We start from the raw sequence: 57,671 nt of genomic DNA on the forward strand, positions 1-57,671 counted from the left end.
TCTAAAGGTATTGTAATACTAGCAGCTACAAATAGACCAGAAATTTTAGATAAGGCATTATTAAGACCAGGAAGATTTGATAGAAGAATAATTGTAGATAGACCTGATTTTAAAGGTAGAGAAGCTATTCTTAGAGTACATGCTAAAAATGTATGTTTAGATGCAGAAGTTGATTTAAAAGAAATAGCTAAAGGAACTCCAGGTGCAGTTGGGGCAGATTTAGCAAATATTATAAATGAAGCTGCTTTAAGAGCTGTAAAACATGGAAGAAAAGCAGTTTTACAAGAAGACTTAAGAGATGCTGTGGAAGTTATAATAGCTGGTAAAGAAAAGAAGGATAGAATACTTTCAGATAAGGAAAAGAAAGCTGTTGCATTCCATGAAGTAGGACACGCACTTGTGGCTGCCTTATTAGAAGGAACAGATCCAGTACATAAGATTACTATTGTGCCTAGAACTATGGGAGCTTTAGGGTACACTATGCAACTTCCTGAAGAGGAAAAATACTTGATTTCAAAAGAAGAGCTTATGAATCAAATTATGGTTATGCTTGGTGGTAGATCTGCTGAAGAAGAAGTATTTGGGCTAATATCTACAGGAGCATCTAATGATATTGAAAGAGCAACTCAAACTGCAAGAAGTATGGTTACTATGTATGGTATGAGTGAAAGATTTGATATGATGGGGCTTGAATCAATGCAAAATAGATACTTAGATGGTAGAGCCGTAAGAAATTGTAGTGAAGAAACTTCTACTATAATAGATGAAGAAATACTAAAAGTAATAAAAGATGCTCATAATAAAGCTAGAGCGTTATTAAGAGAAAATAGAGATTTATTAGATAAGATATCTGAGATATTATTAGAGAAGGAAACTCTATTTGGAGATGAATTCATGGCAATAGTATGTGAAAAATATCCAGAGCTAAAAAAAGAAGAATCTAAAGAAAAGGTTGAAGGAGTAAAGACTGAAACAGTTGTTGAAGTTGATAATACTACTGAAACAGAAGATAAAACAAATAATGAATAATAATATATAGTAAAAAAAATCACAGTTGCCTAAAATAGACTACTGTGATTTTTTAGCCTAGTTATTTTGGAGGTGTTTTTTTGAATAAAGATTTAGAGTTTATTATGGAAGAAGGAAAGCTAGAGGAGACACTTAAAATTTTAAATAATGAAATTTTAAATTACCTATCTAAGAGAAAAAATATAACAGATTATATAGTTGATTACAGAAAAAAAGTAATTGAAGAATATAGAGATGATGAAGATAAGATAATTGAATACTTTGACCATGAAAACTATGTTAAGGAAGAAGCGTTTAAGACTATAGATAAGAGATTAAAGGAATTTACTATATTAAAGGATTCTCCTTACTTTGGTAAGATAACTTTCACAGAAGAGGATGAGGGAGCAGAGGAATTCTATATTGGTAGATTTGGGTTAACACCAGAAGATAGTTATGACCCTGTTATAGTAGACTGGAGAGCACCAGTTGCATCATTATTTTATAAAGGTACATTAGGAGAAACTACTTATGAGTGTCCTAATGGAGCTGTAAATGCAAATCTTTTAGGAAGAAGACAGTTAATAGTTAAAAAAGGTGAACTTAAAGGTTTATTTGATTCAGCTATAGATGTAAAAGATGATATACTTCAAATGGTCTTAACATCTAATTCAAGTGAAAAGTTAAAAGATATAGTAATGACAATCCAAGAAGAGCAGGATGAAATAATAAGAGCTCCAAAAGATAAGGTTGTTGTAGTAAATGGAGTAGCGGGGTCAGGTAAAACAACTATAGCCCTTCATAGAGTTTCATATTTACTTTATAATTTTAGAAAGCAATTTGGCGATAAGGTATTAATACTTGGACCTAATGACATATTTATGGATTATATTGGTCAGGTTTTGCCTACCTTAGGTGAAAGTGGAGTTACTCAAATGACATTCCAAAACTTTGCTATATCAGAAATAGGTTTAGAAGAACCAGTAAAAGGTTTCTCTGAATATATAGAAGAAGCAATGAGTGGAAATGAAGAAGCTCTTAAAGAATATAAGTATAAAAGTTCTAAGAAATTTACAGAGTTATTAGATAAGACTTTAGAAAAGATGAATGAGGAATATTTTGAAATACAACCTGTAAGATTCTTTGATGAAGAGATTGTTTCTGTAGATGAAATTAAAGAATTATTTACTAAATATTATGGATATATGCCTCTATTTAGAAGAAGTGAAAAGATTAAGAGAATACTTACTTCTAAAATTAAGGATAAGAGAGACGAACTAGTAAGGGAATTAGAAGCTAATATTAAAGAAGAAATATCAAAGTTATCTCCAGATGAATTAGAAATTGAAAAGAACAATCTTTTATTTAAGAGAAGAATAAGAATAAGGGAAATTGTTAGAGGGGTGATGAATTCTAGAGATGAGTTAGAATCATGGATTAATCACGAAGATACAGTAAGCCTATATAAAAGAATAACTAATACTGAAGCTCTTGGGTATATGGATTTAGCAGGAATATTATATTTAATGGTTATGCTTGAGGGCAAAAAGTGTAAAAAAGAATATAAGCATGTAGTAATTGATGAAGCGCAAGATTATAATACAACACAATTTAAGCTTATAAAGGAGCTTACTGGATGTAAGAGCTATACTATAGTTGGAGATAGTAATCAAAGACTAATTACAACATTAGAAGAGCCAGCTATGTTAAATCTAGAAGAAGTATTTGGAGATGCTGTTAAGGAATTTAGTTTGTTAAAGAGCTATAGATCAACTCAACAAATAATGGAATATGCAAGTCAATTCTTAAATGAAGATAAGGTTATACCTTTAGTTAGAGAGGGAGAACCTGTTATAGAAGAAGAAACTACATCTAAGGAAGATTTAGTTGAAACCATTGTATCTATAATAGAAGATTATCAAGAAGATGGATTAGAGAGCATAGCAGTTATAACTAAAAATAAAGAAAATATGCCAGAGATATCAGGTTTGTTAAAAGAAAGAATTAAGATAATGAGCTTTGATAGAGATGATTTAATCTACAATGGAGGAAATGTATTAATCCCTGCATATTATGCAAAAGGTCTAGAATTTGATGGAGTAATAATTCTAGAAGAGGGAGAAGAAACTCCAAGCTTAGTTAAATATATTATGTGCACAAGAGCACTTCATAGGTTATCTATAATAAAAAAGCAGTCATAAGACTGCTTTTTTACTGTTTAGGAGTGCAGTGATGGAACAAGCAAAATAAATATTCCCCCACCTTTTTTACTTGGTATATTTCTCTATTTTTTTCAAGGTATCTTTATATATATCATCAACTACAGAAAAATCCATGGCCTTAATATAATAACTTTCAAGTTCATCATGGAAGCTTTTAGCTTTTTTAATACATTGCAAAGCCTTAGTTATAAGAGTATCAAATAAAACTTTATCATTTTCAACTTCTGATTTTCTAGAAGATAGAGCTTGAGGTGAACATAAGTCCTTCATATCATATACAGTGCAATCATAGGAAAGTCTGCTTATTTCATTTGTTGTAAATATTCCAGTTGATATTTCTGGAATTATAATATTTTCTAATCTTTCTGGAATTAGAGGGTCGTGTAAATATTCAACGAAGTAGCCTAGCTTTTGAGCTTCAGATCCTATATATCTTAATATATCAGTTTTGCCAAAGCCAGGACCGCCTTTTAAAGTATATAATTTATCAACATTAGAGGATAACGCCTTATTGTAAGTGACTATTCCATTAGGTGTAAAAGCCGTACCAAATAAATGTCTCTCGCCACCAAAGCCTGATTTTGAGGAGGTTAATATTTCACCTTTTATTTTATCCATAAAAGTATTTACCTTATAAGAGTTTAAGGACTCATAATTTAAAGTGCTCCAATCTTCATGAACACTTTTTGCTGCTCCTAAAAATCTGTATGCTCGCTTAAAGGTTTTTCCTATTTCTTTGTTAATACTAATTAGTTCTTTTTTGTTCTTGCTAAGTACATCCATATCAAGAGCTGTTCCTAAGTTTACTATCTCATCTACAGCCCCTGGAGTAATAGGATCTACAACGTGAGGTGAAGTCCCATCTAGTATAGCTACGTTAAGTTCCTTGATTACTAAACCATCTAAAGAGTTATTATCTGAAGAACAATGATGGTATTCAAGGGAATAGCCAAGATCTAAAAAGTAAGCGCCTATCTTTTTCATGAATGAAGATTTACCTGTACCAGGCCCACCTTTAAGGCAAATTATTTTGTTAGCATCTTCTTGCGTTAAGATATACCTATAGAAAGAATAAAAACCTTTGGAAGTGTTACCACCTGGAAATAAATCTCTTTGTTTAGAATAATTCATACTTTGCTCCTATACTCAAATTATATTTTCAAATCAATATAATATATGATTTATATGAGTAAGGTGATAAAAGTTTTATAAAAATAAGCTATGCATAAAGTTACTTGATAAATAAGGAAAAGTGGTATAAATATAAGTGTTTTGCATAATATTAAGGGATAATTTTTAATGGTATGGAAAAATATTAAAAAAATATACAAAGGGTATTGCATAAATATAAAAGTATGGTGTATAATTATACCATAATAAATGAAAGATAAGTTTTAGAAATAAAGGGGGACAACATAAAATGAAAAAAGGATTATTAAAGAAGCTATTTGCTACAACACTTGTTGGGGCTATGGCAATTTCAATGGTTGCATGTGGGGGAGAAGATGCAGAAAAGAAGGACATGCTTACTCAAATCAAAGAATCAGGGAAATTTACAGTAGGTATGAGTATAGATTATGCTCCATATGAATTCTTTGTTATGGAAAATGGAGAAAAGAAACAAGTAGGAATGGATGTTGATTTAATAGCTGAAATTGCAAAGGATATGGGAGTTACTTATGAAATTAAGGAAATGGACTTTGATACAATTTGTGAATCAGTAGCTAATGGAGTTATTAACATGGGAGTTTCAGGACTATCTCCAGAACCAGAAAGAATGGAACTAGTTGATTTCTCAGATATTTATTTTGAAGCAGAGCAAGGAATATTAATATCAAAGAAAAATGCTGACAAAATAAAGAGCATTGACGACTTAAAAGGAATGAAAGTTGGGGCACAAACAGGATCTATTCAAGCAAGCATTGCTAATGAAATAGAGGGAGCAAAGGTAACTTTATTAAAGGATGTACCAACATTAGTACAAACTTTAAAAAGAGGAGATTTAGACGCGTTAATAGTAGAGTTACCAGTAGCAGATATTCAAGCAATAGTTAATGATGACCTAGCAGTGGCTGAGGAGAAGATTCAAGATAATTCAGGCGGTGGTTCAGCAGTAGGTATTCCAAAGGAACAAGATGCATTAAAGGAACAAATAAACAAGACTATAAAAAGACTTAAAGACGAGGGCAAAATACAAGAGTTCTATGAAAATGGAGTTAAGTTAAGTAAGAACGAAGTTGTAGAGTAGAAAGTTTTAAAGTCTCTTAAGGTTTTAAGAGACTTTTATTTTTGATAAGGAGGAAGCAATGAGGGAATTAAGTTTTACATTTTTAGAAAAGTATTATCCTGTGTTTTTAGAAGGTATAAAGTGGACAATCAGTATAGCTTTAGTGACTGTAATTATGGGGGTAATATTAGGATCCATATTATGCTTAATGAAAACTGTAAAAGTGAAGTTTTTCAATATTAGAATTATAGAATCTTTACTGACAGCTATTTTAAGAATAGTTTCTAATGTATATGTGGAAATAATTAGGGGTACACCTCTACTTTTACAAATATATTTAGTGTTCTTTGGACTTCCAGCTTTAGGAGTTAAATTTGGAGCATTTACCTCATGTGTTATAGCCTTATCATTAAATTCAGCAGCATATGTATCAGAAATAATTAGGGCAGGTATAGAAGCTGTAGATAAAGGCCAAATGGAGGCTGCTAGAAGCTTAGGAATGACAGAAGCAAAGGGAATGATATATATAGTTATTCCTCAAGCTATAAAAAATATTTTACCTGCTATAGGTAATGAATTTGTTGCAGTTATAAAGGAATCTTCAATGGCGTCAACTATTGGAGTTGCAGAAATAATGTATGCAGTTAATGTAGTTAAAGGTGCTACATGGAAGAGTTTTGAGCCATTAATAGTAGCAGCAGCTTGTTATTTTACAATAACATTTACTTTAGGAAGATTGCTTGGAATTCTTGAAAGGAGGTTGAAGGCTAGTGATTCACGTTAACAATTTACACAAAAGCTTTGGAAAAAATGATGTTTTAAAGGGAATTAATGAGCACATAAATAAGGGGGAAGTGGTAGTTGTTATTGGACCATCTGGTTCTGGAAAATCAACTTTTTTAAGATGCCTTAACCTTTTAGAAGTACCTACTGAAGGGAAAATAATATTTGAAGGTAATGATATTACAGATAAAAAGAATGATATTAATAAGTTAAGACAAAAGATGGGTATGGTATTCCAACAATTTAATTTATTCCCTCATAAAACAGTGTTAGAGAATATAACTATTTCTCCGATTAAAGTTAAAGGGATAAATAAAGAGGAAGCTAATAAAAAGGCTATGGATCTTTTAAAGATGGTAGGGCTTGTTGACAAAGCGGAAGCTTACCCATCATCCCTATCTGGAGGACAGAAGCAAAGAATAGCTATAGCTAGAGCACTTGCAATGGAACCTGATGTTATGCTTTTTGATGAGCCAACATCTGCATTAGACCCTGAAATGGTAGGAGAAGTTTTAGGAGTAATGAAAGACTTGGCCAAGGGCGGAATGACAATGGTTATAGTTACTCATGAAATGGGATTTGCTAAAGAAGTTGGAGATAGAGTTTTATTCATGGATGGGGGAGTAATTGTAGAACAAGGAACTCCTGAGGAAATATTCAACAATCCTAAGAATCCAAGAACAATAGATTTCTTATCAAAGGTACTTTGATAGGTACAAGGTAAAAAGGTAAAAAAGATAGATAAAAGGAAGTTGCGCAGCAACTTCCTTTTATCTGCCTACTTACCTAGTACCTTTTTATACATAATCATTATCTATTGTTATTATACAATTATATTCCGGATGTATGGATTTAATTGCTGTTATTATATCTTCTTTTAACTCATCAACACTCATAATCTTCTTAAGATTTTCCGGGTTAACAACAACATCAAAAATTAAGTTCTTCTTTTCACCCTCACCAACAACTCTAAAGTCATGCATAGATTTTATTAAAGGATTATATTTTATTATTTTATTAATCTCATCATAAGCTAGCTTAACTTCATCAGTAAATACACAAATAGGATCCATATGAATAACTAGATATATATTTAACTTGCTAGAAATTTCTCTTTCTGCTGTATCAATTATTTCATGAATTTTCATAACTGATATATCAGATGGAATTTCTGCGTGAATAGATGCCATACATCTTCCCGGTCCATAGTTGTGAATAATTAAATCATGAACTCCTGTAATATGTTCATATGATAGAACTAAATCTTTAATATTATTAACTAATTCTGGGTCAGGAGCTTCTCCTAAAATAGGATTTATAGTTTCTTTAATAAGAGTATAACCAGAATATACTATAAATACTGCTACAATAAGACCGAAATACCCGTCTATAGGAAAGGATGTAAATTTAGATGCTAAAAATGAAATTGTAACACAAGAAGAAGTAAAAACATCTCCTAATGCATCTACAGAAGCAGCTTTCAATGCAGAAGAATTAATAGTATTACCTACAAATTTATTGAATCTTGATAACCAAAGTTTAAATAAAATTGATACTAATAATAGTATAAATGGTATAAATTCAAATGTTATACTAACAGGATTAAGTATACGTTCAAAAGATGATTTGATAAACTGTATACCTACTAGCATTACCATAAATGCTACTATTAAAGCTGATATATATTCCATTCTACCATGTCCAAATGGATGTTCAGCATCAGCAGGCTTATCAGCCATTTTAAAACCAATAATTGTAACGATAGAAGAAGCAGCATCAGATAAGTTATTAAATGCATCTGCCATAATAGCAATACTTGAAGCTACTACACCTACTGTAAGTTTGGTAGCGAATAAAATTAAATTAACTATTATTCCTACTACACCACCAAGTATTCCATAGGCACTCCTTACCTTTTCACTTTTTATGTCCTCACTGTTTTTTATAAACTTCTTTACTAAAAAGTTTGATATCAACAACATCAACTCCTATCATTCTCTATAAATATATATTATTGTATATCACTTAAATATAATAATCAATTATATCACTAAAAATGCAGAAAATCTGTACTTAATTTTGGATGAATATGGTATAATCAATTATGTAAATTAGTGGTAAGTGAGGAGGGGGATATCATGAAGAAGGCTATTACAGAAGTAAACGGAATAAGCATAACTAAAAACTTAATTGGAATAAACTATACAAAAGGAATATTTATAAAGCCTAAATATATAGTTATTCATGATATATCAGATAATAGATTTACTACTATGAGGGAGTATAGAAATTATATTGCTAGAGAGAAGGATGCAAAGGAATCTATACATTATTTAGTAGGACCAAGGAATGTGATAAAGTTACTGGAGGATGATTGGAGAGGATGGCATGTAGGAGACAAGCCATCTAAGGATGTAACCAATTCTAACAGTATTTCTGTTGCTATGTTTATTAGAGATAGTAGGGATATAAATAGAACCTTAAAAAATGTAATAGTATTAGTTAATAAACTTAGGGAAATTTATGGTATAGGAATTAATAATGTAAAAAGACATTATGATGTTACAGGTAAGATTTGTCCTGAGTTATTATTGAATGAGAAGGCTTGGAATAGATTTAAGCTTGCTTTAAAGGGGTTAGAAAGTGAATTGACGCCTATAGCAAAAGGGAAAATTATAGGAGTGCTTTCATCATTAAACTTAAGAAAAGAGCCTAATGATGAATCGGAGGTAATAGGTAGAATCGCTTCAAAAGATAGTTTTAATATATACGAAAAACAAGGAGAATGGGTAAAGACTACCTATGAAACTGAAGATAAAATAATAGTAGGTTATTTAAATAAAGAATATATAGAAATAGAAGATTTAGGTGTAGAAAAGGAAGAAGTTATAGAGGATATAAGTGAAGAAGAGGCGTTAAAAGAAATAAGTAAGTTTTATAAACAACCTACAAAGACATACAATGCCTTAGAAGAGCTAGAAAAATTGAGCAAAAGTAAAGATAGTATAATAGAAGTTCCTAAGGTAGAGAATAGTACTATAATTGAAAAAAGAAAAGTAACTGTTCCTACAATAAAAAGAGACATAAATAGGGAAGGAACTGTTGTAAATATAGATACCAATTTAGCTGTAAGGAGAGGTGCAGGAGAAGAAAATTATGTAGTAGGTTACTTATTGGCTGCACAAAAAGTTAATGTCATGCAGGAAGTTGGAGATTGGTATAAGATAGTGTATCAAAGTACGATAGGAAAAAGAATAGGGTTTGTTGAAAAATACTTTATAAAACTTGGCTAGTTTTGTTAAAATATAATAACTATAAGATAAAGTTAAGGAGTATAAACATGAAAAAAGAATTAGCAAAAGAATTGATAGGATTTATAAATGAAAGTCCAACTGCGTATCATGGAGCACATACTGTAAAGAGTATGCTAGACAATGTTGGTTATAAGGAAGTAAAGGAAAGTGAAAAGTGGAATTTAACTAGTGGTGGCAAGTATTACTTTATGAAGAACGGTTCTGCAATAATAGCCTTTCAAATAGGAAGTGAAGAAATTGAAAATGGTGGATTTAAGTTAATAGGAGCACATACTGATTCACCTACATTTAAAATAAAGCCTAATGCAGAAATGAAGGTAGAAAATAAGTATGTAAAACTAAATACTGAGGTTTATGGTGGCCCAATTTTAAGTACTTGGTTTGACAGACCACTTTCATTAGCAGGTAGGGTTGCGATAAAGGGAGAAAATCCTTTAAAGCCTTCAATAAAGCTAATAGATTTTAAGAAACCACTATTGATAATACCAAACTTAGCTATTCATATGAATAGAAATGTTAATGAAGGTTATGCAATTAATAGACAAAAAGATACATTACCACTATTAGGTTTTATAAATGAAAAGTTTGAAAAAGAGGGATATCTTTTAAAATTAATAAGTGATGAATTAGGAGTAAAAATAGAAGAAATTTTAGATTTTGATTTATTCTTATATGAATGTGAAAAGGGTTGTTTATTAGGTTTAGAAGAGGAGTTAATTTCTGCAGGAAGACTTGATGATTTATGGATGGTTTATGCTGGAGTTAAAGCACTTATAGACAGTAATGATTCTAAAGCTACAAAGATTATGGTATGTATAGATAATGAAGAGATTGGAAGTTTAACAGCTCAAGGTGCAAACTCAACTCTATTACAAACAGTTTTAGAAAGAATTACACTAGCTTTAGGAAAAGATAGAGAAGAGTTTATGAGAGCTTTATCAAATTCAGTTATGATATCAGCAGATTTAGCTCACGCTGTTCACCCAAATCAGGTGGAAAAACATGATCCAGTTAATAAACCAGTACTAGGTGGAGGCCCTGTAATTAAGATGGCAGCATCAGGTAGCTACTCAACTGATAGTTATGCATCTGCAATATTTAAGGGAGTTTGTGAAAAAGCAAATGTTCCATGTCAAGTGTTTGTTAATAGATCAGATGTAAGAGGTGGTACTACAATAGGTCCAATAACAGCAGCTAATTTATGTATTCCAGTTGTTGATATGGGAGCGCCTTTATTATCAATGCATTCTGTAAGAGAGTTAGCAAGTGTGGAAGATAATGAATACACAGTAAAAGCATTTACTGAATTTTATAATATATAATAAAGAAACTCGCTTTGCGAGTTTTTTTGATGAATAGGAAATTATAAAATCAAGGATAATAATTTTATAATTTCATTACCTTTAGTAGGAGTGTGGTGGATATTTGTTTTGATGTGACTTGGAACGTAGCGACGGAACAAGCAAAATAAATATCCACCCAACCTTTTTATTACTTAAGATTGGGGAGAGAGCATGGATATAGGAATAATAGGGTATGGCGGAGTTGGAAAAGCATTAGTTAGATTAATAAAAAAGAAAAAATATGATTTTAATATAAAATTTATAATAAAGAGTGATGGTGGCATTGTCTGCAAAAATGGAATAAATATAGACAGTATACTTATAAATGAAGATAACTTGCATAGACATGAATTTTGGTCAAAGGGGCTAAGTCTAGAGAATGTTATAGATATTGGTATTGATTACTTAATTGAGCTTACTCCAACTAATAAAGACACTGGAGAACCTGGATTGTCCTTTATAAGGTTAGCATTAGAAAATGGAGTAAGTGTAGTTACTGGCAATAAGGGACCTATATTAATAGATTATACGGGGTTAAAAAAGTTAGCTAAAGAAAATAGTGCTAAGTTAGGAATAGGATGCACAGTGGGAGCTGCACTTCCTACTATAGAAGGTGGTTTAGTTGGCTGTGCAGGAGCAGATATATTAGGAATTGAAGGAATATTAAATGGAACAAGTAATTTCATTCTAAGTGAGATGTCAGAAAAGGAAGTTAGCTATGAAGAAGCTTTACATAAAACACAAAGCATAGGCATAGCTGAAACTAATCCTTATATGGATGTGGAAGGATATGATACTGCTATAAAAATGATTATACTCACAAACTATTTTTTTGATTCACAAATAGCATTAAAGGATGTGGATATAGTTGGTATAAGTAATCTATCCAAAGAAGTTATTAATAGGGCAAAAGATAGTGGGGGGAAGATTAAGCTTCTGGGAAAAACATATAGAGAAAATGATGAAATAAAAATAAAAGTTTCACCAGAAATATTAAATGATGAACATAGTTTATATAGTGTAGATGGGAAAAACAAGGGGATTTTATTTAAGACCGATGTTCTAGGAAATATAACAATTATAGGGGGAGCTTCAGGGGTAGAAAACGCAGCTGCATCAATAGTTAGAGATATAACAAATTTAAAGTAAAAAAGAAAAACTCGTTGTAAATATTACCACAATAGTATAAAATATTAATTATAGGGTGTTTATGTTAAATTAAGGCGTTGAGGTGGTATTTATGGAGAGAATGTTAAGTAAACTTGAATTTATGCTTATGGGGTTAAGACAATTAACTTTAAGTGCTGTATATGCTTGGTTTCCTGAATTAAAAAAGGAAGATATATTAGAGGCATTACAACAATCACCAAAGTTTAAGGTGGAAGGAAATATAGTAACTTTAAAAAGTGAAACAGAACTTTATGAAGAAGAGCTTCAAAAAGATATATTAAAAGATCTTATGGGAGAAGCAGATGGAGATGACGATTTATTAGGATATGATGATGACCTAGACTTAATAGCAGAAGAAGATAATAGTGGTTTTGGTTCATCTAATATTAAACTAGATGACGAAGTTATATTAGTTAATGCTAATGAGAATAACTTAGAAGACATAGTTGAAGATCCTATAGTAGACAGCCAATGGGTAGAAGCAAAAGAAGCTGCGGAAGAAATTCCAGAAGTAGAAGTTGTACAACCTGTTCAAGGAGATGTTACTTCCTTAGAAGAAAATACAACTAATGAAGACTATTTTAATTACTATTACAATAGTCCTAATGAAGAAGTAAAAGAGGAAAAGAATAAAATAGAAGAAAAGGTTGTTGAGAACGTGGTTGAGAATGTGATTGAGAAGGTTGTTGAAAAGGTTGTTCAAGTTACAGATTTGACTAAGGTAAAGGGATCAGATATATCTTATGAAGATTTAATAAGAATAATAGATGAGTATAATGATGCTGTAGAAAGTAAATTAAATTATGCAATAGAAAATAAGTTTGAAGTTAGAGTAAAAGCTATTAAGAGCTTCTATGAAAATAAATATAATGTAAGAATTAAAGAAGAAGGTATATTAGGAACTACTGCTTGTATATTCTCTTTAATACATAAGAAAAAGGGTATGGAAGTAGCATATTTAGTTGTATGTGAAAAACTAAATGAATTAATTCTTAATTATATGTTAGATCATTATGATGATGAAGTTGTTTATTTCTGTCCTGTAGAGGGAGCAGAAGTAGAGTTTGAAGTTGGATTAAATGAATTCTACTTAAAGGATACAGACGTTATCTTTGATAAGTTCTTAGAACACTATGTAGTTGTTGAAGAATGTGATGTAAAGATTAAGAACCTAGAGGTTATTGTAGGAAGTAACTAGTTAGGGTAAAATAAGCAATAAGAATAATTATGAAACTCAAGCAAATGACGCTTGGGTTTCTCTATTTTGGTGGTTAATATGAATAAAAAAGAGATAAGAAGAGAAGTAATTGCAAAAAGAGATTTGTTAAAGAATAAAAGTGATCTAGATAAAAAGATTGAGGAGAAGTTAAGAGATAATGAAATATATAAAAATAGCAAAAATATTTTCATATATTTAGGTTTTGGAAGTGAGATAAATACTATTAAATATGTAGAAGACTTTCTTAATGAAGGAAAGAAAATAATTATTCCATATACAGATATGAAAAATAAAGTAATGTATGGAATAGAGATAAATACTTTAGATGGATTAGAGAAAAATAAGTTCGGAATATTAGAGCCTACAGATATTTCTGAAATATTTAATAAAGAGGATATTGATTTAATAATAATGCCGGGGGTAGCTTTTGATAGAAGTGGAAATAGAATTGGCTATGGAGGGGGATATTATGACAAATTTTTATGTGGAATGAGCAGTGATATTCCAACTATAGCATTAGCTTATGATATTCAAATATTAGAAGAAGTACCCTCTGAAAAGCATGATATAAAAGTTGATATGGTAATTACAGAAAGAGAAACCATAAAATGCTTGAAAAGTAAATAAGATGGTGTATAATTAGATTAATCGTATAATCTTTTATTAAGAATGGTGGAGGGACTGGCCCTATGAAGCCTAGCAACAACTAATATTCATTTATTAGAACTGTGCTAAATCCTGCAGGAGTTTCCTGAGAAATGAGAGGTTAAGTTATGACGAAGTTAATATAAATTATGTCGTTATTGCTATTTATCTCTTAGATAAATAGCTTTATTTACGTCTAGGAAAGTATAAAATTTTATATTTATTAGGAGGGCTATTATGAAAATAGAAACAAAGTGTTTACATGAAGGCTATAAGCCTAAAAATGGAGAACCAAGAGCTTTGCCAATATATCAAAGCACAACTTATACTTATGAATCCACAGATCAGATAGGTAAATTATTTGATTTAACTGCAGATGGGCATATGTACTCAAGAATATCTAATCCTACTGTTGGGGCAGTTGAGGAAAAGATAGCTTCATTAGAAGGGGGAATAGGTGCCCTATGTACTACATCTGGTCAAGCAGCATCAATGATAAGTATATTAAATATACTTAGTGCAGGTGACCATATTGTAAGTGCAGCTACCATATATGGAGGAACGATAAATCTTTTGGCAGTTACTCTTAAGAAATTTGGTATAGAATGTACATTTGTTAATCCAGATGCATCAGAGGAGGAAATCCAAAAAGCATTTAAAGATAATACTAAAGTTGTATTTGGAGAGACTATTGCAAATCCAGCTATTTCAATATTAGATATAGAAAAGTTTGCAAATATTGCCCATAAAAATAACGTACCATTAATTATAGATAATACATTTGCAACACCTATTTTGTGTAGACCAATAGAACACGGAGCAGATATAGTTATTCATTCAACAACAAAATATATGGATGGACATGCGGTTCAAGTAGGTGGAGTTATTGTAGATAGCGGTAATTTCGATTGGACAAACGGAAAGTTCCCAGAGTTTACTGAGCCAGATGAATCTTATCATGGTGTTATATATACTGAAAGCTTTGGGAAAGCAGCCTATATAACAAAAGCAAGAGTTCAACTTATGAGGGACTTAGGATGTTATCCATCTGCACAAAATGCTTTTTTATTAAATTTAGGTTTAGAAACATTACCAGTTAGAATAGAAAGGCATTGCAGAAATGCTGAAAAGATAGCAGAGTTTTTAAATTCATCAGATAAAGTTGAATTTGTAAATTATCCTACATTAAAAGAAAATAAGTATCATCATTTAGCAAATAAGTATCTTCCTCAAGGATGTAGTGGAGTAATATCTTTCTCAATAAAGGGTGGTAGAGAAGAAGCAGTTAAGTTTATGGATTCATTAAACTTAGCTTCAAATGTAGTACATGTTGCAGATATAAGAACTTGCGTACTTCATCCAGCAAGTTCAACTCACAGACAATTAACAGATGAACAATTAGTAGCAGCAGGAATTACACCAGGATTAGTTAGATTATCTGTTGGTTTAGAAAATGTAGAAGATATTATTGATGACTTAAAACAAGCGTTGTTAAGATAAAAAAGATAACCAAGATAATCAAGATATTGTTGAGAAATTGCGGCGCAATTTCTCTTTTCTTTGTATTTAGAAAACCACAGGATAAACCTGTGGTTCTAAAGAGCTATAAACCTGCTTAAGGCAGGCTATTTTTATTTAATTTTATAGATTTTATTGTGTTACATAATATCTTCATAATTATTAAACTATCAATATGCAATTTTTTAACCTCATAATCCATTCGATTAGAATCTTTTATAATATCTAGCCAATAGATAGTTTCGCTACATTCCTTTTGGGCAATTTTTATCTTATGAATGAAGTCAGCTTTACTTTCTGCAAAATTAGCTTCTCTTACATTTGCGCCTATACTAGTTCCTGATTTAAGTATTTGCTTAGATATTGTATATTCATTATTATTTATCATGTCATAATATAAACTAACTATATCTAGAGAAAATTGATAGCTTTTTTCAATTAATATAGATTTACTCATTTTACACCTCCTAAATAACCTATTTAAAAACTGGACAGTTCTTAAGAAATTTAAACAAAAAAGAGAAATTGCAAAGCAATTTCTCTCTCTTTATCCTGATTAACTTTTTTATCTGTCTTATCTTGATTATTTTTCTTTGTTTGCTATTTCTTCAAGAATTCTAGCTTCAAAGTCTGCATATGCTATGCTTCCTTCGTCACCATTCTTTCTACTTCTAACAGCAACAGCATTGTTTTCAGCTTCTTTTTCACCAACAACTAAGATATAAGGAACTCTTTCTAGTCTAGCTTCTCTTATCTTATATCCTATTTTTTCAGCTCTGTAGTCAGCTTCAATTCTAATTCCCTTATTTCTAAGAGATTTAACAATAGATTCAGCATAATCATTATATTTATCTGAGATTGGTAAAATCTTAGCTTGAACTGGTGCCATCCAAGTTGGTAATGCTCCAGCATACTTTTCAATTAAAGTAGCAATTGTTCTTTCATAGCATCCAATTGATGATCTATGAATAATGTAAGGAGTTTTCTTATTACCATCTTTATCAATGTAAGTCATGTTAAATCTATCTGCTAATGCAAAGTCAATTTGAACAGTTATTATTGTATCTTCTTTTCCGTGAACGTTCTTACATTGAATATCAAGCTTTGGACCATAGAATGCAGCTTCACCAGCAGCTTCAACATATGGAATTCCAATGTGATCTAATATGTTTTTCATTATAACTTGAGTTTCTTCCCAAGCCTTAGCATTATCTATATATTTAATCTTATCTGTTGGATCCCATTTAGAAAATCTGTAAGATATATCTTCAGAGATTCCTAAAGTATCCATAACATAGTTAATTAAATCAACAACTCCTTTGAATTCTTCTTCAAGTTGTTCAGGAGTAACAATTATGTGACCTTCAGATAAAGTGAATTGTCTAACCCTAGTTAACCCATGCATTTCTCCTGATGATTCATTTCTGAATAGAGTTGAAGTTTCAGCATATCTTATTGGAAGGTCTCTATAGCTGTGTTGTTCTGCATTATATATAGTGAATTGGAATGGACAAGTCATTGGTCTTAAAGCCATAACTTCATCATCCTTTTCTTCATCACCTAAAACAAACATGCCGTCTTTATAGTGAGACCAGTGACCAGATACTTTGTATAAGTCACTTTTAGCCATATATGGAGTCTTAGTTAAAACATATCCTCTTCTTTCTTCTTCATCTTCAATCCATCTTTGAAGAGTTTGGAAAAGCTTAGCTCCCTTTGGCATGAATAATGGAAGTCCTTGACCTATATTTTCATGAGTTGTAAATATTCCAAGTTCTCTTCCTAATTTATTGTGATCTCTCTTCTTAGCTTCTTCTAAAGCTTCTAGATGAGCATCTAAGTCAGCTTTCTTTAAGAATGCAGTACCATAGATTCTAGAAAGCATCTTATTCTTTTCGTCACCTTTCCAGTATGCACCAGCAGTTCTAAGAAGTTTGATTGCTTTTACATTTTTAATCGACATTAAGTGTGGTCCAGCACATAAATCTGTGAAATCACCCATTTTGTAGAATGAAATAACTTCATCTTCTGGTAGGTCATTTATTAATTCAACTTTGTAAGGTTCATCTTCCATTAACTTTAAAGCTTCATCTCTTGGAAGTTCAAATCTTTCTATAGCTGGATTTTCCTTAATTATTTTTTTCATTTCTTCTTCTAGTTTTTCAACATCTTCAGCTGAGAATGCTATATCTCTATCGAAATCATAGTAGAATCCATTTTCAATTGATGGTCCAATAGCAAGTTTTGCTTCTGGGAATAATCTTTTTACAGCATAAGCTAAAACGTGAGATATACTGTGTCTTACAGCATCCTTACCTTCTTGAGAATCAAATGTGCATATAGCAAGCTCCACATCTTCATTAACAATATGACGAAGGTCTACAACTTTTCCATTAATAATACCGCAACATGCGTTTCTAGCTAATCCTTCGCTAATAGATTTAGCTATATCAAGTACTGATAGTCCGGCTTCAAATTCTTTCACTGAACCGTCTTTTAAAGTAACTTTAATCATTTTTATATCTCCTTCCAAATTCTTTTCTAAAATAAAAAAACTCCGTTCTCTAAAAATATAGAGACGAAGAAATATCCGTGGTTCCACTCTAATTACCTATAAAAATATATTATAGATCACTTAAGTTTATCGTAACGTGATAATTACGGACTTTATTAGAGTCACTCAGAGGTGGTCTTCAGTTATGATCATTTAAAGATACTTCCAGCTAATGTATCCTCTCTCTGAAAATGAAGTTAATAACTTACTCTTCTCTTCAACGTTTTAAAAATTATATTTTATTAATTAATTATAATTATTTAATTTTTAAATGTCAACATTTATAAAGTTTCAATATTATAGTATATAGGTATTGATTTCTATAGCATACAAATTGTATAATATTGGTATAAGATGCAGATGTGGCGGAATTGGCAGACGCACTAGACTTAGGATCTAGCGCCTTAGGCGTGGGGGTTCGACTCCCTTCATCTGCACCATTTATGCGGAAATGGCTCAACGGTAGAGCGCCACCTTGCCAAGGTGGACGTTGCGGGTTCGAATCCCGTTTTCCGCTCCAAACCTACATTTATAAAAAGCTCTAGCAAAAATGCTAGAGCTTTTTGTATTCAATAAATTTCTTCAAGTAGTTTTTGAATTTTTATATTTTCAATCATTTCTTCGGTGTATAAAGTCCCACCCATGAGATATAATATAATATCTTCTTTCTTATAACCTTCTTTATATAGGCGCAAATCTTTAGTTATACGTTTTGCAACATTTAAAGAAAAATTTAAAGTGTTACTTAACTCTTTTATTGTATAGAAATTTTTGTCAAGAATCTTAAGTAATTCTTTTTGTAGTTCTAATTTATATTTTAAATCTATTTCGATAGAGTGATGGGGGCCATTTTTACCACGATGGTGTTCATTGCAAAGGTATTTATAGTTAATCTCTATATCTAAACCGCCTTCACTTCTATGAACTATATGGTGTATATCAGCTGGCTTATTACATATTTCACAAAAAAACAATAACATACCTCCTTATTCAATATGTACTCATTATATAATAAATTAAAAACAACTTCAATTTTGTAAAAAATTTCAATAAAAATTATTAAATAACAGTATGAATGGTAATTCAAATACATATTTTATAATAACGTGTAAACACGTAGTATGGTGTTGATAAAGGGGTATATCTTACTATATAATATATTATATAAAGGAAAGAAAGGTGATAAGGGTGAGACAAAACTATAACTCCTTTAAGTATTGGGAATCATTAATTCATGAAAATAAAACAATAAGAGGTCATATGTTTATGGATAATCCACCAAAGGAAAAGTCACTTTATATTCATACCTTGATATTTTCGAAAAATAATGGTATTGATAATATCTATGCATATTTCCCTGATGCGAAAGTGCTACTTGGATATATTCAATATTCTTTCTTGCAAGAAGCTTTTTATAAATGGATATATGGTAAAGATAGGATAATAATTAATATTCCATCACTTCCCGTTGATAAAATTATAAGAGATGGATTATCGAAAAGGAAAATATCAAAGAGTGAAGCACAATTAATGTTGAGTCACTATACAAGAGTATCAAAAATGTGGGATCTACCAAAAGATAGAGTTATACCTGAATTGATTAAGTTCAGTAGAGAATTTAATAAAACTTGGTATGGTGATAATAAAGAATTTTTATATTTAAAGATATTTAGAAATCCAGAAGAACTTGGTAATTTTATTGTAGATTCTACTATGTTAACTAATGATGAAAATACATTTATAAGTAAGACTGGTGTAACAGTAAGTGAATGGAAGAAAATATGTAGTGAAGCAATAAAAAATGAATTGAGCGCAGAGAAGTTTAAAGAAATATTGCAAAAGAATTTGTCGGAAGTTATATAAAAAAATAATATTATAGCATCTTGACCATAAAAAAGTTGGATGCTATAATATTTTATGTAAATAAGCGCTATTAGCTCAGTTGGTAGAGCACCTGACTCTTAATCAGGGTGTCCCGGGTTCGAATCCCTGATGGCGCACCAAATGAAAGGAATCTAGTTATAGATTCCTTTTTTTCTTGTATAATAAAAGAGACTTAATTTGAGAGGAGAAATATATGAAAACAAAAGGAAACGTTACTGCATTATTACCATTAGCAGTTTTTTTAATAGTTTATGCAGGAACATCGATTATAGCAAAAGACTTTTATGCAGTATCAGTGATAGTACCATTTTTAATATCTGCCATAGTTGCTTTATCAATGAATAAGAAGAGAACATTTGAAGATAAGCTTCAAGATTTTTGTAAGGGAGCAGGAAATTCTAATGTTATATTAATGATTCTTATATTTGTCTTAGCAGGGGCATTTGCACAAGTAGCTAAGGCTATGGGAGCTGTTGATTCAACAGTAAATTTTGGACTTTCAATTTTACCTACAAGTATACTTGTACCAGGTGTATTTATAATAGCTTCATTTATAGCATTATCAGTAGGAACATCAATGGGGACAATAGTTGCCTTAGTTCCAATAGCAGTAGGAATATCAGAGAAGACAGGAATAGCTGTTGCTATAGTTGTAGGGGCTGTGGTTAGTGGAGCTATGTTTGGAGATAATTTATCTATGATATCAGATACAACAATTGCTGCAACTAGAACTCAAGGTTGTGAAATGAAGGATAAGTTTAAAATGAACTTCAAAATAGTATTACCAGCAGCTATAGTTACTGCTATTGTATTTATGATTCTTACAAAAGGAATATCTATACAAACTTTAGGAGAGTATGAATATAGTTTTATAAAGATACTTCCATACATAGTTGTGTTGATATCTGCATTAATGGGTATAAATGTAATATTTATCTTAATAGGTGGAATTGTATTTGCAGGAGCAATAGGGCTTTTATATGGAAGCTTTGATATAATAGGATTGTTTACTAATATTTCAGCTGGAATACAAGGTATGAGCGAACTTATAATAATTTCTTTATTAATAGCAGGAACCATTGAGTTAATTAAAAATAATGGTGGAATAGAATATATATTAAATAAAGGTATGAAGAACTTTAAAAGTAAAAGAGGAGCTGAACTTGGTATTGCTACATTAGTAAGCCTAGTTGATATTTGTACAGCTAATAATACTATTGCAATAGTAACTGTTGGACCAATAGCTAAAGATATTTCAGATGAGTTTGAATTGGAACCTAGAAGAGTAGCTGGCATAATGGATATGTTCTCATGTGTATTTCAAGGATTGATTCCTTATGGGGCACAACTTATTTCAGCTTCAGGATTAGCTATGATATCACCATTTGCAATAATAAAATATTCAGTTTATCCATATTTAATGGGGATTTGTGCTTTAGTATCAATTTACCTTTACTGGAGAAAAAGAAGTGAATAAATAAAGATTAAGAGAAATTGCAAATGCAATTTCTCTTATTATTTATAAAGAAGGCAAATACTTTGAGAAGATATTCCAAGTCCCTCTCCTGTAAAGCCAAGTCCTTCTTCAGTTGTAGCTTTTACATTTATTTGATCAATGTCTATGTTTAAGGCATTAGCAATATTTTTTCTCATTAATTGGATGTGAGGTGCCATTTTTGGTTTTTGTGCTATAATTGTTGAATCTATGTTGGAAATTTTATAACCATTTTCATATAAAAGCTTTCCTACTTCTTTCAACAAAGCTATACTTGAGATTCCCTTATATTTAGAATCAGTATCAGGAAAGTGTTTTCCTATATCACCTAAAGCAGAAGCACCCAATAAAGAATCCATTATAGCATGCAATAACACATCAGCATCAGAATGACCAAGTAATCCATACTCATATGGAATTTCAACACCGCCAAGAATAAGTTTTCTATCAGCAACTAATTTGTGAACATCATATCCAAGTCCAATTCTCATATAATCATCTCCTGTAAAAAATGTATATAAGAATTATACCATTATTGAACATTTTTTACTCTAATATTTACATTAGAATTTCTTTCTTCTGTTAAAAAAAGAAATTTAAAATATCTAACAAAGGAAAAAGATTTTGTAGTAATAAGGAATCTGATATAACTTACCCTCTTACGCATATAGATAAAATCAACGTAAATAACATTTCCTTTCATAGATAAACCTCACTTTCAAATTATATGGGTTCAGTAAAATATATTTGCAAAACCTTTGATATATACAGAGTAGGTGTAGGTTTTTATATGGTATAATACATTATATGTGAGGTAGTATAATTTGATAATGTGACTTAAGTTGTCGTATTATCATGAAAGGATGATAAGTATGGCGGAGTTTAATAGAAATAAATATATTTTTTCAAGTACCCCAGCTATTATTGAAGTTGGTGAAGAAGTAAGAAGAATAAGGGAAAAGCAAATATCGTTTATGCTTAAGGAATTATTTTTATATAAAATACTTGTAAAAGACTTGGTTAATATATTTCCAACATATAGAGATAGAAATTTAATTTTGAATATAGCAAGTTATATATATGAAGACTATGAACTTTTTGAGAAAGTTCAAAAGAAAAGAGAGTTACCAGTAGCAATGGTGGCTAAGAGAACGCGAGTATCGAGAACATTTTTAGAGATATGGCAAGATTATATATTAGTTTATGTAATAATTCTTTCTAACCCTAATTATAAATACATACAAGATTGTATACGAATAGAAGAGAGAAGTAAGACTACTGCATTAGTTCCAAAAGAGAATAAAAATAATGATATAAAAAAGGGAATAGTTCTTAAGGTAAATAAAAGAAGTGTCTTTATATTTACAAGTGCAGGGGAGTTCTTGAAGTTAAAAAAGGAAGGCGATTTAAAAGTAGGACAAGAATATAGAGGGAAAGAGAAAAAAGGAATTAGAAATTATAAGTTACAAATATGCATAGGAGCTGTATTTTTAACTTTTATTTTGGCAGGTGGAATTTATCAATATACTAAGGGGGTAAGGACTGTTGTTATAGATACAACATCTCAGTTAAAGTATGAACTTAATAGATTTAATAAAGTAATATATACTTATTCACCAACTCAAAAGGGTAAAGACCTTATAAATGCTGTAAATCCAAAGTATAAAAATATAGATAAAGCTTTAGAAGAAAGCCTAAGATATGCTAAGGAAAATGATATGATACCAAATCAAAGTATATTAATTACTATAAGTGGAGAAGCTTTAAAATATGGATTATTAGAGGATACAGCAAGGTATGTTAAGGAAGAAAAAGTAAGCGTATTAGTAAATAATTCAGGTAAGGAACATAATATTAAAGACATGGTAAATGATGAAAAGGAATCGAAGGATGAACAGAAATAATAATATAATAGTGCATAATGATAGAAAAGAAGAGATAAGATTAAATAAATACATAAGTGAGACTGGAATTTGCTCTAGGAGGGAAGCTGACAAGCTTATAGAAAGTGGGAAGGTAACAATAGATGGAGTAAAGGCCACTATGGGTATGAAGGTAGGAAAAGGGCAAATAGTTAAAGTAAATGGGAAAGATATAACGAAGGAAGAGGAGCTTGTTTATATAGCATTAAATAAACCAGTAGGTATAACTTGCACAACTGAACATAAAGTAAGAGGAAATATTGTTGATTTCGTTGGACATAAAAAAAGAATATTTCCTATAGGAAGATTAGATAAAGATTCTCAAGGCCTAATTTTACTAACTAATGATGGAGATATAGTTAATAAAATTTTACGTGCAGGTAATAACCATGAAAAGGAATATATTGTAACTGTTAATAAGCCAATTACTGATGATTTTATTAAGAAAATGTCATCTGGGGTTAGAATTCTAGGTACTGTTACTAAGAAATGCTTTGTTAAGAAAGAGGGAAGCAAGGTATTTAGAATAATATTAACTGAGGGAATGAACAGGCAAATAAGAAGAATGTGTGAAGTCTTTGGGTATAAAGTAGTTAAACTTGAAAGAGTTAGAATAATGAATATTAATTTAGGAAATTTAAAGAATGGTAGTTGGAGAGATTTAACTATAAAGGAATTAGCGGGGATAAATGAACTTATAAAAGATTCCCAAAAGGTTTATAAAGAATAGTAAGGCAAGGAAAATAATTTTATAGTTTTCTTACCTTCATATGATTGGAGTGAATATTTGCTTTCTGCATATTAAAGCAAATATTCACTCCATTTTTTTATTTATTTGTATTAATTAATCTGCTTTTAAATTTTTCCATAGTATATCTAGAACTTACATAAATTCTATCGAGTTTTACAGGAGTATCATCCCTATCAGAATAACCTAAATTAGTGGTGAAAGCTAATGAGTAGCCCGCCTCCTTTACAGCTTTTGTGCTATCTTCATTTAAGTCACCATATGGATAGGCTACAGATAGAACTTTCTTACCAGTAATAGATTCTATTTTTTCTTTTGAGTCTTTTAGTTCTTTAAGTTGTTCTTCATAAGTAAGTTGATCTAAATGACTATGGGTTGCTGTATGGCTCTCTATATCTATACCATAGTCAGACATTTCTTTAATTCTTTCACTTGATAAGTAGTAACTGCCCTCGTCAATTACAGAAGTAATAACAAAAATTGTTGCTTTCATATCTAGTTCTTTAAGTATTGGAAAAGCATTTGTATAGTTGTCCATATAGCCATCATCAAAGGTTATAAGTATACTTTTCTCTGGTATTGGCTTTTTATTAATAATATAGTCATTAAACTCGCTAATAGTTAAAGTAGTATATCCTGAATCTTTAATGAATTGAAGTTGTTCTCTAAGTCTATCAGGAGAAATAATAACTTCATTTTCCTCTGAAGGATCTACTGAGTGATAATATAGGACAGGAACTCCACGATTATCGTTAATAAGTGTTAAACCTTCAAATCTATTAATTTCTTCTGGTTCAGTTTTAGGTTCTTCATGCTCTTCATTTAGTTGTAAATTTTCAATGCTTTCATTACTTGCAGTACTTTTTTGTTCTTTTTCTTTAATATAAATAGCAAATACAACTCCTATTAGAACTATTATAAGTGCTATTAATATAATATTTTGTAGTTTTTTACTGGAAATTTTCCTCATAATATTCACCTTTAAAAATATATTTGTTGTATATGAATTTTATCATACCAAGATATGTAAAGTAAATAATCAAATGAAAATATAGAAAAAATTGGATAGTATCCACATTGTCCACAATTGGGTGTGGATAAGTTGTTAAGTAATTGTGAATTAGTATGTTGATAAATGTTAAAAAAAAGAGAATACTATATAAAAAAGCAAGAAAGGAATGATTCAAGTTATGAGTAATAAAGTTTTATTAAGTTTTTCTTTAATAGTTATCAACATTATAAACAGTTTTTGTCCACAGGTGTTGTTGGCAAGTGAAACGTCGAAAAATGAAGAAGAAGTTAGAATTGTGGATAAAGTTATAAAAGAGAAAGATGATTACGTAGATGTAGATGTAATTATACCTCAGATAAGTGGTATATCTAATAAGAGTAAAGAAGCTCTGATAAATAAAGAAATAGAAAATTGGACTCTAGACTGGATTAAAGATATTAGACTAATTGCAAAAGAAAATTTCGATACAAATGTTAAGCCATTGGGGCCTTATGAAGCAAATGCTAGATATGAGGTTAAGAGTACTAAGAATCCTTTAAGTTTTTATATAGATTACTATCAGTTTACAGGGGGTGCTCATGGAATTACTACAAGAAAGTATTATAATATAGATAAAAAAAGTGGAGAAGTTTTAAAACTTAATAATTTATTTAAAGAGAAATATGATTATACAAGTTTGATAAATAAGCATATTCAAAGTGAAATAGACAAGAATAAAGATATGTATTTTACAGGTAAAGAGGGCTTTCAAGGAATAAAGGATAATCAAGGCTTTTTTATAGAAGGAAATAATTTAGTAATATTTTTTGCACAATATGAAATTGCACCATATGCTGGAGGAATGCCTGAATTTAGGATTCCTTTAGAAATATTTAAAAAGAGCTATGTCTATGATAAAATTAATAGTAAATAGTTAGGTTGAAAGGAAATAATATGAATAATATAAAAGATATTATATTAAAACAGAAGAATTATTATTTATCCGGGGAAACAAAAGATATTAATTTTAGAATAGATAATCTAAAAAAGTTAAAAAGATTAATAAAAGAGAATGAAGAAATTATTTTAGATGCTTTAAAAAAGGATTTAGGAAAATCAAATTTTGAAGGATACATAACTGAAATAGGAATGGTGTATGAAGAAATAAACATCATGATAAAAAATATAAAAAAATGGTCCCAAAAAGAAAAAGTAAAATCTTCAATTAATTATTATCCTAGTAAATGCTATGTATATAAAGAACCTTATGGAGTAGCTTTAATTATAGGACCGTTTAACTATCCTTTTCAGTTAATAGTATCTCCTTTAATAGGAGCAATTGGGGCAGGAAACTGTGCAGTTATAAAGCCTTCTGAGTATTCTGTTAATACATCTATGTTAATTGAAGAGATAATTAATAATAACTTTAATGATGAATATATTAAGGTGGTTAATCCAATGGGAGGAAAAGAGGTTGTTTCTGAATTGTTAGAACAACCTGTGGATTATATCTTTTTTACAGGTAGCGTAAGAGTAGGAAAGATAGTTATGGAAAAGGCCTCTAAGTCTTTAATTCCTGTTACTTTAGAGCTGGGAGGTAAAAGCCCATGTATTGTAGATAAAGATGCTAATATAAAGATGAGTGCAAAGAGAATTGCTTGGGGAAAATTTTTAAATGCTGGCCAAACATGCGTGGCACCAGATTATCTTTATGTACATAAAGATGTAAAAGTAGAGTTTTTAGAGGAGTTAGTTAAGGAAATAGAAGAGCAATTAGGGAAGAAACAAAAAGAAAGTCCTGATTATCCAAGAATAATTAGCGAGAGAGAGGTTAGAAGACTTTCTGAGTATTTAGATGAAGGAGAGGTATTCTATGGGGGAGAAGTATCTATAGAAGAAAAATATATATCTCCAACCATATTAGTAAATATAAAAGAAAAGGCTAAAATACTTGAAGAAGAGATATTTGGACCTATTTTTCCTGTATATGAATTTAATAATTTAGAAGAAGTAGTAAATAAGGTTAATAATGGAGATAAGCCATTAGCTTTATATTACTTTTCTGAAGATAAAAATAAAATTGAGTATGTGTTAAATAATACGTCATCAGGTGGAGTTACAATAAATGATACTGTAATACATGTTGCATCAACATATCTTCCCTTTGGTGGAGTAGGTAATAGTGGCATAGGTTCTTATCACGGAAAGGCTAGTTTCGATACATTTAGTCATAGAAAGTCTGTTTTAAAAAGAGGAACATTTATGGAATTACCCTTTAGGTTTGCTCCATATAATGATAAATTAAAATTAATGAAGAAAATATTAAAATAAAGGGGTTTTATGGTTATGAAAAAATATTTAGCTTTTGACATTGGGGGAACAAAAATTAAATGGGGTATATTAAATGAAGAAGGAGCTATTTTAGAAAAGGCTAGCTTTGATACAAGAAGAGAAAGTGAAGAATCATTTTTAGAAAATATAATAAAAATTGCTTTAGAAAGAAAAAATGAAGTTGAAGGTGTGGCTATAAGTATGCCAGGATTTATTGATTCTGTAAACGGTATACCAAAGGTTTGTTATGCAATAAGATGTATTGAAGGAAAATGTATTACAAAGATAATAGAAGAGAAAACTGGCCTAAAGGCTTCAGTAGAGAATGATGGAAAGTGTGTAGCTTTAGCAGAAAAGTTTAACGGAAATGCTACTGAATGTTCTGATTTTGTGTGTGTTACTATTGGAACAGGCATAGGTGGAGGAATCTATGTAAATAATAAATTACTTAGAGGAAGTACTTTCCAAGGTGGAGAGTTTGGATTTATGAGATGTAATGAAAAGGGAATGTATAGTAATACAGCATCAACTTTAGCATTAATAAAAGAATATATGAAATATAAGAATTTAGATAAAGCGGTAGATGGACAAGTTGTCTTTGAAGAAGGGGAAAAAGATCCTAAGGTAAAAGAAATAATAAATGAATGGTATGGATTAATTGCTATAGGAATATATAACTTAAGTGCCACTTTAAATCCAGAAAAAATACTTATTGGTGGCGGAGTAAGTGAAAGAGAAGAGTTTATAGAAGAAGTAGTAAATGCATTGGAAAATATAGAGGCTTGGAAGGATGTTAAGTGTGTCATTGAAAGGTGTAAGCATAAAAATGATGCGGGAATGATAGGGGCTGTTTATAATTTCCTTAATGAGTAATAAATAATTGGTTAGGAAGCTTTGTGGAGGCAAGGCTTCTTTTCTTTTGGAATTAAATATAAAATCTTGGGAAAACTATTTTAAGAATTATTTGTAAGGAGTGAAGACCTTGAGAGGTAGAGAAGTTTTAAGTGAATTAAATAATAGTTTTTCTAAGATAAAAAATAATTATAAATATATTAAATCTTTGTCAAAGCAGGGGGAAGAGGTCTTAAGTTCTGGTGAATGGCTATTAGATAATATATATCTAATAGAAAAAGAGTATAAGTCAATAAAGGAAAATATGCCTCATGATTATTTTTATAATTTACCTTATTCAGATGAAAAATTAGAAAGTAAAATTCAAAGAATATATTTTTATGCTAAAGAGTTTATTAAGAAGTATGAAGGAATAGTTACAGAAGATAAAGCAATAAGCTTTATACAAAGTAAGGATGAAAAGTTTACTATGGGTGAATTGTGGGCGTTTCCAATAATGCTACGAATAGCTATTATTTTGGAATTAGCAGATGTGACTGATATGCTTACAAATGTTCAAAATGAGAAAAAATTAGGAAAGGACCTTGCTTACCAGATTATAGATTCTATAAATAAAAATGATTTAGAAAATGTATTAGCCTATATTAATGAACATTATGAAAATATAGATGGCTTGCTTAAAGATGAGTTATTAAAAGTATTAAGAGATAATTCTATAGAAGAGAAAAGCGTATATGATTTAATCGAACAAAAGTCTAGGGGTTCTAGTGATAAGGAATCAGTAAAAAAGTATTTTATAGAAGGAACAATTGAGCAAAATATAAGTACATATATAAGTGCATTAAGAAGTATAGAGGGTATAAGTTGGAAGAATTTCTTTGATTCTACATCAATAGTAGAAAAAAAGTTGCAAACAGACCCCTATGGAACATATGAAAAAATGGACTTTAAGTCTAAGGACTATTATAGACATAGTATAGAAAAGTTAGCTAGAAAGTTTCAGGTAGATGAAATAACATTAACGGAAAAAGCACTTTATCTTGCTACTAGAGCTAAAGAGGAGGGAAAGAGAGCTTATAGAACCCATGTTGGATATTATCTTATAGATGATGGGATTAAAGATCTATCAAATGAGTTGAACCTACATGTTAAAGTTAATAATAAGTTTTCAGAAGGGCTATACATTACTATAAACATAGTATGTACCTTAATGATTGTTTCAGCAATTTTAGCATTTAGTTACGTTCTAGGAGCACGTTTTTCTACAGGACAACTGATTGTAGCTGCTTTACTTATGATAGTTCCAGCTAATGAGATAGTTGTAGCCCTTATTAATTGGTCTGTTAGCAAGTTAAAGCCAATAAGGCATGTTCCTAAGCTAGATTTATCAGAAGGAATTCCGGATAATAAGAAGACAATTATAGTAATACCAGCTATATTACCTAATGCAAAGAGAACTGAAGAATTAATGAAACAGCTTGAAGTATCTTACCTAGGTAATAAGGATAAAAATTTATACTTTGCTTTGTTAGGAGATTTTAAAGATAGTAAGGTTGAAAAAACTTCAGATGAAGAAGAAATAATAGAAGCTGGATTTAAAGAAGTATTAAGAATGAACAATAAGTATTTTAGTGGCGAAAAGCACTTTTTCTTTTTAAGCAGAAAAAAGATATATAACCCAAAAGAAGGGGTGTATATGGGTAAGGAAAGAAAAAGAGGCAAACTTATGGAGTTCATGAACCTCCTTAGAGGGGAAGAAAACCATACCTTCAGTGTAATGAGTAGTTATATAGGAACTTTAAAGGACATAAAATACATAATTACATTAGATGCAGATACTTTTATGCCAAGAGATTCAGCTATTAAATTAGTTGGAGCCATGAGTCATATTCTTAATAGGGCATGTGTTAAAAATAATTTTGTAAAACATGGATATGGGATTATGCAACCAAAGATAAGTATATCTTTAGAAAGTAAAGATAAGTCTGATTTCTCTAGAATTTTTGCTGGAGAAGGAGGAATCGATGGATATTCAATTGCTTATTCAGATACTTATGAAGATTTGTTTGGAGAAGGCAGCTTTACAGGTAAAGGAATAATAGATATAGATGCCTTTAAAGAAGTTCTTGAAGGAGAAATTCCAGATAATACTGTATTAAGTCATGATTTGTTAGAGGGCGCTTATGCAAGGTGTGCTTTGGTTACAGATGTAGAATTTATTGATAATTATCCATCTAGTTACGAATCAAGCTGTAAGAGAATACATAGATGGGTAAGGGGAGATTGGCAAATTTTTAAGTGGTTATTTTCTGAAAAGATATCAGTATTATCTAAGTGGAAGATATTCGATAACTTAAGAAGAAGTTTATTAGCTCCAGTGTTACTTTTATCTATAATATTAAATCTTACATTTTTAAATGGAAGTAATCAGATAACATTTTTATGCTTTTTAGGAGCCATAGTACCATTAGTATTTACAGTAACAGACTTTGTTGTTACTCCTAAGAATATGATTAGGGGTACATTTAAAAGTATGCAACAAATACTCTTAATAATTAGTTTTATACCATATCAAGCTTATCTTATGGTAGATGCTATCATAAGAACTATTTATAGAATGACAATATCTAAAAAACATAGATTACAATGGCAAACAGCAGAAGAGGCAGAAAGAACAACTAATAATTCATTAAGTTCTTACTCAAAGAGAATGTGGTTCTCTATTTTTTGTGGAATATTAGTAGCTGTTTTAGCCATAGATGAAAGATTTTTAATAAGTATAATAAATTTACCTCTAGCTGTTTTATGGATAGTGAGTCCATACATAGCTTACTACATAAGTATTCCTGTGAAAGAGGAAGTGTTTAAGCTTAAATATGAGGATAAAGAATACTTAAGAGATAATACAAGAAGAATATGGGCATATTATCAGGATTTTGTTAATGAAGAAAATAATTTTCTTGCACCAGATAACTATCAAGAACAACCATATAAAGGTGTGGCCAATAGAACTTCTCCTACTAATATTGGGATGGGTTTAATTAGTAATATTGTAGCCTATGACCTAGGTTATATAACTTTAGGAGAAGTTATTGATAGGATAGAGCTAATTTTGGATGGAATGAAAAAACTAGAAAAATATGAAGGACACTTTCTTAACTGGTATGATACCCAAAGTTGTGAACCACTATGGCCAAGATATGTTTCCACAGTAGATAGTGGGAATCTATTAGGATATTTGTGGATTATTAATACAACTTTAGAGGAATATAAAAATAATCCTTTAATAAGAATTCAAGAAATATTGGCATTAAGGGATTCTCTTAAAATAATTGGGTTAGAGGGTTTAATTAATAAAGAGTCATTAAATAAGATGGAAGTAAAAGATTATATTCCAACCTTGGAGAAACTTCTATTGGAATTAGAAGAAATTGATATAGAGAATGAAGAAGATAATGAAAAAATATATTGGATAGGAAAAACAAAAAAAGAAATAAAGTTAAAAATATCATATTATCAATACTTTTTAGATGGAGTAGAAAAGCTATTAGATAATAAGTCAATAAGGAAAGCACCATCTATAGAAAGTTTTCTAAATCATTTAGATGAGATTTTAGGATCATCTGGAGATGAGTTTAAGGAGGCTATAGAGGATAAGGTAAATAGTTTAAAGGTGCTTAAAGAAAGAATGAATAACATCATGTTAGATATTAATAATATGATGAATGATATGAACTTTAAGTTTTTATACAACAATGAAAGAGGATTATTTGCTATTGGATATAACTTAGAGGAAAATTCATTGGGAAATTCCTACTATGACTTGTTGGCATCAGAATCAAGGGCTACTTCATTTGTTACTATAGCAAGAGGCGAGGTTCCTAGTTCACATTGGTTTAATTTAAGTAGGGCTATGACTAATGCTTTTGGTGGAAAGAGCTTAGTTTCATGGAGTGGAACTATGTTTGAGTATTTCATGCCAGCATTAATAATGAAAAGCTATCCTAATACCCTACTACAAATGACATATGATTCAGTAATAAAGGCACAGAAAAATTTCACAAAGACAAAAGAAATACCTTGGGGAATTTCAGAGTCAGCATATTATCAATTTGATGTAGCAGATAATTATCAATATAAGGCTTTTGGTGTACCTGGAATAGGACTTAAAAGAGGGTTAGAAGATGAGCTAGTTATTTCTCCATACTCAACCTTAATGAGTTTACCTTACTCTAAAGATAGGGGAATAAGTAATCTTAGAGAATTAGAGAAAAAGGGCGCTTATGGTAGATATGGTTTTATTGAAGCTATAGATTATACTCCTAACAGAGTGAGTAAAATGGATAGTGGAGAAGATAGTAATGATAGTAAAGATGTTAGATGTTATATGGTGCATCATTTAGGTATGTCTTTGATGGGTCTAGATAATATTTTAAATAATAACGTATTTCAAGAGAGATTTCATAGAATTCCAGAGGTTAAGGCAACAGAATTATTACTAAAGGAAAAGATTCCAGAGAAGATTACCTTTGAACATGAACAAGATTTAACTATAAAGAAGGAAATATTAGAAAGAGAAAACTTTGTACCTAGAATATATGAGGGAATAAAGAGAGAAAATCCAGAGGTATTACTTTTATCAAATGGAAGTTACTCTACTATGTTAACCCTATCAGGTAGTGGATATGGTAAAAAGGATGGAATGACAGTTTATAGATGGAAGGGTGACAATACTTCAGATAGTAGTGGTATGTTCTTCTATATTAAAAATTTAAATTCTAATGATTATTGGAGTGCAACCTATGAACCATGTAAATATGGTGGGGAAGACTACAATGTAGAATTTACTTTAGATAAAGGAATATACAGCAGAAAAGATGGCTCTATTAAAACTACTATGGAGGTGGTTGTATCTCCTGAGGATGATGTTGAAGTAAGAAAGATCACTTTGAAAAATACAGGAGATAAGGGAAGAAGTCTTGAAGTTACAAGTTATATGGAGGTAACCCTTCAATCCTTTGAGGGTGATGCTGTTCATCCAAGTTTCTCAAATTTATTTATAGGAACAGAGTTTAATGATGAAGGAAAATGTCTTTTAGGAAATAGAAGGGCTAGAGTTAAGAATGGTACTGTACCTTATATATTCCACAAAGCTATTACATCATCAGAGATGGAAGGTGCAATTACCTATGAAACATCAAGGGTTAATTTTATAGGTAGAAATAGAGATTTAAGAAATCCTAGTGCAATGGATAATGATTCAGCCTTATTAAATACAGTAGGAATAGTCCTTGATCCTATTATGAGTATGAGAGTTAGATTAAGGCTTGAACCAGGGGATGTTAAGGAAGTTTATTATATAACTGGAACAACAAATGATAAAGAAGAAGCTTTGGTCCTTGCAGAAGAGTATGGAGAGGTTAGTAAATTAGAGAAGGTATTTAGTTCATATAATAAAGCTATTCAACTTGAATTAAAAGCTTTGGGAATAAAGTCTTCACAAGCAAATGTTTATCAAAGTTTAGCTTCCTATATACTATTCCTTCACAGTGGTAGAAGAGATAGAGAAGAATACATAAAAAACATTAGCAAACATCAACAAGACTTATGGGCTTATGGAATATCGGGTGATTTACCTATAGCTATGGCAGTAGTTAAAGGTGAAGAGGATATGGATTTAGTTAGAGGGATGATAAAGATGCATTATTATTGGAAGATTAAAGGATTAAAAGTAGATCTTCTAATTTATAATGATGAAGAGGCATCTTATGAACAACCAATGCAAAAAAGTATTATAAGTGCAATAAACCTATCTAAAGAAGGAGATATTCTTAATAAACCAGGTGGAATATTCCTTCATAATAAATCCACTATGGGTGAAGATATAAAAGACTTCATTATAGGAATATCAGCCTTATATGTAGATAGTGAAAAGGGCTCTATAATAACTCAAATTAAAGAAGTGGATACAAGTGAAGAGGTTGAATTCCTAAGACATAAGGAATTGGTTGAAAAGGGTAAGATAAATGTACAAATAAATAAAGAAGAAAAAGTAGATTATGGTGAGAAAATTCTTAGGAATATAGAAGAACTACCTGAAAATAGAGATTCTAGAAATGATGATTTAAGTAAAAAATTAGATTTTTGGAATGGATATGGAGGCTTTGATCCAGAAGATAAGAGTTATGTTATAAGGTTAAATGACTATAATAATACTCCTGCTCCATGGATAAATGTAGTTTCAAACGAAGACTTTGGATTCCATATATCGGAAGTGGGTTCAGGATATACATGGTGTGGAAATAGTAGAGAGAATAAAATAACTCCTTGGAGTAATGACTGGGTAATAGATCCCCCAGGAGAAGCGCTTTATATTAGAGATAATAACAGTGGAGTGTATTTCTCTATAACTCCTAAACCAGTTAGGGATGGAGGAGAATATATTATTAAGCACTCTTTTGGATACTCTACATTTACCCATACAGCCTATAATATAAAAGGTGAAATGCAGATTTTCTGTCCTAAGGGAGAAAAGTTAAAAATACAAAAGATTACTTTAGAGAATCTATTAGATAAGGAAAGAGAAGTATCAATATACTATTATGCTCAATTAGTATTAGGGGTATTTAATTATGGAAGTGCAAAATATATTTCTACAGAGCTAGAAGAAAATTATATTTGTGGTCAAAATCCATATAGTCAATACTTTGGAAATATGAGAGCGTACTTAACTATTTTAGGTGGAGAAACTTTATCTTTTACAGGTGATAGAAAAGAATTCCTTGGAGTAGGTGAGGATATGTCTTCTCCTAATGCTTTAAATTATAAAAACTTATCTAATAAGACAGGAAGTATATATGATCCTTGTTTAGCAACTGAAACTAAGATTAAATTAGCTCCAAAGGAGAAAAAGGAGATAATTATACTATTTGGTCAAGATGAAAGTAAGGAGAATATATCAAAATTAATAGATAAGTATAAAAATATTGAAGAATGTCACAAAGCCTTAGATGAAGTAAAACAATATTGGTCAAATTTCCTAGGAAATATACAAGTAGAGACAAAAGATAAGTCTATGGATTACTTGATTAATGGTTGGTTGCTATATCAAACTTATAGTTGTAGATATTTAAGCAGAACTGCTTTCTACCAATCAGGAGGAGCCTATGGTTTTAGAGATCAACTTCAAGACTCTATGAATTTAGGAATTGTTGATTCTAATATAGCTAAGGCTCAAATAATAAGGAATGCATCAAGACAATACCTAGAGGGAGATGTACAACATTGGTGGCATCCTGTTGTAAATAGTGGAATAAGAACAAGATTTTCTGATGATTTATTATGGATGCCATATGCTACAGCTCAATACATAAGAAGAACAGGGGATTATAGCATATTAAATGAAAAAGCCCCTTATCTTGAAGATGAACCACTAAGAGAGGGAGAAGATGAAAGATATACAATTGTAAATAATTCTCCTACTGAAGGTACTATTTATGAACATTGTATTAGAGCTATAGAAAAAGGTTTGAAATTTGGAGAACATAATATACCTTTAATGGGCAGTGGTGACTGGAATGATGGAATGAGCACTGTTGGTAATAAGGGCAAAGGTGAAAGTGTATGGCTTGGATGGTTCATTTGTGATATATTAAATGACTTCCAAGATATATGTAAATATATGAAGGACGAGGAAAGTCTAAATAGATATTCTGAAATGAAGGAGTTTATTAGAGAAAATATTGAAAAGAATGCTTGGGATGGTGGATGGTACAGAAGAGCATACTTTGATGATGGTACTCCACTTGGCTCAAGAGATAATGAAGAATGTCAAATAGATTCCTTAGCAGAAAGTTGGTCATTAATTTCAGGTGCTGGTAAAAATGAAAGAGCCGTTGAAGCAATGGAGGCTGTAGATAGGAACCTAGTTAGAGAAGATAAGGGAATGATTTTACTATTAGCACCACCATTTGAAAAATCATCATTAGAGCCTGGATATATTAAAGGCTATGTTGCCGGTGTTAGAGAAAATGGAGGGCAATATACTCATGCAGCGGTATGGGTAATCTTAGCCTTAACTAAACTAGGATTGGGAGATAAGGCTTGGAAGTATTACAACATGATTAATCCTATTAACCATTCAAAAACTGAACTTGAATGTAGAACATATAAGGTTGAACCATATGTTATGGCAGCTGATGTATACATTAAAGAACCTCATGGTGGAAGAGGAGGCTGGAGCTGGTATACTGGAGCTTCAGGATGGATGTATAAAGTAGGTATTGAAGATATTCTAGGCTTAAAACATGTAGAAGGAAAAGGATATAAAGTAGAACCTTGCGTGCCAGAAGATTGGACTGAATATAACATTAAGATTAATAATGAAAAAGAACATTATGATATTAAGGTTATAAGAGGTAAAGAAAATAAGATAAGAATAGATGGCAAGGAAGTGGATATAATTCCTAAAGAGGCAGGCACTTTAAAAATAGAAGTTGAGTTTAAGTAATAAGAGTAATAGAGAAAAGAGAAGCTGCTTTGGTGGCTTCTCTTTTCTTTCATTGTTTACAGGGTATAGAAAAATGTGTAAAATAGAATTGGTTAGGTGGTGAATTTTGGTGAATAATAGTAAAAAAGGGTTAGGAATTATTATTGTATTATTTATTGTCCTAATAGGGGTTTTAACTCTTGGTATCCTTAAAGAAAAGAAAATGCAAAAAGATAGTGAGAGTGTAACTTCAGAATGGGTTGCGTCAAAAGATAACAATACTAGTAAAGCCGATAAGAAGGAAGAAGAAAAGCCTTCAGATGAAGAAAAAAAAGAAGAGCAAGAAGCACCAAAAGAAGAAAATAAGGGGCTTTATAGCAAATTGAAAAATAAGTCTGATGTAAGAATGCTTGTATTAGGTGATGGATTGGCCCTTAGTCAAGGAAGAAATACTACAGCTGGTATGTGGGATAAAGAAATCGCAAATTGGATGACTAATACATATGGTAGCAAGGTAGAATTAGTTTCCCTTGCAAGAGCTGGTGCAACATCAGGAGTAGGTTATGAAGTTGCTGCAAATAATGATATAAGTAATTACGATTTAATCATTATTTGTTTTGGACAAAATGACAATAATAAACTAACTAACATTAATACTTTTAATGCTAACTATAAGGGAATAGTAAATAAGGTAAAAGAGAAAAATCCGGATGGTACAATTTTACCTATATTACCAAGTACATTAGTTGGAGATAATGCATATAGAGTTGCTATACAAAATATTGCAAAAAATAATAATCTTAATGCAATTGATGTAAGCAATGAGTTTGCAAACTCTGGTGTAGCAATAAATCAACTTGTAGGTAACGGTGGCTTACCTAATGATAAAGGTTATGGATTATATATTAAGGCTGTAACTAAGTATATAGAAAGTTCAATGAATTAATTAATGGGGGAACAAAGGATGAAGCTATTTGTAACTGATTTAGATGGAACTTTAGTTGAATATAATAATATAACAGATGAAAATCTTGAAGGAATTAATAGACTAAATGCTTCAGGAGAGCTTTTAGCAGTTGCAACAGGAAGAGCCTATAATAGTTGTACTTTTTTAAAAGAAAAGTATGGAGTGAAAGTAGATTATTTAATTCTCTTAAATGGTGGATTAATAATAGACAAGGATGGTAAGGTAGTTCATCATAAAGAAATATCTTATAATACAGTAAAAAGCATTATAACTGATGTAAAAAGTGATGATTCTGTAATATCTGTGGAAACAGGATATACTTCTTATGTAGTTCATGGAAGATATAAAGAAGATATAGATTGGAACGGTTTAGAATATGAAAATTTAGAAAATATAAAAGACAAAAACTTGTCTTTAATTTCTCTTTATTATCCAGAGTCAGATATAGAGGAAGTTGAGAAAATATGTAGGCTAATTAATGAAAAATATTCAGATGAAGTAGTTGCATATAGAAATACTTGCTTTATTGATGTGGTTCCTAAAGGTTGCTCTAAAGGAGAAGGGGTAAACTATGTAAAGGAAAGAGAAAACATAGATACTAAAGATACATATGCTATAGGGGATTCTTATAATGATATACCAATGTTTAAAGAATCAGGACATTCTTTTACCTTTGAGAATGTAGAGGATGGAATAAAGAAGGAAGCAGATTATGTTGTTTCTTCAGTAGCAGAAGCCATAAAAAATTATTGCTTAAAGTAGTATAAAGATAACCAATTTTTATTTGTTGTTTTTTGGAATGATTTTTGATAAAATAGACTATGTTTTTCAAAAATGTAATGGAGGGTTTGATATGCCTGTAAGAATAGCAATACTAGGTGGACCTAGATGTGGAAAGACTACTTTGATGCAACAATTATATGTAGATTTAAAAATTAGAGATATTAATGTAGGTGCAGCTTCAGAATATAGCACCGATTATTTAAGAGATAAAGGTATGATTGAAAACATAGCTGAACAATATGGAATATACTTAGGTCAGCTACAGTTAGAACAAGAGTTAGAACAATTTGATTATGCAATTACAGACTATGCAACTTTTGTACCATATATATATGGAAGATTTATGCTTGGTGATAAAGAAAGAAGCAAGAAAGAAATTGAAATCTTAAAGGATTTATATGTTCTTGCTTTAAGAGATTTACCTAAGTATGATTATATATTCTTTGTTCCAAGAGAATTTGGTTACACAAAGGATGGAGTAAGATGGCAAGATGAAGAAATGGCATCTGCAGTAGATAATGCAATACTTAATTTCTTACAATCAGAAAATGTTAAGTATGATGTTATAACTGGTAATACAAAAGAAAGAGCAGAAGCAATATTAAAGAAAATTAATTTGGTATAATCAGTTCAATAAAAGCTCTGGTATAAAAGGATGGTCCAGAATATGATAAAAAATATAAAGCAAAATTTATTGAAAACTTTCACTATAGTATTTATAATAACTATGTTTTTTTTAGTATGGACAGCCATATTTAATAATGGATCCCTATTTAGAGAATTAAATATATACGTTGAAATAATAGGAGCAATAGGTTTTATTGCTCTTTTATGGCTTATATATAAAATTTTAAATAGGATTGATGAAAGGCATCTTTGGATTATAGTAGGTTTTTCCTTTATTACAATAATAATATTACAACTATTTTTTATAAGATACTTTAGAGTAAATCCATCTTGGGATTTTGATGTTATTATTGGGGGAGCTAAAGCAATTGCTAATGGTGATAAGTATTTATGGTCTTATTTTTATGAACGCTATCCTAATAATAGTGGAATTACATTAGTGTTAGCATTTATTTATAGTTTTGTTAAGAAGTTTACAGCAAATAATGATATATATCTATATGTAGGATATTTATTAAATATAATAATGGTAAACCTATCGGTATATGTGATTTATAAGTTTTCTAAGGAGGAATTTGGAAAAAGATTTTCCGCATTAGTGAGTATTTTTTGTATATTTGTTACTCCGCTGTATACATATACCACTATTGTTTATACTGATACAATTACTGCTGTATTTCCTATTCTAGAATTTTATTTATTATATAAGGTTTTAAAGACTAATAGTAAAAAGAAGTGGTTATACATAAGTTCTTTAGGTGTTTTAGCAGCAATTGGGACTATATTAAAAACTAATATTTTAATTTCATTTATTGCAATAGTTATTATTTGTATTTTCTTATTAAGAAATATTGACTTATTAAAGTCTCTAATAATTTTGCTTGCGTCATTTAGTATAGTTATGGTTATAGGTAAAGGTATAATTTCTGAAAGGTTTCCAATAAAATATGAAGATGCAGGTTTTCCGTATACTCATTGGATAATGATGGGGTTAAAGAACCAAGGCGGGTATGATGGGTATGATGTTAACTTTACAAGCGATATATGTAAAAAGCAAGGTAAGGAAGCTGCTGAAAGAGCTAATGTTGAAGAAATAAAAAATAGATTAAAGAATTATGGGGTTAAAGGATATTTGAACTTTTTAAAAGAAAAAATTTCATTTACTTGGGGAGATGGCACATACTATGCGCCTAATAAGTTAAGAAGAGAACCAATAAATACTAATAATATGCAGGAATATGTAATTGGAGAAAAAAATCAAGCTTATATTTATTTAAGTCAATTTGTTCATATAGTAATTTTAATAGGTATTACTATAAGTGGTGTTATGTCATATAAAAGGTATGATGTTATAAAAGGAATACAGATATGCATTTTTGGGGTTTTTCTATTTTTAATATTATGGGAAACTAGATCTAGATATTTAGTTTGTTACTTACCTTTAATGATATTTTGTGCAATGGATGGATTTAATAGTATATTTAAAAGTGTAGAAAGTAAAATAATATTGAATAATTCATAAAAGCTAAGCAAAATTAATATAATGATATAGATAATAGAATACAGATGTAGCTCCACTGAAAGTGGAGCTATTTTTATTCTTTAGGAAATTATAATTTCCTTACCTTTAGTAGGAGATGGTGTGATATTTGTTTTGATGTGACTTGGAGCTTACGACGGAACAAGCAAAATAAATATCACACCCGCCTTTTTTAGTCTTCGTAGTTATGATTGTCGTCTATTATATCATCACCTTCATCAAAAAGACTTTCTGTATAATCAAATTCTTGCCATGCTATATTATTTACAGCTATATCATCAACGGCAGGATTAGGAAGAGGTGTGGAATCTCCATTAGGAGCATAGCTTCTTATCTCATCTTCAGTTGGATGATAGTCTGTTCTCACTTTAGGCAAATATGCTTTTTTCTTGCTCATAAAGTATCCCTCCTTAAATTTATATAAATAGTTTTACCGTAAGGAGAGAAAAAAATGCAGCTAAATATTTAAAATCTTTTTATATATTACGTCTGCTATCCCATCTTCTTCATTAGAAAGAGTAATATAATCAGCTTTTGACTTTATATAATCAGATGCGTTATTCATAGCAACACCAAGTCCAGCAAATTGGAGCATGTCTATATCATTATCTCCATCACCAAAGGCAATTACTTCATTTGGTGAAATATCTAGGTGTTTGCATAAAGCTTTTAAAGCATTAGATTTACTACAATCTTTGTTCATAAATTCAAAAATGAATGAAACTGTTCTTAATGCATTATATTTTTCAAAGTATTCCTTAGGAATCTTTTTAACTGCCTCATCTAACTTTTCTTTTTCATCTAAAATCATTGTTTTTATAATAAAATCATTATCATTTATATCATTTTCTATATCCATAATTTTAACATCTATATTATTATGCAAAGTTTCAGCTTCAGTATATTTATTCTCTTTTGGCGCAATGCAGCATTCATCAATAAAACCATGAAATTCAACACCTAAGGATTTAGAAAGTTTATAAATATCTTTAAAATCTTTTCCTGTTAACCCGTTTCTAACTATAGGCTTTAAAGTTTTTGTATTATAAATAGAAGAACCATTATAAGCAATAACATATTCATCATCATTTATTAAATCTAACTCTTCTAAATAATTCATAACTCCCTGAATAGGTCTTCCAGTAGTAATAACTATTTTTATTCCTTTTTCTTTAGCTAGATTAATAGCCTTTTTCGTTTCTTGTGATATTGTATTATTACCTTTTAATAAAGTTCCATCCATATCAAGAGCAATCAGTTTAAACATAAGAACCTCCCAAAACCAACAAATTCTATGTCTATTATACAGTAAAATGTGGTATAATCTAAAGATGTGTAAAAATATACTTAATGTTAATATAGAGGAGGCATAAGCTTTGGCTGATTATATAAATGAGATTAACAAAAGAAGAACCTTTGCAATTATTTCTCACCCAGATGCAGGTAAGACTACACTTACAGAAAAGTTCTTATTATATGGAGGAGCTATAAGACTTGCAGGTTCTGTTAAAGCAAGAAAAGCATCTAAGCATGCTGTGTCAGACTGGATGGAAATAGAAAAGCAAAGAGGTATTTCTGTTACATCATCTGTTATGCAATTTAATTATGGTGGACATTGCATCAACATACTAGATACTCCAGGACACCAAGATTTCTCAGAAGATACATATAGAACACTTATGGCAGCAGATTCAGCAGTAATGGTTGTTGACGCAGCAAAAGGTGTAGAAGATCAAACAAGAAAGCTATTCCAAGTTTGTTCTTTAAGAGAGATGCCTATTTTCACATTTATAAATAAGATGGATAGAGAATCTAGAGATCCATTTGAATTATTAGAAGAAATAGAAAATGAATTAGGCATAAAAACATACCCAATGAACTGGCCTATAGGCTCAGGTAAAGACTTTAAGGGTGTATATGAAAGAGATAATAAAAGAATCATTGCTTTTAATGGTGGGGACCACGGACAAACAGAAGTAGAAGCTATTGAAGGTAATGTAGAAGATGATAAATTCAGAGAAATTCTAGGAGAAGCTCTTCATGATAAGTTAATGGAAGATATAGAGCTTCTAGATATTGCTGGAGATGATTTTGATATAGAAAAGGTTAGAAGTGGAGAATTAACTCCTGTATTCTTTGGATCAGCATTAACTAACTTTGGTGTAGAACCATTCTTAGAACATTTCTTAGAAATGACTACATCACCACTATCAAGAAATTCAGATATAGGAGAAATTGACCCATTTGATGATAAATTCTCTGCCTTTGTATTCAAGATACAAGCTAATATGAACAAAGCTCATAGAGATAGAATTGCATTTATGAGAATTTGTTCAGGTAAGTTTGAAAAAGGTATGGAAGTTATGCACATGCAAGGTGGTAAAAAAATTAAACTTGCCCAACCTCAACAATTTATGGCTCAAGATAGAGAAATAGTTGAAGAAGCATATGCAGGGGATATTATAGGGGTATTTGACCCAGGTATATTTGCAATTGGTGATACTTTATGTTCTCCATCAAAGAAGTTTAAGTTTGAAGGTATTCCAGCCTTTGCTCCAGAACACTTTGCAAGAGTAAGACCAGTAGACACTATGAAGAGAAAACAATTTATAAAGGGTGTAACTCAAATAGCTCAAGAAGGAGCAATTCAAGTATTTAAAGAACTTCACATAGGAATGGAAGAAATAATAGTTGGAGTTGTTGGTGTACTTCAATTTGAAGTTTTAGAATATAGACTTAAGAGTGAATACAATACAGATATTAAGATGGAAAGACTTCCTTATAGATATGTAAGATGGATTGAAAACAAGGATTTAGATCCAGATACGCTAAATCTTACTTCAGATACTAAGAAGGTTAAAGACTTTAAGGATAGAAATCTTCTTATATTCCAAAACGACTGGGGAATATCCTGGGCTTTAGACCATAATAAAGGAATTATTCTTTCAGGTGTAGGAAAAACAGAGTAATAGAAGGTACAAGGTAAGAAAGTACGAGGTAATAAAAAAACTTCACTAGCAAGCTAGTGAAGTTTTTTTATTACATAACTGTGCGTACACTGCTTTTTACTTCATATCTAATACTTTGTTACCTATCTAAAGTTGATTTGTTACATAGTAATAATAATATCTTATGGCGTCATCTACTATTTCTCCAACAGGCATATTAACATCTAGACTAAAGCCCTTTAATTCATTTAACATTTTTACAGTTGATTTTCTAAGAGCATAGCTTCTCTTACAATCAAAAGGTTCCCTATCATTATTAATTACTCCTACAGTAAAGTTGTTAAAAACAGTATCATTTCTAGATTTATCAGATATGGATTTTTCTTTGAATTGATTAGTAGTGTTCTTTTCAGTTTCATTTGTCAATAGTTTTTCATCATCAGGTTCTTGAAAGTTAAAAGTCATAACGGTTCTTGCAGTTGGATCTCTGAAAATTTTTTCTTCCTGATCCCAAACATCATCTAATATTTCTACATCTTCAGAACAAATATCACTGTTCTGTTTTTTCTTTGCCATTGCATCACTCCTTTATGGAAAATATTTACAATATAATTATAATAAATAATATGTCTTATAACAATAAAATTATTTATTTAATAAAAGAATATATGTTTTAAAAGAAGTAAAGAATATTTATTCTTTTAAAATATTAATAATAAAAATAATATTCTAAAAATAAATAAGTTTGGGAGCTGTAAAAAATCATTCATTAGAAATTTTTAAATGAAAAAAGAAATGCTGCTTTAAGAATTATAGTTTTAAAAGTGCTATACTTACAATTTGTTTTTTAATCCAAATCGTAGATAATCATTCAAATTGAATCAATTGGAATTTGCTTTTAAAATTTTAAAAGAGTCTATGAAAAAATATAAATGAAAATACATTTTTGAGATCGAACAAGCTGTATGTAAAAAGTTTATTCAATTTTAGACTTCTAGAGCGTAATGAGTTTATTAAGAATGCTGTAGGTAAAATTAAAACAGGCACACTTCTATAGCTATGTTAATAAGAAACACGAAGTATTTAAACTATAAGTAGAAAAAAGTTCACTTTATTAAAAAAGATAATAAAAAATGAACGACAAGAAGGTTGGAGATTCGACAAATATAAAGAAAGAGATGAATAAGTTTTCATTAACAGAATAACTGGTCTAGACAAGCGTGAAAATACTGTGAACATGTGAAGAAATATTTATTTATAAAGCTCTTTGTCGAAGAAAAGGGGCTTCTTTTAATTGAATTTTTAGATTTAAAATTTAAAATAGAATATGTAGTAAAGTTAAGAGCGGAACGTTCGTGAAAAGGTGAATAATTATTAGCAAAATTGAAAATATATATGTAATGAATAAGTGTTGTGTATATTTTTTTGTTAACAAATGTAGTTCTTGATGTTAAAATAAATAATGTATGTATATTTGGATAATATAAGTTAAGATTTATGGAGGAAAGTAGAATGAATGAAGAAATCATCAAAATTGAAGATATAGTAGATGGGCTGAAAAAGAGATGGCAAATAATAGTTACAATAACTCTTATAGCAACAATTATATCTGCAGTTGTAAGTTTTTTTATAATAAGGCCTAAATATGAAGCATCCGCAAAACTATTTGTTGGTAAGGAAGCTTCAACAGAAAGCTACAATAATAGTGATATAACAATGTATCAACAATTGGTAAAAACATATACAAGCCTTATAAAAACAGAAGATTTAGTAGGTAAGGCATTAAAGGATAATAATATAGATTTAGATCCCCAGAAAGTAGTATCGGCATTATCTGCAGAACAAATAACAAACACTCAATTAATGCAGGTTAAGTACATAAGTAAGAATAAAGAAGAGGCAGCTAATGTAGTAAAAGCAGTAACAGATGAATTTATTAAAGAATCATCAGCATTAATAAAAAATGCAGATGTAAAGATAATTGAAAGTGTAAAGCTACCTGAAAAACCAGTAAGTCCTAATAAGAAGATGAATATAGCAATAGCTATGTTACTAGGTTTAATGGTTGGAGTTGGACTAGCATTATTATTAGAGTTTATGGATAATACATTTAAGGACAAAGAGTCATTAGAAAATATTATAGGAGTACCTGTTTTAGGTGCGATTCCAGATCAAGAAAAGGTTAAATAAAGGAGAATTATATGTTTATAGTAGAAAAGAAACCTAATTCTATAGCAGCAGAAGCCTATAGAACTTTAAGAACTAATATACAATATTCATCTTTTGATAAAGAGATAAAAACTATGGTGATAACAAGCTCTGAGCCTGGAGAAGGTAAGTCAACTACTGCAGGTAATATGGCTTTATCCTTTGCTCAATCAGAAAAAAGTGTTATTTTAATAGATTGTGACTTAAGAAAGCCTTCCCTTCACAGAAATTTTAAGGTGTCTAATTTAGTTGGGTTATCTGATGTATTAATAGGAAAAGAAAAAATGAATGATGCGGTAACTGAATATAGTGAAAATCTTCATATTTTGACATCAGGAAAATTACCTCCAAACCCATCAGAGATGCTTGGGTCAAAAGCAATGGGAAGACTTTTAGAAGAGCTAAAGAGCAAATATGACATAATTATACTAGATAGTGCTCCGTTACAAGCTGTAACAGATGCTCAAATTCTTTCTACTAAGGTAGATGGAACAATTTTAGTAGTAAGAGCAGAAAAAACAAAAAGAGATTCAGTACAACAAGCAAAAGCACTTTTAGATAAAGTAGGTGCCAATATATTAGGAAGTGTACTTAATGGTGTTGAAAACACTAGAAAGAAATATTACTACTATTATGGTAATGAAGGCAAGTAAGAGGGCGATTAAATGATAGATATACATTCACATATATTACCTGGAATTGATGATGGGTCAAAAAATATAAATATGACCTTACATATGATTAAAATGGCAGAAAAGAGTGGAACAAAAGATATAGTTGCCACTCCTCATTTTTGTAGAGGATATGGAGAAACACCTTATGATGAAGTTAAAAAGTTAGTAAAGGAGTTTAATAAGCTTGCAAAGGGGGAAGGGTTAGATCTAAACATACATTATGGTCAAGAAGTTTATTATTCAGAACAAATAATAGATGATTATAAAAGTGGTCTTATAGGTACAATTAATGACTCAAGATATATGTTAATAGAGCTTCCTATGAGAAGCTTTGATAGGGATACATTAGAGGTCATATATGAACTTCAAGTAAAGGGAGTAATTCCAATACTTGCACATCCAGAAAGATATAGACTGATAATAGAAAAACCAGAGAGAATTAATAAGTTTATTAAAGAAGGATTCCTATTTCAAATGAATTCTGGAAGCATTGAAGGTCAGTTTGGAAACAGTGTGAGGAAAACTGCAGAGATATTATTGGCTAATAATATCTATAATTTTATTGGTTCTGATGCACATAATGATACAAATAGATGTACGGGAATAGCCAATGGAATAGAATTAGCTAAAAAGAAGAGCAAAATTAATGAAGAACTTTTGAGAGAAAGTGGCAGAAGGTTATTAAATAATGAAGATATAGAGTTTATAGGAGAAATGGTAAAAGAGAGAAAGGGGATTTTTTCTTTTTTAAAGTGACTTAATTAAGCATAGGGGGTATAACATTGCAAAATAAAAAAGCAAAAATGTTGACATTGGTAATAGTGGACCTGTTACTAATATTTTGTTCATATTTTGTAGCTTTTATATTTAGATTCAAATATACGGACATTAGTATAGCAGAAATTGTAGTAATGTATGAAAGTTATATAAGCAAAATATTTTTAATATCTCTAATCTTTATAGGGATATTTATGGCGTTTAAACAATATAAAAGTATTTGGTCTATTGCAAGCATAGATGAGTTTTTAAGAGGAATTATAGCAACAGCATTAGGGACTAGTGTGGTTTTAGTAATATCTTGTTTAGATAAAAGAAGAATTCCGCTAATGGTTACAATAATGGCTGGAATTATGATAATGGTATTTTGCAACGGTATAAGAATCGGTTGGAGAGTAGTAAGAAGAACTTTAATCTTTATTACAGATAGGAGCAATGGAAATTATAAAAGAGTTTTAGTTGTAGGAGCAGGAGGAGCAGGAGCTCTTGTTGCCAATGAATATAAGAAAAATCCACAATATAAGAAAAAGGTAGTAGCATTTGTAGATGACTTTAGCGAAAAAAGAGGAACCTATGTATCTGGGGTAAAAGTTCTTGGTGATAGATATGATATTCCTACAGTAGTAGAATCACAAAGAATTGAAGAAATAATAATAGCTATATCAGAATTAAAAGAAGTGGAATTAAAGAAAATTTTAGATGAATGTAAGAAAACAACTGCTCAGGTAAAAATAATGCCTGGAGTTTCAGAAGTAATAGATGGAAAGTTCTCTGTTAAAAAAATCAGAGATGTAGATGTAGAAGACCTACTAGGAAGAGAGCCAATTAAGCTGGATTTTAGTGGTATTTCTAGTTATATAGAAAACAAAGTAATTATGGTAACTGGTGGAGGAGGTTCTATCGGTTCAGAATTGTGCAGGCAAATAGCAAAATTTAATCCAAAGGAACTTATTATATTTGATATTTATGAAAATAATGCTTACGACCTACAAAATGAACTTTTAAGAAAGTATAAAAACTTAAATTTAAAGACCTTAATAGGATCTGTTAGAGATAGAAAAAGGTTAAATAGTATATTTAAGGAGTATAGACCTCAGGTTGTATTTCATGCAGCAGCACATAAACACGTTCCTTTAATGGAAGATAGTCCAGGAGAAGCTATTAAAAATAATGTTTTAGGAACTTTAAATACGGCAGAACTTGCTAGTGAATATGGAGTAGAAAGATTTGTATTAATTTCTACAGATAAGGCGGTAAACCCTACAAATGTAATGGGTGCAACTAAAAGAATGTGTGAGATGGTTATACAGTCTATAGATAAAGAAAGTGATACAGAATTTGTAGCAGTTAGATTTGGAAATGTATTAGGTTCAAATGGTTCAGTGGTTCCTTTATTTAAAAAGCAAATTGCAGAGGGAGGGCCTGTTACCTTAACTCATAAAGATATAACAAGATATTTTATGACTATACCAGAAGCATCACAACTAGTTTTACAAGCTGGAGCATATGCAAGGGGTGGCGAAATATTTGTTTTAGATATGGGAGAGCCTGTTAAGATATATGATTTGGCAGAAAACTTAATTAGACTATCTGGATATATTCCAAATGAAGAAATAGAAATAAAAGTTACTGGTTTAAGGCCAGGTGAAAAGCTATATGAAGAGCTTCTTATGAATGAAGAGGGATTAAGTGAGACACCGCATAAGAAGATATTTATTGGAAGGCCTGGAGAATTCAAACTTGAAAAAGTTAAAAATAATATAAATACGCTTTTAGATGTAGTTAAGATTGGAAATAAGGAAAAGTTAAGAGAGAAACTACAGGAGGTAGTGCCAACTTATAGAAATCCTGATGAGGATAATGAAGTAGCTGCTACTAAGGAAGCTTAGAATGGGGGAATAAAAAATGGAAAAGAAAAGAATATTTTTATCATCACCTCATATGGGAGGTATGGAGCAAAAATTTGTTCAAGAAGCTTTTGATACTAACTGGGTAGCCCCTCTAGGACCAAATGTTAATGAGTTTGAAAAAGAATTAAGTGAGTATGTTGGTATTAAATCAGCAGCAGCTACAGTTTCAGGAACATCTGCTATACATATGGCACTTAAATGCGTAGGTGTTAAGGCAGGAGATAAAGTATTTTGCTCAAGTTTAACTTTTGCTGCAAGTTGCAATCCTATTATATATGAAGGTGGAATTCCAGTTTTTATAGATTCAGAGCCGGAAAGTTGGAATATGTCACCTGATGCATTAAAAAAGGCATTTGAAGATGCAGAAAAGTGTGGAGAAATACCTAAAGCTGTTATTGTTGTTAATTTATATGGACAAAGTGCAGATATGGATCCTATAAAGGAACTTTGTGGTAAATATAATGTTCCTATAATAGAGGATGCAGCAGAAAGCTTAGGAGCTATATATAAAGATAAGATGTCTGGTACAATTGGAGATTATGGAATTTATTCATTTAATGGGAATAAGATAATTACTACCTCAGGTGGTGGAATGCTTGTTTCTAATAATGAAGAAAGAATAGCAAAGACAAGATTTTGGATTACTCAAGCAAGAGAAAATGAAAGACATTATGAGCATAAGGAATTAGGATATAATTTTAGAATGTCTAACATAGTGGCTGGAATAGGTAGAGGTCAGCTAAGAGTATTAGATGAGAGAGTAAGACAAAAAACAGAAATATATAACACTTATAAAGAAGCGTTTAAAGATATAGAAGATATAGAAATGATGCCAGAATGCGAGTATGGAAAATCAAATCATTGGTTAAGTTGTATAACTTTAAAACCTGAAGGCAAGGTTAAGCCATTGGATATAATATTAGCTTTAGAAAAGGAAAATATAGAATCTAGACCTATATGGAAGCCAATGCATATGCAACCTTATTATAAGGAATGTAAGTTCTTTAGTCATAATGATGATGGAATAAGCGTTGCAGAAGACATATTTAATAGAGGATTATGCTTACCTTCTGATAGCAAAAACACAAAAGAAGATATGGATAGAGTTATTTCTATAATAAAAGGATTGTTTTAAAGAGGTGTTCCGTGAAAAATGCAGGAAATAAGAAATTTGGTAATATAATAAAAAGAATATTTGATTTTACTGCATCATTATGTGGTTTGATTTTATTATCACCAATACTTATTGTTGTTGCATTACTAATTAGGTTGAATTTAGGAAGTCCTATATTTTTTACTCAAGATAGAGTGGGAAAGCACAACAAAGTATTTAAGATGATAAAGTTTAGGAGCATGAAAGATGGGGTTGATAAGGACGGAAATTTACTTCCAGATGAAATGAGATTAACTAAGTTTGGCAAAATGCTTAGGAGTACAAGCTTAGATGAGTTGCCGGAGTTGATTAATGTGCTAAAAGGGGATATGAGCTTAATAGGTCCAAGACCGCTATTAGTTGATTATTTACCTTTATATAGTGAAGATCAAATAAGAAGACATAATGTTTTACCTGGATTAACAGGATGGGCTCAAATAAACGGCAGAAATAATTTGAGTTGGAATGAAAAGTTTAATTTAGATGTGTGGTATGTTGATAATTGGTCATTAATTCTTGATATTAAAATCTTCTTTTTAACTATTTATAAAGTATTTAAGAGAGAAGGGATAAGTCAAGATGGCAATGTTACAATGGAAAGATTTAATGGATTTAACTAATGTTAGGGTGAAGTGTATTGAAGGATATAGTAATTATAGGTGCTGGTGGAGTAGGAAGTGAAACTGCTTGGATTATTGAGCAGATTAATATTAAAAAAGATGAATGGAATTTGCTTGGATTCATTGATGATAATGAGTTAATGCAAGGAAAGGATATCATTGGATACAAAGTTATAGGAAGTGTGGAAAAAATTACAAAAACTTATAAGAATTTCAAAAAAGAAGATAGACCGTATGTTGTTATTGCGATAGCAAATTATAGTGTAAAAAAGAACATTGTAAATAAGTTGAAGAATATGTTTAACTTTGCAACATTAATTCATCCGGATGTATTTGTTCATATTAGCAATTCTATTGGAGAAGGTTGCATTATATATCCAGGAGTAATAATGACAGTGGATGTAAAGATAGGAAATCATGTTATTGTAAGTCCTAAGTGTGGTATAGGTCATAACTCTACAATAGGAGATTATGTTTCATTGTTATGGAATGTTAATGTTTCCGGATATGATCAAATTGGAGAAGGAGTTTTAATAGGAAGTGGTGCTACTATAATACAGGATAAAATGATAAATAAAGAAGCTATCATAGGTGCAGGTTCTGTAATAATTAGTAATATAAATTTTAAGGATAAATTTGTTGGAGTGCCTGGAAGAAAAATTAATGAAAGGAGTAGAGAATGAGAATAGTTTATTTGCATCAATATTTTAAGACGAATAAAGATAATGGTGGAACAAGATCATATGAGTTTGCAAAAGAGCTGGTTAGACAAGGTCATGAAGTAATAATGATAACTGGAGAGAGAATATCAACTGAGTATGTTGATGGTATTAAAATTATTTCTACAGAAACTAAATATAATCAAAAGATGAATAAGATACAGCGTATTAAAGCATTTTCAGATTATTTTATTAAAAGCACTAAAGAAGGATTAAAAATTGATAATATTGATTTAGTATATGCTACTTCAACACCACTAACTATAGGGATTCCAGCTATAATTATAAAAAAGATTAAAAAATGTAAAATGATATTTGAAGTTAGAGATGTTTGGCCAGATATACCAATACAGTTAGGAATAATAAAGAATAAGTTATTAATATGGTGTTTAAAAAAATTTGAGCAAAGTTGTTATAGAAACGCAAATCATATAGTTGCACTATCAGATGGAATGAAGAAAAATATTATTAAAAAAGGGGTAAGTGAAACTAAAGTTACAACTATAACGAATATAGCCAATATAGAGTTATATAGTAAGTCGTTTTGTACTGATAATATAAAAGAGAGTATTGAACTTGTTGATAAGTTTATTTGTGTGCATCCAGGAAGTATGGGCAAAGTAAATGGATTAGAGTTTATATTAAATGTAGCAGAGAATATACATGATAAAGATATAGTTTTTTTGCTTATAGGAGAAGGCTCGGAAAAAGAAAAATTAAAAAGAATAAAGGAGGAGAAGAAGTTAGATAATGTGATTATAAAGGACGCAATATCTAAAGAAAGAATAGTTGAAGTTATAAAATCTAGTGATTTAGGAATTATGTGTGTTACTAATAAAGAAATTCTTAAAGATAATAGTGCAAATAAATTTTTTGATTTTTTAGCGGCAGGATTACCTATATTTATAAATTATGGTGGTTGGCAATCAGAAGTGTTGAAAAATGGGGGATGCGGTTATAGTTTTAAGTTTGAGGATCATAAAAGTATGGCAAGGCAAATAGTTGCTTTAAAGAATAATACAAATTATTTAAAACAAATGAGATGTAACTCAAAAAAGGTAGCTATAAATTATTCGCTAAGTAAAAATTTAAATAAATTAACAAAAGTAATAAATGAGGTTGGAGGAATTTAGAATGAAACTTTATAATAGAATTGTTGAGAAAAAAGAAAAAATCTCAGTGGTAGGATTGGGGTATGTTGGAATGCCAATAGCGGTAGAGTTTTCAAAACAAGTAGATGTTATTGGATTTGATTTAAATAGCAAAAAGATAAATTTATACAAAGATGGAATAGATCCGACAAATGAAGTTGGAGATAATGCGATTAAGAAATGTACAGTGAATTTCACATGTGATGAAGTGGCTTTAAGAGAGGCTAAATTTCATATAGTAGCAGTACCAACACCAATAAATATTGATAAAACACCAGATTTAACACCTGTTGAAGGAGCAAGTACTATAATTGGTAGAAACTTAACAAAGGGATCGATAGTGGTTTATGAATCAACTGTATATCCAGGAGTAACAGAGGATATATGTGTTCCAATATTAGAAAAAGAATCTGGGCTAAAGTGCGGAGTGGATTTTAAAGTTGGATATTCACCTGAACGTATTAATCCAGGTGATAAGGTTCATAGATTAGAGAATATAAAGAAAATAGTATCTGGTATGGATGAAGAGAGTTTGGAGGAAATCTCAAAGGTGTACGAGCTTATTATAAAAGCTGGTGTACATAAAGCAAGTACAATAAAAGTTGCAGAAGCAGCTAAGGTAGTTGAAAATAGTCAAAGAGATATAAACATTGCATTTATGAATGAATTAGCAATGGTATTTGACAGAATGGGAATTGATACTAAAGAAGTTGTAGAAGCTATGAATACTAAGTGGAATGCATTAGGATTTTATCCAGGACTTGTAGGTGGACATTGTATAGGAGTGGACCCATATTATTTTGTATATGAAGCTGAAAAGTTAGGTTATCATAGTCAAATTATTCTTTCGGGAAGAAAAATTAATGATGGAATGGGTGCATTTGTAGCAGATGCAATTATTAAGCAATTAGTTTTAGCTAATAAGGTAGTAAAACAAGCTAAAGTAGTTATTTTAGGAATAACATTTAAAGAAAATTGTCCTGATACAAGAAACTCTAAAGTTATAGATATTATTAATAGATTAAGAGAGTATGAAATAGAACCAATAGTAGTTGATCCTCAAGCAGATAAGGATGATGCTTACAATGAGTATGGTGTAGAATTAACTAAGATAGAAAATGTAAAAGATGCAGATTGCCTAGTATTTGCAGTAGCACATAATGAGTTTAAAAATATGAATATAGATTATATAGACAGTTTATTTGGTGAATTTAAAAATAGTGAAAAAGTACTCGTTGATGTAAAAGGAATACTAAATAAAGATGAAGTTAAGAGTAGAAGATATTCTTATTGGAGTTTATAATTTATGAAAATATTATTTTTGTGTACTTATTATCATAGAGCTATGATTTTTCGAGATTCTATGGATATGCTAGAACAGTATGGACATAAAGTGGAGGCTTTTAATGCGGTTGTTAAGGGAGCAAAAATAGATCCAAAGTATAGTGATATTATGGATGAATTGGTATTTCATAGAGAGTGTTTTAATAAATTTGATAGATTTTTTTATCATCATAAGCAAACAAAGTTTTACAAAAAGTTAATTGAAGAGATTGATGTGACAAAATATGATATTATACACTCACATACGTTATTTAATGGTGGATATGTTGCATATAACATAAATAAAAAATTTGGGATTCCATATATTGTATCCATTAGAAATACTGATATGAATATATTTTTAAAGATACCGTTATTTAAAAGGATTGCAAATAAAATAATCAAAGAAGCATCAGGCATACAATTTTTGTCCGTACCGTATAAAGATAAGTTTATTAATAAATATGTAGAAGATGAATATAGGGAAGAGTTTATAAAAAAAAGTGTTGTTATTGGTAACGGGCTAGAGAAGTTTTGGTTAGATAATAAATTTAATAAGAAAAGGACTATAGATAAGAGTAATATACGTGTCATTTGTGTTGGCAAAATTGATAAGAATAAAAATATTGTAACTACTATAAAAGCTTTAGAAAGTTTGATTTTACTAGGGGTTAATGTGAGTTTTACAATCGTAGGACAAGTGATAGATAAGGATGTATTAAATTATCTAAAACAATTCAATTTTATAAGAATAGTTGAATATTTATCAAAAGAAAAATTAATTGAAGAATATAGAAAAAGTGATATTTATATTATGCCTTCAATTCATGAAACTTTTGGGAGAGTTTATGCAGAAGCAATGACACAAGGGCTACCTATAATTTACTCTAAGGGACAAGGATTTGATGGTATTTTTGAGGACGGATGTGTTGGATATTCAGTGCCTAGTAAAGATGCTGAATATATAAAAAGTTGTATAATAAAAATCATTGATGATTATTCAAATATATCTTTAAGATGTTTGCAATATTGTAATATATTCGATTGGGAAAAAGTAGCATATAAATTAGAAGAATTTTATAAAGATTCACTAAAAAGAGGAAAAGGAGATAATTAATGAAAGTAGCATGGTTAACTTTTCATAATGCAATTAATTATGGAGCAGCATTACAAACTTATGCATCTCAACAAGCACTAATGTCGATGGGAATTAATTGCGAAATTATAGATTATGTAAATGAGTATAGAGGTAATGCATATAATATGCTAAGTCATGCAAAAAAAGAGTTTAAAGATAGAAAGTTTATTTCATCAGCAAAATATATTGCTGGTGGAATATTCATGGGGAGAAGAAAACAAAAGTTTATAAAATTTTATAATAATAATATTATTACTACGAAAAAAAGATTTACATGTAGTAAAGAAATACAAGAAATAAATGACAAATTTGATAAGTTTATTGTGGGAAGTGATCAAGTTTGGAATTATAGAAATAATGGTGGGGATTTCACATTTTTGCTGGATTTTGTAAGTGATAATAATAAAAAGATATCGTATTCATCTAGTTTTGGGCTATCTGAAATTCCGTCAGAATTAGTGGAGAAATATAGGTTGAACTTAAAGGGCATAAAAAAGTTATCTACTAGAGAAGGTTATGGTGTTGAGCTTATAAAGAATCTAGCTGGAAGAGAGGCTGAGCTAGTATTAGACCCTGTATTCCTATTAAGTAAGAATCAATGGTTAGCATTATGCAATAATAGAGCTAAAAAGAGAAAGTATGTTTTTGCTTACACTAATAAATCGGGGCAGTGGGAAGATTTTTTAAGTAAGACTAGATATACAATGGATAATATGAGGATTCATAAAATAACTAGGTATTTATCTATTAAAGATTTTTTAAATCCTCAAGTTAAGAATAGTTACTCTATTTCACCAATAGAGTTTATTGAAACAATAGCTAATTCGGAATTAGTTGTTTCAGCATCTTTTCATTGTATAGCAATGGCAATTATATTAAATGTACAATTTGTTGCTATTTTAACTGGAGATAAGGGGAAAGATGAGAGGATATTAAATATATTAAGAATTACCGGATTGGAACAAAGAATTTTACATGAAGGAATGACTAGCCAAGATGTATGTGAAAAAATTGATTATAATAAGGTTCAGACTAAACTTTCTGAATATATTTCCAAGTCATACAAGTTTCTTGAAGAGGCTATATATAGTAAATAAAAGAAAGGAGATTGAATATGGAAGTTATATGTAATGAAAGTTTAAAAAAGTATACAACAATAAAGATAGGGGGAATAGCTAAGAGATTATATATTCCTGAGAGTACTGATGAATTAATTGAATTAATTAATAAATTAAATAGTAGTAAATTATATATTATTAGTGGTGGATCTAATTTGTTAATCAACGATGAGAAAGTGTTTGAAGAAGTTATTAGTTTGAAAAAGATGGATGATTCTATAAAAAAATTAAACAATGGAAGATATTATGTTGGAGCATCAGTAAGACTACAAAAGTTAATTAATTTTATTAACTGTGATGGCTATGGTGGAATTGAATACCTATACTCTCTTCCTGCTTTAGTTGGGGGATCAATTGCAATGAATGCTGGAAGAGGTAGAGCCTATAATTTATGTATAAGTGATTATTTGGAAGAAATTTACGTATATGATTATGAAAATCATATATCAAAAGTTATGAAAAAAGAAGAGTGTCAATTTGAGTATAGAAATTCTATTTTTAAAAAAAGTAAGTTAATAATTGTAGGCGCAATTTTTAATTTTGATATAATGAATAAAGAGGAAACAAAAAAATTAAAAAGAGAAAGAATTGAATTAGTAAAGAAATTTCAAGATAGTAGTGGGTATAACTTTGGGTCAGTATTTAGAAAATACAATAAATATATTATGCAAATTATAAGAGTGATTAATTTTGGAAATAAAAATGGAGTTAGATTTTCAAAAAAAACATCAAATTGGATTATTAATAATGGAGATGGTTCTTATAAGCAAGTATGTGTCTTAATAGATAAGGTAATAAAAATACATAGAATTTTAAAAAAAGATATATTACTAGAAGTAGTAAGATGGGATTAAATAAAATAGTATTTTTTCTAAGGTATAGTTGAAAGTTATACTATAATAAGAAATTTATATAAAATCTGATTATGTTTTTATAACATTTAAAAGATAGTATTATTGAATTATACAATTCAAACTAAGTATTCTTTCGTGAAGTTTATGGTATATTATCTGAATTTTATATATTATACTAACAATTTAGAAATATATAGGGAGAAATATATGAAAAAAATAGTGAATTTAGAGTTTTATAAAAAAAATAGAGGTGCTGATAATATAACATTAACCATTGGAATTTTTCTATTTAGATTTCTTTTAGATATAAGCTATTATAAATTAATAGGTCCTATATTTGAGTATTCAGGTTTTAGATATTCTTTTAATTTTAGTAGATATATATTATCAATATTTATATTAATGATATTTATTCCAATTATAATTAGACTAAATAGAAAAGTATCT

General features: G+C 29.9%; 47 protein-coding genes, 3 tRNA genes, 1 riboswitch and 1 other annotated feature (2 of these 52 cut by a window edge). Of the genes, 40 read left to right on the forward strand and 10 right to left on the reverse strand.

From position 1 onward, the window contains the following. Both ftsH and I4V16_RS07345 read left to right on the forward strand, forming a co-directional pair. A protein-coding gene (gene ftsH / locus I4V16_RS07340; protein WP_111937450.1) for an ATP-dependent zinc metalloprotease FtsH crosses the window boundary here: on the forward strand, positions 1–1,029 show its 3' portion. It extends 888 nt beyond the left edge of the window; 1,029 of the gene's 1,917 nt are visible here — the last part of the coding sequence; its start codon lies beyond the left edge, outside the window; it ends in the stop codon at positions 1,027–1,029. Between the two features lie 80 nt (positions 1,030–1,109). After that, complete coding sequence (locus I4V16_RS07345; protein ID WP_111937451.1) at positions 1,110–3,209, forward strand: UvrD-helicase domain-containing protein; 2,100 nt, start codon at positions 1,110–1,112, stop codon at positions 3,207–3,209. A 66-nt stretch (positions 3,210–3,275) separates the two neighbouring features. On the opposite strand, the gene I4V16_RS07350 is transcribed toward I4V16_RS07345, so the two are convergent. Further along, positions 3,276–4,361 (reverse strand): PRK06851 family protein, encoded by a 1,086-nt coding sequence (locus I4V16_RS07350; RefSeq protein WP_049179994.1) that lies wholly within the window; start codon positions 4,359–4,361, stop codon positions 3,276–3,278. A gap of 289 nt (positions 4,362–4,650) precedes the next feature. Between I4V16_RS07350 and I4V16_RS07355 the strand changes: the two genes are divergently transcribed. Genes I4V16_RS07355 through I4V16_RS07365 form a run of 3 tightly spaced genes read left to right on the forward strand, consistent with a single transcriptional unit; the run spans position 4,651 to position 6,950 of the window. Next, positions 4,651–5,478 (forward strand): transporter substrate-binding domain-containing protein, encoded by an 828-nt coding sequence (locus I4V16_RS07355; protein WP_099329325.1) that lies wholly within the window; start codon positions 4,651–4,653, stop codon positions 5,476–5,478. A gap of 58 nt (positions 5,479–5,536) precedes the next feature. After that, positions 5,537–6,241, forward strand: a complete 705-nt coding sequence (locus I4V16_RS07360) for an amino acid ABC transporter permease (RefSeq protein ID WP_099329326.1) — start codon at positions 5,537–5,539, stop codon at positions 6,239–6,241. Continuing rightward, positions 6,228–6,950, forward strand: coding sequence for an amino acid ABC transporter ATP-binding protein (locus I4V16_RS07365; RefSeq protein WP_099329327.1), 723 nt, complete (start codon positions 6,228–6,230; stop codon positions 6,948–6,950). Before I4V16_RS07360 ends, I4V16_RS07365 begins: the two co-directional genes overlap by 14 nt. An 87-nt stretch (positions 6,951–7,037) precedes the next feature. Here the strand turns inward: I4V16_RS07365 and I4V16_RS07370 are convergent, their stop codons facing one another. After that, the gene (locus I4V16_RS07370; RefSeq protein ID WP_195966613.1) at positions 7,038–8,216 is read right to left on the reverse strand and encodes a cation diffusion facilitator family transporter; all 1,179 of its coding nucleotides are present in this window, start codon (positions 8,214–8,216) and stop codon (positions 7,038–7,040) included. Positions 8,217–8,378: 162 nt separating this feature from the next. On the opposite strand from I4V16_RS07370, the gene I4V16_RS07375 reads away from it, so the two are divergent. The 6 genes from I4V16_RS07375 to I4V16_RS07400 all read left to right on the forward strand — a co-directional run bounded on the left by I4V16_RS07375 (position 8,379) and on the right by I4V16_RS07400 (position 15,431). Next, complete coding sequence (locus I4V16_RS07375; protein WP_049179989.1) at positions 8,379–9,533, forward strand: SH3 domain-containing protein; 1,155 nt, start codon at positions 8,379–8,381, stop codon at positions 9,531–9,533. Positions 9,534–9,580: 47 nt separating this feature from the next. Next, entirely contained in the window at positions 9,581–10,876 is a 1,296-nt protein-coding gene (locus tag I4V16_RS07380) for a M18 family aminopeptidase (RefSeq protein WP_049179987.1), read from the forward strand. A 192-nt stretch (positions 10,877–11,068) separates the two neighbouring features. Then, the gene (locus I4V16_RS07385) at positions 11,069–12,046 is read left to right on the forward strand and encodes a homoserine dehydrogenase (RefSeq protein ID WP_049179986.1); all 978 of its coding nucleotides are present in this window, start codon (positions 11,069–11,071) and stop codon (positions 12,044–12,046) included. A 91-nt stretch (positions 12,047–12,137) separates the two neighbouring features. Next, positions 12,138–13,265, forward strand: a complete 1,128-nt coding sequence (locus I4V16_RS07390) for a hypothetical protein (protein WP_049179985.1) — start codon at positions 12,138–12,140, stop codon at positions 13,263–13,265. 78 nt (positions 13,266–13,343) lie between these two features. Next, complete coding sequence (locus I4V16_RS07395) at positions 13,344–13,913, forward strand: 5-formyltetrahydrofolate cyclo-ligase (protein WP_195966614.1); 570 nt, start codon at positions 13,344–13,346, stop codon at positions 13,911–13,913. Positions 13,914–13,943: 30 nt separating this feature from the next. Further along, positions 13,944–14,051, forward strand: a riboswitch (SAM riboswitch). Positions 14,052–14,168: 117 nt separating this feature from the next. Then, positions 14,169–15,431, forward strand: a complete 1,263-nt coding sequence (locus tag I4V16_RS07400) for an aminotransferase class I/II-fold pyridoxal phosphate-dependent enzyme (protein WP_195966615.1) — start codon at positions 14,169–14,171, stop codon at positions 15,429–15,431. Between the two features lie 115 nt (positions 15,432–15,546). Here I4V16_RS07400 and I4V16_RS07405 read toward each other — a convergent pair whose 3' ends face one another. Further along, positions 15,547–15,906 carry a four helix bundle protein gene (locus tag I4V16_RS07405; RefSeq protein ID WP_049179981.1) on the reverse strand — a complete coding sequence of 120 codons (360 nt, stop codon included), beginning with the start codon at positions 15,904–15,906 and terminating at the stop codon, positions 15,547–15,549. 126 nt (positions 15,907–16,032) lie between these two features. Then, the gene (gene thrS / locus I4V16_RS07410) at positions 16,033–17,964 is read right to left on the reverse strand and encodes a threonine--tRNA ligase (protein ID WP_195966616.1); all 1,932 of its coding nucleotides are present in this window, start codon (positions 17,962–17,964) and stop codon (positions 16,033–16,035) included. 56 nt (positions 17,965–18,020) lie between these two features. Next, positions 18,021–18,233: a binding site (T-box leader), on the reverse strand. Between the two features lie 126 nt (positions 18,234–18,359). On the opposite strand from thrS, the gene I4V16_RS07415 reads away from it, so the two are divergent. Both I4V16_RS07415 and I4V16_RS07420 read left to right on the forward strand, forming a co-directional pair. Then, positions 18,360–18,443 (forward strand) — tRNA-Leu (locus I4V16_RS07415). A 5-nt stretch (positions 18,444–18,448) separates the two neighbouring features. Next, a tRNA-Gly gene (locus I4V16_RS07420) sits at positions 18,449–18,523 on the forward strand. 49 nt (positions 18,524–18,572) lie between these two features. On the opposite strand, the gene I4V16_RS07425 is transcribed toward I4V16_RS07420, so the two are convergent. Further along, positions 18,573–18,977, reverse strand: coding sequence for an HNH endonuclease signature motif containing protein (locus I4V16_RS07425; RefSeq protein WP_195966617.1), 405 nt, complete (start codon positions 18,975–18,977; stop codon positions 18,573–18,575). Between the two features lie 214 nt (positions 18,978–19,191). Here I4V16_RS07425 and I4V16_RS07430 point away from each other — a divergent pair, with 214 nt between their 5' ends. The 3 genes from I4V16_RS07430 to I4V16_RS07440 all read left to right on the forward strand — a co-directional run bounded on the left by I4V16_RS07430 (position 19,192) and on the right by I4V16_RS07440 (position 21,364). Then, positions 19,192–19,866, forward strand: coding sequence for a hypothetical protein (locus I4V16_RS07430; RefSeq protein ID WP_049179969.1), 675 nt, complete (start codon positions 19,192–19,194; stop codon positions 19,864–19,866). 64 nt (positions 19,867–19,930) lie between these two features. Then, positions 19,931–20,006, forward strand: a tRNA-Lys gene (locus I4V16_RS07435). A 74-nt stretch (positions 20,007–20,080) separates the two neighbouring features. Then, complete coding sequence (locus I4V16_RS07440; protein ID WP_099329342.1) at positions 20,081–21,364, forward strand: Na+/H+ antiporter NhaC family protein; 1,284 nt, start codon at positions 20,081–20,083, stop codon at positions 21,362–21,364. Positions 21,365–21,402: 38 nt separating this feature from the next. On the opposite strand, the gene ispF is transcribed toward I4V16_RS07440, so the two are convergent. Beyond that, the gene (gene ispF, locus I4V16_RS07445; protein WP_195572991.1) at positions 21,403–21,873 is read right to left on the reverse strand and encodes a 2-C-methyl-D-erythritol 2,4-cyclodiphosphate synthase; all 471 of its coding nucleotides are present in this window, start codon (positions 21,871–21,873) and stop codon (positions 21,403–21,405) included. 381 nt (positions 21,874–22,254) lie between these two features. On the opposite strand from ispF, the gene I4V16_RS07450 reads away from it, so the two are divergent. After that, positions 22,255–23,286 (forward strand): anti-sigma factor domain-containing protein, encoded by a 1,032-nt coding sequence (locus I4V16_RS07450; protein WP_172458905.1) that lies wholly within the window; start codon positions 22,255–22,257, stop codon positions 23,284–23,286. Then, the gene (gene rluF, locus I4V16_RS07455; RefSeq protein WP_195572995.1) at positions 23,255–24,034 is read left to right on the forward strand and encodes a 23S rRNA pseudouridine(2604) synthase RluF; all 780 of its coding nucleotides are present in this window, start codon (positions 23,255–23,257) and stop codon (positions 24,032–24,034) included. The genes I4V16_RS07450 and rluF overlap by 32 nt, the downstream gene beginning before the upstream one ends. A 97-nt stretch (positions 24,035–24,131) precedes the next feature. On the opposite strand, the gene I4V16_RS07460 is transcribed toward rluF, so the two are convergent. Beyond that, positions 24,132–25,022: a polysaccharide deacetylase family protein gene (locus I4V16_RS07460; protein WP_195572997.1), complete on the reverse strand. Its 891-nt coding sequence runs from the start codon at positions 25,020–25,022 to the stop codon at positions 24,132–24,134. Positions 25,023–25,242: 220 nt separating this feature from the next. Between I4V16_RS07460 and I4V16_RS07465 the strand changes: the two genes are divergently transcribed. The 8 genes from I4V16_RS07465 to I4V16_RS07500 all read left to right on the forward strand — a co-directional run bounded on the left by I4V16_RS07465 (position 25,243) and on the right by I4V16_RS07500 (position 40,613). After that, complete coding sequence (locus I4V16_RS07465; RefSeq protein WP_195572999.1) at positions 25,243–25,977, forward strand: DUF3298 and DUF4163 domain-containing protein; 735 nt, start codon at positions 25,243–25,245, stop codon at positions 25,975–25,977. A 20-nt stretch (positions 25,978–25,997) separates the two neighbouring features. Then, complete coding sequence (locus tag I4V16_RS07470) at positions 25,998–27,374, forward strand: aldehyde dehydrogenase (protein WP_195573001.1); 1,377 nt, start codon at positions 25,998–26,000, stop codon at positions 27,372–27,374. 15 nt (positions 27,375–27,389) lie between these two features. Then, positions 27,390–28,247 (forward strand): ROK family protein, encoded by an 858-nt coding sequence (locus I4V16_RS07475; protein WP_195573002.1) that lies wholly within the window; start codon positions 27,390–27,392, stop codon positions 28,245–28,247. Between the two features lie 109 nt (positions 28,248–28,356). Further along, positions 28,357–36,735, forward strand: coding sequence for a glucoamylase family protein (locus tag I4V16_RS07480; protein ID WP_207745420.1), 8,379 nt, complete (start codon positions 28,357–28,359; stop codon positions 36,733–36,735). A gap of 109 nt (positions 36,736–36,844) precedes the next feature. Further along, on the forward strand, positions 36,845–37,660 hold the full coding sequence (locus tag I4V16_RS17450) for an SGNH/GDSL hydrolase family protein (protein WP_195573006.1): 816 nt from the start codon (positions 36,845–36,847) through the stop codon (positions 37,658–37,660). Positions 37,661–37,678: 18 nt separating this feature from the next. Next, positions 37,679–38,443, forward strand: a complete 765-nt coding sequence (locus I4V16_RS07490) for a Cof-type HAD-IIB family hydrolase (protein ID WP_195573007.1) — start codon at positions 37,679–37,681, stop codon at positions 38,441–38,443. 91 nt (positions 38,444–38,534) lie between these two features. Continuing rightward, on the forward strand, positions 38,535–39,089 hold the full coding sequence (locus tag I4V16_RS07495) for an AAA family ATPase (protein ID WP_195573009.1): 555 nt from the start codon (positions 38,535–38,537) through the stop codon (positions 39,087–39,089). 42 nt (positions 39,090–39,131) lie between these two features. Continuing rightward, positions 39,132–40,613, forward strand: coding sequence for a glycosyltransferase family 39 protein (locus I4V16_RS07500; RefSeq protein ID WP_195573011.1), 1,482 nt, complete (start codon positions 39,132–39,134; stop codon positions 40,611–40,613). A 190-nt stretch (positions 40,614–40,803) separates the two neighbouring features. Here the strand turns inward: I4V16_RS07500 and I4V16_RS07505 are convergent, their stop codons facing one another. Together I4V16_RS07505 and I4V16_RS07510 are read right to left on the reverse strand one after the other, a co-directional pair. Further along, entirely contained in the window at positions 40,804–41,028 is a 225-nt protein-coding gene (locus I4V16_RS07505) for a hypothetical protein (protein ID WP_027097196.1), read from the reverse strand. Between the two features lie 60 nt (positions 41,029–41,088). Beyond that, positions 41,089–41,898: a Cof-type HAD-IIB family hydrolase gene (locus tag I4V16_RS07510; protein ID WP_195573013.1), complete on the reverse strand. Its 810-nt coding sequence runs from the start codon at positions 41,896–41,898 to the stop codon at positions 41,089–41,091. Positions 41,899–42,007: 109 nt separating this feature from the next. Here I4V16_RS07510 and I4V16_RS07515 point away from each other — a divergent pair, with 109 nt between their 5' ends. Beyond that, the gene (locus I4V16_RS07515) at positions 42,008–43,600 is read left to right on the forward strand and encodes a peptide chain release factor 3 (protein WP_099329354.1); all 1,593 of its coding nucleotides are present in this window, start codon (positions 42,008–42,010) and stop codon (positions 43,598–43,600) included. A 126-nt stretch (positions 43,601–43,726) separates the two neighbouring features. Here the strand turns inward: I4V16_RS07515 and I4V16_RS07520 are convergent, their stop codons facing one another. Then, positions 43,727–44,155, reverse strand: a complete 429-nt coding sequence (locus I4V16_RS07520; RefSeq protein WP_099329294.1) for a hypothetical protein — start codon at positions 44,153–44,155, stop codon at positions 43,727–43,729. A 936-nt stretch (positions 44,156–45,091) separates the two neighbouring features. On the opposite strand from I4V16_RS07520, the gene I4V16_RS07525 reads away from it, so the two are divergent. The 13 genes from I4V16_RS07525 to I4V16_RS07585 all read left to right on the forward strand — a co-directional run. Then, positions 45,092–45,769 (forward strand): Wzz/FepE/Etk N-terminal domain-containing protein, encoded by a 678-nt coding sequence (locus I4V16_RS07525; protein WP_099329293.1) that lies wholly within the window; start codon positions 45,092–45,094, stop codon positions 45,767–45,769. A gap of 11 nt (positions 45,770–45,780) precedes the next feature. Then, positions 45,781–46,440 (forward strand): CpsD/CapB family tyrosine-protein kinase, encoded by a 660-nt coding sequence (locus tag I4V16_RS07530; RefSeq protein ID WP_099329292.1) that lies wholly within the window; start codon positions 45,781–45,783, stop codon positions 46,438–46,440. 12 nt (positions 46,441–46,452) lie between these two features. After that, positions 46,453–47,217, forward strand: coding sequence for a CpsB/CapC family capsule biosynthesis tyrosine phosphatase (locus I4V16_RS07535; RefSeq protein ID WP_099329291.1), 765 nt, complete (start codon positions 46,453–46,455; stop codon positions 47,215–47,217). A 26-nt stretch (positions 47,218–47,243) separates the two neighbouring features. Further along, positions 47,244–49,127: a nucleoside-diphosphate sugar epimerase/dehydratase gene (locus I4V16_RS07540; RefSeq protein ID WP_323732218.1), complete on the forward strand. Its 1,884-nt coding sequence runs from the start codon at positions 47,244–47,246 to the stop codon at positions 49,125–49,127. A gap of 16 nt (positions 49,128–49,143) precedes the next feature. After that, positions 49,144–50,283 carry a DegT/DnrJ/EryC1/StrS family aminotransferase gene (locus tag I4V16_RS07545; protein WP_099329290.1) on the forward strand — a complete coding sequence of 380 codons (1,140 nt, stop codon included), beginning with the start codon at positions 49,144–49,146 and terminating at the stop codon, positions 50,281–50,283. 11 nt (positions 50,284–50,294) lie between these two features. Continuing rightward, positions 50,295–50,921, forward strand: a complete 627-nt coding sequence (locus I4V16_RS07550) for a sugar transferase (protein ID WP_278335527.1) — start codon at positions 50,295–50,297, stop codon at positions 50,919–50,921. A gap of 17 nt (positions 50,922–50,938) precedes the next feature. Beyond that, positions 50,939–51,604, forward strand: coding sequence for an acetyltransferase (locus tag I4V16_RS07555; protein ID WP_195966619.1), 666 nt, complete (start codon positions 50,939–50,941; stop codon positions 51,602–51,604). After that, positions 51,601–52,773: a glycosyltransferase family 4 protein gene (locus tag I4V16_RS07560; RefSeq protein ID WP_099329288.1), complete on the forward strand. Its 1,173-nt coding sequence runs from the start codon at positions 51,601–51,603 to the stop codon at positions 52,771–52,773. Before I4V16_RS07555 ends, I4V16_RS07560 begins: the two co-directional genes overlap by 4 nt. 1 nt (position 52,774) lies before the next feature. Beyond that, the gene (locus tag I4V16_RS07565) at positions 52,775–54,094 is read left to right on the forward strand and encodes a nucleotide sugar dehydrogenase (protein WP_099329287.1); all 1,320 of its coding nucleotides are present in this window, start codon (positions 52,775–52,777) and stop codon (positions 54,092–54,094) included. A gap of 3 nt (positions 54,095–54,097) precedes the next feature. After that, on the forward strand, positions 54,098–55,231 hold the full coding sequence (locus I4V16_RS07570) for a glycosyltransferase family 4 protein (protein WP_099329286.1): 1,134 nt from the start codon (positions 54,098–54,100) through the stop codon (positions 55,229–55,231). Continuing rightward, positions 55,231–56,349, forward strand: coding sequence for a polysaccharide pyruvyl transferase family protein (locus tag I4V16_RS07575; protein ID WP_099329285.1), 1,119 nt, complete (start codon positions 55,231–55,233; stop codon positions 56,347–56,349). Before I4V16_RS07570 ends, I4V16_RS07575 begins: the two co-directional genes overlap by 1 nt. A 17-nt stretch (positions 56,350–56,366) precedes the next feature. Beyond that, on the forward strand, positions 56,367–57,224 hold the full coding sequence (locus tag I4V16_RS07580) for an FAD-binding protein (RefSeq protein WP_099329284.1): 858 nt from the start codon (positions 56,367–56,369) through the stop codon (positions 57,222–57,224). A 207-nt stretch (positions 57,225–57,431) separates the two neighbouring features. Then, positions 57,432–57,671: the 5' end (the start) of a hypothetical protein gene (locus I4V16_RS07585; protein WP_099329283.1), read on the forward strand. The gene runs 1,050 nt beyond the window's last position; the window shows 240 of its 1,290 coding nt (coding positions 1–240); it begins with the start codon at positions 57,432–57,434; its stop codon lies off the right edge, out of view.

The sequence above is a fragment of the Clostridium sp. 1001283B150210_160208_E6 genome, from assembly GCF_015669365.1.
In the GTDB taxonomy this organism is placed as follows: domain Bacteria; phylum Bacillota; class Clostridia; order Clostridiales; family Clostridiaceae; genus Clostridium; species Clostridium paraputrificum.

Excerpts from the sequence above, each read along its gene's own strand:
- I4V16_RS07510 (WP_195573013.1), bottom strand. The coding sequence starts at position 41,898 with ATGTTTAAACTGATTGCTCTTGATATGGATGGAACTTTATTAAAAGGT.
- I4V16_RS07405 (WP_049179981.1), bottom strand. The coding sequence starts at position 15,906 with ATGAGTAAATCTATATTAATTGAAAAAAGCTATCAATTTTCTCTAGAT.
- I4V16_RS07575 (WP_099329285.1), top strand. The coding sequence starts at position 55,231 with ATGAAAGTAGCATGGTTAACTTTTCATAATGCAATTAATTATGGAGCA.
- I4V16_RS07505 (WP_027097196.1), bottom strand. The coding sequence starts at position 41,028 with ATGAGCAAGAAAAAAGCATATTTGCCTAAAGTGAGAACAGACTATCAT.
- I4V16_RS07395 (WP_195966614.1), top strand. The coding sequence starts at position 13,344 with ATGAATAAAAAAGAGATAAGAAGAGAAGTAATTGCAAAAAGAGATTTG.
- rluF (WP_195572995.1), top strand. The coding sequence starts at position 23,255 with ATGAAAAGGAATCGAAGGATGAACAGAAATAATAATATAATAGTGCAT.
- I4V16_RS07470 (WP_195573001.1), top strand. The coding sequence starts at position 25,998 with ATGAATAATATAAAAGATATTATATTAAAACAGAAGAATTATTATTTA.
- I4V16_RS07580 (WP_099329284.1), top strand. The coding sequence starts at position 56,367 with ATGGAAGTTATATGTAATGAAAGTTTAAAAAAGTATACAACAATAAAG.
- I4V16_RS07565 (WP_099329287.1), top strand. The coding sequence starts at position 52,775 with ATGAAACTTTATAATAGAATTGTTGAGAAAAAAGAAAAAATCTCAGTG.
- I4V16_RS07355 (WP_099329325.1), top strand. The coding sequence starts at position 4,651 with ATGAAAAAAGGATTATTAAAGAAGCTATTTGCTACAACACTTGTTGGG.
- I4V16_RS07460 (WP_195572997.1), bottom strand. The coding sequence starts at position 25,022 with ATGAGGAAAATTTCCAGTAAAAAACTACAAAATATTATATTAATAGCA.
- I4V16_RS07440 (WP_099329342.1), top strand. The coding sequence starts at position 20,081 with ATGAAAACAAAAGGAAACGTTACTGCATTATTACCATTAGCAGTTTTT.
- ispF (WP_195572991.1), bottom strand. The coding sequence starts at position 21,873 with ATGAGAATTGGACTTGGATATGATGTTCACAAATTAGTTGCTGATAGA.
- I4V16_RS07530 (WP_099329292.1), top strand. The coding sequence starts at position 45,781 with ATGTTTATAGTAGAAAAGAAACCTAATTCTATAGCAGCAGAAGCCTAT.
- I4V16_RS07385 (WP_049179986.1), top strand. The coding sequence starts at position 11,069 with ATGGATATAGGAATAATAGGGTATGGCGGAGTTGGAAAAGCATTAGTT.
- I4V16_RS07450 (WP_172458905.1), top strand. The coding sequence starts at position 22,255 with ATGGCGGAGTTTAATAGAAATAAATATATTTTTTCAAGTACCCCAGCT.
- I4V16_RS07360 (WP_099329326.1), top strand. The coding sequence starts at position 5,537 with ATGAGGGAATTAAGTTTTACATTTTTAGAAAAGTATTATCCTGTGTTT.
- I4V16_RS07465 (WP_195572999.1), top strand. The coding sequence starts at position 25,243 with ATGAGTAATAAAGTTTTATTAAGTTTTTCTTTAATAGTTATCAACATT.
- I4V16_RS07495 (WP_195573009.1), top strand. The coding sequence starts at position 38,535 with ATGCCTGTAAGAATAGCAATACTAGGTGGACCTAGATGTGGAAAGACT.
- I4V16_RS07535 (WP_099329291.1), top strand. The coding sequence starts at position 46,453 with ATGATAGATATACATTCACATATATTACCTGGAATTGATGATGGGTCA.
- I4V16_RS07400 (WP_195966615.1), top strand. The coding sequence starts at position 14,169 with ATGAAAATAGAAACAAAGTGTTTACATGAAGGCTATAAGCCTAAAAAT.
- I4V16_RS07520 (WP_099329294.1), bottom strand. The coding sequence starts at position 44,155 with ATGGCAAAGAAAAAACAGAACAGTGATATTTGTTCTGAAGATGTAGAA.
- I4V16_RS07390 (WP_049179985.1), top strand. The coding sequence starts at position 12,138 with ATGGAGAGAATGTTAAGTAAACTTGAATTTATGCTTATGGGGTTAAGA.
- I4V16_RS07350 (WP_049179994.1), bottom strand. The coding sequence starts at position 4,361 with ATGAATTATTCTAAACAAAGAGATTTATTTCCAGGTGGTAACACTTCC.
- I4V16_RS07500 (WP_195573011.1), top strand. The coding sequence starts at position 39,132 with ATGATAAAAAATATAAAGCAAAATTTATTGAAAACTTTCACTATAGTA.
- I4V16_RS07375 (WP_049179989.1), top strand. The coding sequence starts at position 8,379 with ATGAAGAAGGCTATTACAGAAGTAAACGGAATAAGCATAACTAAAAAC.
- I4V16_RS07545 (WP_099329290.1), top strand. The coding sequence starts at position 49,144 with ATGGAAAAGAAAAGAATATTTTTATCATCACCTCATATGGGAGGTATG.
- thrS (WP_195966616.1), bottom strand. The coding sequence starts at position 17,964 with ATGATTAAAGTTACTTTAAAAGACGGTTCAGTGAAAGAATTTGAAGCC.
- I4V16_RS07560 (WP_099329288.1), top strand. The coding sequence starts at position 51,601 with ATGAGAATAGTTTATTTGCATCAATATTTTAAGACGAATAAAGATAAT.
- I4V16_RS07490 (WP_195573007.1), top strand. The coding sequence starts at position 37,679 with ATGAAGCTATTTGTAACTGATTTAGATGGAACTTTAGTTGAATATAAT.
- I4V16_RS07570 (WP_099329286.1), top strand. The coding sequence starts at position 54,098 with ATGAAAATATTATTTTTGTGTACTTATTATCATAGAGCTATGATTTTT.
- I4V16_RS07525 (WP_099329293.1), top strand. The coding sequence starts at position 45,092 with ATGAATGAAGAAATCATCAAAATTGAAGATATAGTAGATGGGCTGAAA.
- I4V16_RS07475 (WP_195573002.1), top strand. The coding sequence starts at position 27,390 with ATGAAAAAATATTTAGCTTTTGACATTGGGGGAACAAAAATTAAATGG.
- I4V16_RS07380 (WP_049179987.1), top strand. The coding sequence starts at position 9,581 with ATGAAAAAAGAATTAGCAAAAGAATTGATAGGATTTATAAATGAAAGT.